32 protein-coding genes (1 of these 32 running past the window's edge) are annotated in these 57,671 nt (G+C 72.9%); 19 read left to right on the top strand and 13 right to left on the bottom strand.

Annotation, left to right across the window (positions count from 1 at the left end):
• The 12 genes from AB0O01_RS35145 to AB0O01_RS35090 all read left to right on the top strand — a co-directional run.
• Positions 1-4,508: the 3' portion of a trypsin-like peptidase domain-containing protein gene (locus AB0O01_RS35145; protein WP_365319991.1), read on the top strand. Its footprint begins 412 nt before the window's first position; the window shows 4,508 of its 4,920 coding nt (coding positions 413-4,920); its start codon lies off the left edge, out of view; its stop codon occupies positions 4,506-4,508.
• A gap of 353 nt (positions 4,509-4,861) precedes the next feature.
• The gene (locus tag AB0O01_RS35140) at positions 4,862-5,614 is read left to right on the top strand and encodes a 4Fe-4S single cluster domain-containing protein (protein WP_365319989.1); all 753 of its coding nucleotides are present in this window, start codon (positions 4,862-4,864) and stop codon (positions 5,612-5,614) included.
• On the top strand, positions 5,611-7,206 hold the full coding sequence (locus AB0O01_RS35135) for a hypothetical protein (protein ID WP_365319987.1): 1,596 nt from the start codon (positions 5,611-5,613) through the stop codon (positions 7,204-7,206). The genes AB0O01_RS35140 and AB0O01_RS35135 overlap by 4 nt, the downstream gene beginning before the upstream one ends.
• Positions 7,207-7,466: 260 nt before the next feature.
• Complete coding sequence (locus AB0O01_RS35130) at positions 7,467-9,185, top strand: AAA family ATPase (protein ID WP_365319985.1); 1,719 nt, start codon at positions 7,467-7,469, stop codon at positions 9,183-9,185.
• A 220-nt stretch (positions 9,186-9,405) separates the two neighbouring features.
• A complete protein-coding gene (locus tag AB0O01_RS35125; RefSeq protein ID WP_365319983.1) occupies positions 9,406-11,613 on the top strand; it encodes a hypothetical protein in 2,208 nt (735 codons plus the stop codon).
• Complete coding sequence (locus AB0O01_RS35120) at positions 11,610-12,719, top strand: hypothetical protein (protein WP_365319982.1); 1,110 nt, start codon at positions 11,610-11,612, stop codon at positions 12,717-12,719. The genes AB0O01_RS35125 and AB0O01_RS35120 overlap by 4 nt, the downstream gene beginning before the upstream one ends.
• Positions 12,716-15,034 carry a hypothetical protein gene (locus AB0O01_RS35115; RefSeq protein WP_365319981.1) on the top strand — a complete coding sequence of 773 codons (2,319 nt, stop codon included), beginning with the start codon at positions 12,716-12,718 and terminating at the stop codon, positions 15,032-15,034. Before AB0O01_RS35120 ends, AB0O01_RS35115 begins: the two co-directional genes overlap by 4 nt.
• The gene (locus AB0O01_RS35110; RefSeq protein ID WP_365319979.1) at positions 15,031-16,722 is read left to right on the top strand and encodes a hypothetical protein; all 1,692 of its coding nucleotides are present in this window, start codon (positions 15,031-15,033) and stop codon (positions 16,720-16,722) included. The genes AB0O01_RS35115 and AB0O01_RS35110 overlap by 4 nt, the downstream gene beginning before the upstream one ends.
• Entirely contained in the window at positions 16,719-18,221 is a 1,503-nt protein-coding gene (locus AB0O01_RS35105) for a hypothetical protein (RefSeq protein ID WP_365319977.1), read from the top strand. The genes AB0O01_RS35110 and AB0O01_RS35105 overlap by 4 nt, the downstream gene beginning before the upstream one ends.
• Positions 18,218-19,252, top strand: a complete 1,035-nt coding sequence (locus AB0O01_RS35100; protein ID WP_365319975.1) for a hypothetical protein — start codon at positions 18,218-18,220, stop codon at positions 19,250-19,252. Before AB0O01_RS35105 ends, AB0O01_RS35100 begins: the two co-directional genes overlap by 4 nt.
• A complete protein-coding gene (locus AB0O01_RS35095; protein WP_365319973.1) occupies positions 19,249-21,105 on the top strand; it encodes a vWA domain-containing protein in 1,857 nt (618 codons plus the stop codon). The genes AB0O01_RS35100 and AB0O01_RS35095 overlap by 4 nt, the downstream gene beginning before the upstream one ends.
• Before the next feature lie 5 nt (positions 21,106-21,110).
• Positions 21,111-21,551: a CU044_2847 family protein gene (locus AB0O01_RS35090; RefSeq protein ID WP_365319972.1), complete on the top strand. Its 441-nt coding sequence runs from the start codon at positions 21,111-21,113 to the stop codon at positions 21,549-21,551.
• 237 nt (positions 21,552-21,788) lie between these two features.
• Here AB0O01_RS35090 and AB0O01_RS35085 read toward each other — a convergent pair whose 3' ends face one another.
• Positions 21,789-22,256 (bottom strand): ricin-type beta-trefoil lectin domain protein, encoded by a 468-nt coding sequence (locus tag AB0O01_RS35085; protein WP_365319970.1) that lies wholly within the window; start codon positions 22,254-22,256, stop codon positions 21,789-21,791.
• A gap of 145 nt (positions 22,257-22,401) precedes the next feature.
• Here AB0O01_RS35085 and AB0O01_RS35080 point away from each other — a divergent pair, with 145 nt between their 5' ends.
• Together AB0O01_RS35080 and AB0O01_RS35075 are read left to right on the top strand one after the other, a co-directional pair.
• Entirely contained in the window at positions 22,402-26,250 is a 3,849-nt protein-coding gene (locus AB0O01_RS35080; RefSeq protein ID WP_365319969.1) for a hypothetical protein, read from the top strand.
• Between the two features lie 79 nt (positions 26,251-26,329).
• The gene (locus tag AB0O01_RS35075; protein WP_365319968.1) at positions 26,330-26,647 is read left to right on the top strand and encodes a hypothetical protein; all 318 of its coding nucleotides are present in this window, start codon (positions 26,330-26,332) and stop codon (positions 26,645-26,647) included.
• Between the two features lie 78 nt (positions 26,648-26,725).
• Here the strand turns inward: AB0O01_RS35075 and AB0O01_RS35070 are convergent, their stop codons facing one another.
• Positions 26,726-29,044, bottom strand: coding sequence for a glycosyl hydrolase family 18 protein (locus tag AB0O01_RS35070; protein WP_365320031.1), 2,319 nt, complete (start codon positions 29,042-29,044; stop codon positions 26,726-26,728).
• Between the two features lie 534 nt (positions 29,045-29,578).
• Between AB0O01_RS35070 and AB0O01_RS35065 the strand changes: the two genes are divergently transcribed.
• Positions 29,579-30,715 carry a PQQ-dependent sugar dehydrogenase gene (locus AB0O01_RS35065; RefSeq protein WP_365319967.1) on the top strand — a complete coding sequence of 379 codons (1,137 nt, stop codon included), beginning with the start codon at positions 29,579-29,581 and terminating at the stop codon, positions 30,713-30,715.
• Between the two features lie 142 nt (positions 30,716-30,857).
• Here the strand turns inward: AB0O01_RS35065 and AB0O01_RS35060 are convergent, their stop codons facing one another.
• Positions 30,858-32,507: an alpha/beta hydrolase gene (locus AB0O01_RS35060; protein WP_365319965.1), complete on the bottom strand. Its 1,650-nt coding sequence runs from the start codon at positions 32,505-32,507 to the stop codon at positions 30,858-30,860.
• A gap of 289 nt (positions 32,508-32,796) precedes the next feature.
• Between AB0O01_RS35060 and AB0O01_RS35055 the strand changes: the two genes are divergently transcribed.
• The gene (locus AB0O01_RS35055; RefSeq protein WP_365319963.1) at positions 32,797-33,996 is read left to right on the top strand and encodes a PP2C family protein-serine/threonine phosphatase; all 1,200 of its coding nucleotides are present in this window, start codon (positions 32,797-32,799) and stop codon (positions 33,994-33,996) included.
• A gap of 69 nt (positions 33,997-34,065) precedes the next feature.
• Here the strand turns inward: AB0O01_RS35055 and AB0O01_RS35050 are convergent, their stop codons facing one another.
• Genes AB0O01_RS35050 through AB0O01_RS35030 form a run of 5 tightly spaced genes read right to left on the bottom strand, consistent with a single transcriptional unit; the run spans position 34,066 to position 45,013 of the window.
• A complete protein-coding gene (locus tag AB0O01_RS35050; RefSeq protein WP_365319961.1) occupies positions 34,066-35,466 on the bottom strand; it encodes a hypothetical protein in 1,401 nt (466 codons plus the stop codon).
• Positions 35,467-35,504: 38 nt separating this feature from the next.
• Complete coding sequence (locus AB0O01_RS35045) at positions 35,505-38,435, bottom strand: DUF3962 domain-containing protein (RefSeq protein WP_365319959.1); 2,931 nt, start codon at positions 38,433-38,435, stop codon at positions 35,505-35,507.
• Positions 38,432-42,037 carry a signal recognition particle gene (locus tag AB0O01_RS35040; RefSeq protein WP_365319957.1) on the bottom strand — a complete coding sequence of 1,202 codons (3,606 nt, stop codon included), beginning with the start codon at positions 42,035-42,037 and terminating at the stop codon, positions 38,432-38,434. Before AB0O01_RS35040 ends, AB0O01_RS35045 begins: the two co-directional genes overlap by 4 nt.
• Positions 42,037-43,236 carry a hypothetical protein gene (locus AB0O01_RS35035; protein ID WP_365319955.1) on the bottom strand — a complete coding sequence of 400 codons (1,200 nt, stop codon included), beginning with the start codon at positions 43,234-43,236 and terminating at the stop codon, positions 42,037-42,039. Before AB0O01_RS35035 ends, AB0O01_RS35040 begins: the two co-directional genes overlap by 1 nt.
• Before the next feature lies 1 nt (position 43,237).
• Positions 43,238-45,013: a PD-(D/E)XK nuclease family protein gene (locus tag AB0O01_RS35030; RefSeq protein WP_365319953.1), complete on the bottom strand. Its 1,776-nt coding sequence runs from the start codon at positions 45,011-45,013 to the stop codon at positions 43,238-43,240.
• A 104-nt stretch (positions 45,014-45,117) separates the two neighbouring features.
• Here AB0O01_RS35030 and AB0O01_RS35025 point away from each other — a divergent pair, with 104 nt between their 5' ends.
• Both AB0O01_RS35025 and AB0O01_RS35020 read left to right on the top strand, forming a co-directional pair.
• Positions 45,118-47,082 carry an N-6 DNA methylase gene (locus AB0O01_RS35025; RefSeq protein ID WP_365319951.1) on the top strand — a complete coding sequence of 655 codons (1,965 nt, stop codon included), beginning with the start codon at positions 45,118-45,120 and terminating at the stop codon, positions 47,080-47,082.
• A gap of 22 nt (positions 47,083-47,104) precedes the next feature.
• Positions 47,105-48,376 carry a serine/threonine-protein kinase gene (locus tag AB0O01_RS35020; protein WP_365319950.1) on the top strand — a complete coding sequence of 424 codons (1,272 nt, stop codon included), beginning with the start codon at positions 47,105-47,107 and terminating at the stop codon, positions 48,374-48,376.
• A 16-nt stretch (positions 48,377-48,392) separates the two neighbouring features.
• Here the strand turns inward: AB0O01_RS35020 and AB0O01_RS35015 are convergent, their stop codons facing one another.
• From AB0O01_RS35015 to AB0O01_RS34995, 5 genes are all read right to left on the bottom strand, one after another.
• Positions 48,393-50,375 (bottom strand): hypothetical protein, encoded by a 1,983-nt coding sequence (locus AB0O01_RS35015; RefSeq protein ID WP_365319949.1) that lies wholly within the window; start codon positions 50,373-50,375, stop codon positions 48,393-48,395.
• Complete coding sequence (locus AB0O01_RS35010; RefSeq protein WP_365319948.1) at positions 50,368-50,772, bottom strand: hypothetical protein; 405 nt, start codon at positions 50,770-50,772, stop codon at positions 50,368-50,370. The genes AB0O01_RS35015 and AB0O01_RS35010 overlap by 8 nt, the downstream gene beginning before the upstream one ends.
• Positions 50,773-51,367: 595 nt before the next feature.
• Positions 51,368-52,669: a right-handed parallel beta-helix repeat-containing protein gene (locus AB0O01_RS35005; RefSeq protein ID WP_365319947.1), complete on the bottom strand. Its 1,302-nt coding sequence runs from the start codon at positions 52,667-52,669 to the stop codon at positions 51,368-51,370.
• 218 nt (positions 52,670-52,887) lie between these two features.
• A complete protein-coding gene (locus AB0O01_RS35000) occupies positions 52,888-54,045 on the bottom strand; it encodes a hypothetical protein (RefSeq protein WP_365319945.1) in 1,158 nt (385 codons plus the stop codon).
• An 82-nt stretch (positions 54,046-54,127) separates the two neighbouring features.
• Positions 54,128-54,526 (bottom strand): hypothetical protein, encoded by a 399-nt coding sequence (locus tag AB0O01_RS34995; RefSeq protein ID WP_365319944.1) that lies wholly within the window; start codon positions 54,524-54,526, stop codon positions 54,128-54,130.
• 141 nt (positions 54,527-54,667) lie between these two features.
• On the opposite strand from AB0O01_RS34995, the gene AB0O01_RS34990 reads away from it, so the two are divergent.
• Positions 54,668-57,671: hypothetical protein (locus AB0O01_RS34990; RefSeq protein WP_365319942.1), on the top strand; the 3,004-nt coding region annotated here is incomplete at its 3' end.

Here is a 57,671-nt window from a genome sequence, read left to right as displayed (position 1 = left end):
TCATTCCCTATGAAGGGTTTGTGCTGCTCCAGGTGCGGGCCGAGACCGTGGTGCCGGGGATGAGCGGGGCGCCCGTGCTCGATCCGCGGACGGGGCGGGTCTGCGCGGTGGTCAAGAGGAGTGCCGACACGCGGGTCGCGCAAGGGGGGTGGCTGTTCCCGCTGGCGCAGCTCGCCGGTGAGCTGGAGCCGTTCGCCCTGCCCGACCGGCGGTGGCGCGACGCCCGGCGGCGGACGTTGTTTCCCGGGCTCGGGAACTTCCTGCGGCGGCCGAAGGGGCCGGGGCGGGGGGTGGTGGAAGGGGCACGGGGTTACTCGGATCTGCTCCGGCCCGAGCTGGGCGTCGTTCCCTTCCACGGGCGGGACGACTGGCTCGCCGACATGGTCCGGTGGTGCGAGCGCGGGCGGTACGGGGTCGATGTACGGCTCGTCACCGGGCCGGCCGGCACCGGCAAGACCCGTGCCGCGCTCGCCCTCGTCGATAACCGGCACGACGCGGGGTGGGTGTCGGGGCTCCTCGACCGCGCCGATCTGAGGGCACCGGACGCCCTGGACGACCGGCTGGGGCGGCTGGCGGCGCTGGAGGAACCCGCCCTGGTGGTGGTCGACTACGCCGAGGACTTCCCCCGGCTGGGGGAACTGCTGAACGCTGCGGTGCGGCACTTCCGTGACCGCCCGGCGCCGCTGCGTGTGCTGCTGCTGGCCCGGCGTTCCGAGGACTGGTGGCCGGCCGTGCTGGGGGACGAGATCGATGACCATGGGTTCGCGGAGCGGTTGCGGGGTGGGGTGCAGCGGCTGGCCGCGCTCGCCGTCCATCATGATCCGGAGCGGAACCGGGGGGCCCAGCAGGAGGAGTTCACCCTGTCCGTGCGGGCCTTCGCCCGGCATCTGCGGGAACCGGTTCCCGGCGCGCGGCTCGATGTCGCCCCCGGGGACCGGCCGCCGCTGCTCCAGATCCACACCGCCGCCCTGCTCGCCGTCGTCGCGACCGCCGAGGGCGACCGGCACCGCATCATGGACGGCGCCGGACTCGGCGCGGTCACCGCCGATGTGGAGGTCATCGACGCCCTTCTCGACCGGGAGCGGTGGCGGTTCTGGCGGCGCAGCGCGAAGCGGGTGCTCCAGCACCCCGTGGGCCTCGACCTGCCCGACCGGGCCGTCGCGCTCGCCACCTTCGGCGGGGCCGACGACCTGCCGGCGGCACGGGCGCTGATCGCCGGGGTGCTGGAGTACCCCGCCCCCCAGGACCGCGAGATCGCCGAGTGGCTCGCCGGGCTCTATCCCCCGTACGCCGTCGACGCGAGTGAGTACTGGGCCTCGCTGCGCCCCGACCTGATCGGCGAACGCCATGTCGCCAAGACCTTCGGGGCCGACCCCGCCCGCCCGGAGGCCGCCGGCTTCGCTCTCGCGTCCGGTGCCCTGGACCTGCTGCCGGATCATCGGCGGCAGCGGGCGTTCACCGTGCTGGCCCGTGCCCTTCAGCACAGCTCCGCGGAGGTGGAGCCGCTGCTGCGGCGGCTGTTGATGGACGACCGGGCGCGCGCGGAGCGCATTCCGCTCGCGGTGCGGCTCGCGCCCCTGGTGGGCGGGAAACTCGTCGATGTACTGAAGGAGCTGCTCGTCGAGGCGGGGGACGACTCGCTGTTCCATCTCGTCGCGGACGCCCTCCCCGAGGCCAGTGTGGAACTCACCCCGATCACCACCCTCGTCCTCACCCGCATCCCCGAGAAGCAGCTCGACCCGCAGACGCTGGTCGCGCTCGGCAGCCATCTGCTCGTCACCGGGGAACCGGTCGTCGCCCTCGGGCACATCCGGCAGGGCACCCGACGGCTGGAGGAACTGGAGCGCGGCGAACCCGGCGGACGCTGGAGCCAGCGGCTGCGTGACGCGTACGTGGCGCTGAGCGCGGCCCTCGCCGAGACCGGCATGGCACGGGAGGCCGTCACCGCGGGGCGCAAGGCGATCGAGTGGGGGCGCATCGGCGACGAGCCGCGCTCCGCCGCGCTCCAGGGCCTCATCGCCACCGCCGAGGCACTGATGCTCAACGGCAGCATCAAGGAGGCGCACGCGCTGATCGACCGGTCCGTGGCCGAGGCCCGCGCGATTCCCGAGGACGAGGAGGGACGGTCGACGTTCCGCGCGCTCACCCTCGCCTCCAAGGCCATGATCCTGCTCGCCCAGGGACATGTGCACCAGGCCCTCAGCATCGCCGACTCCGGCTACCGCGCCCTGATGGAGGACGAGGACGTCGCCGGGCACCGGGACGTCTACGCGCTCGCCTTCGCCCCCGTACTGACCGCCCGCGCGCTGGCCGCCTGGGTCGCCGAGGACACACCGGTCGCCGAGGTCGAGCACCGGATGGACCACGCCATCGAACTCCTGCGGTGGATGTACCGCCGCGAGCACATGATGGTGGTCCCGCCGCTCGTGCTGCTGCTCGTCGCACGGGCCCAGATGGCCCAGCAGGCGGGCGACGAGGAGGCCGCCCGCAACCTCGGCTCGCAGGCCGCCGTGATGGCCGTGCAGCAGGTGGACGCCGGATACCGCCGGGCGGGGCTGGTACTGCTGCACGTACTCGACTCGCTGCGTGCCCAGGGGGTGCCGCTGCCCGACCGGCTGATGAAGATGCTGCCGGACGCGGCGCAGTTGCGGGCCGCCCGCTCCGCCCGGGACGGCTGGGCCGCCATCGGCGAACTGTGGGGAGAGCAGCTCCGCGACCGCTTCCCCGGCACCGAGTCCAGCCAGGGCCACCGGTTCCTCGTGCTGTACGAGGACGCCAGCCGGCTCGCCACCGAGGACCGGCCCCGGGCGATCGCGGCGGCCCGCGAGGCCCTCGCCCTCCTCGCCTCGGAGGACGACCCGGTGGAGATGCCGAACCACGAGTCGGATTTGCTGGGCTGGCTCAGCCGGTGGTCCATCGCCGACGACCGGCACACGCGGGACGAACTGCGGACCGCGCTGCGGTACGCCCGTGAGGCCACCGGGCTGCGGCAGGGCACGTTCAGCAGCGACCCCGGGCCCGTGACGCTGCTCGCCCTGCTCCGCGACTTCGAGCAGACCGTGGCGGTGGAGCAGGAACTGGGCGAGACGGAGGCCGCCCGGCGCACCATCGACCGGGCGGTGCGCGCGGCCACCGGAACGGTGATGGAGCGGGCCCCGGCGCAGGTGCTGCCCACCGCCCTGCGGATCATGCTCCGCCAGGCCACCCTGCTGCACGAGTCGGGCGCCCCCGTACCCGCGCTGGGGGTGCTGGAACGGACGGACGCCTATCTGCGCCGCTTCCCTGGCGTCGTCGCCGGGGCCGCGCCCGCGCTCATCACGACCCTGGTCAAGCAGCACACCGGGTTGCTGGAGGAACTGGGGCGCCCGCCCGGCGTCTCGATCTCCTATACGGAGGAGACGATTCGGCGGGAGTTCATGGGACCGGAGGAGGGGGAGGGGACCGGGGCGGGGATCCGGGAAGGGGAGGGGATCGGGGAAGGGGAGGGGGAGGGGATCGGGGAAGGGGGCGGGGAGGGGAAGGGGTGGCGGGTGGTCGCGGGGGCTCAGGCGCTGGTGCTCGCCCACGCGGACGCGCTGTGGCATCTGGCGCTGCTGCGGCGCCGCCACGACGACCCCGAGGGGGCACTGGCCGACCTGGACGCCGGGGTGGAGCTGTGCGCCGACGACCCCGAACTGTCCACCGCGCGGGCCACGCTGCTGCGGCACAAGGGGCTGACCCTGTTGGAGGTCATGCGTCCCGAGGAGGCCATCGGTCCGCTGACCGAGGCGCTGGAGCTGTTCCGGGGTGTGCCGGGCGACGAGCGGGCGGGGGAACAACCCCTGCTGGTGATCGGCGAGTTGGGGCGGGCGTTGCGGGGGAGCGGTCGGCATCGTGAGGCGCTGGAGCGGTTCGGTGAGCTGCTCGACGGGGCGGGGGGACGGGTCGAGGCGGTGGGGGCCTCCGGTGGGTCCGGTGGGTCCGGTGGGTCGTCCGGGGCGTCCGATGCCGTCGCCCGGCATCTGGCGACCTGGTGCATCGAGCGGTCCTTCGTGTGGAGCGGGCTCGGCGAGTACGGGAACGCCCTGGCCGATGCCGTGTCGGCGGAGGAGGAGTACCGGGCGCGTCTGCGTGCCGCGCGCGCCGCCGGCCCCACGGCGCCCAACCGGCAGGACGACCCCGCCGCGGGGCTCGGCAGCGCCCTGGTCGCCAAGGCGCTGCATCTGCTCGCCGTGGCCCGGCTCGACGAGGCCGTCGACGCCGCCGAGGAGGCCGAACTCATCGCCCTCACCCTGCTCGACGAGGACCCGGACGCCTATGCCTCCTGGGCGGTCTACGCGGCCCGGGTCCGCGCCGTGATCCGCTGGGTGCGGGTGCCGCGGGCGGCCGGTGAGCTGCCCGAGCGGGACCCGGAGTGGGCGCGTTTCGAGGCGCTGCGAAAGCGGTACGAGAAGAAAAAGGAATGGAACGCCTTCTTTTTACAGAAGGCCCTGGACACCTACAACTCGCGGGATTACGATCCTGATTGACTTATTCAGGTTAAGTCACAAATGGGAAACGGGTGGGAAGTCGGCGGGGGTGATCGGGGGGCCGTGTGTGCACCTCGTACCGGCTCTCTTCCTGCGGGAATCTCCGTGATCTCCGTGATCTCCGTGATCTCCGTGATCTCCGTGATCTCCGCGATCTTGGTGATCTCGATGATCTCTGCGATCTCGTTCCTGGGTTAAGTGGATTCATCGGCTCCATTCACATCTCGATTGTCGTTCACCTTTGCCGGTCGTTCGCGGTGTAATTCCACTTCGCTCGATCGCACTCGACTGCACTCGATCGCACTATTGTTCTGCCGCATCTCGACGCGTGGTTGTTCCGGGGGGACATGACCATGACGCTGAATATCGCCGCGTGGGGGCACACCCGCATGCTGGGACCGGGTCTGCGCGCCGCGGTCTGGGTGCAGGGCTGCCCCTTCGACTGCCGCGGGTGCATGGCCCCGGAGTGGATACCGGACCGGCCCGCGCGGCTCCTCGACCCCGTCGCCCTGGCAAAGGCCCTGTACACCGGCCCCGAAGTCACCGGAGTGACCCTGTCCGGCGGTGAACCCATGCGCCAGGCCGGCGGCCTCGCCGCGCTGCTGCGCGCGTTACAGGACCTGGCCGGCGTACATGGCTCCGAGGCACCGGACGTCATCTGCTTCACCGGCCACACCCTGGCCTCCCTGCGCGCCCGGCCCCCGAATCCCCGAGTCCCCGAACTCCTCGGTCTGGTCGACGTGCTCATCGACGGGCAGTACGTGGCCCAACTGGACGACGGGCGGGGGCTGCGCGGCAGCTCCAACCAGACCGTCCATCACCTCACGGAGCGGCTGCGCGCCGCGGACGAGGCCCTGACCACGGGGCCGCGTCGCGCCCAACTCGATGTTGTGGGCGGGGAGTTGCATGTCATCGGCGTTCCTCCGCCGCATCTGCCGGCCGCGGCGCGACTGCCGCTCCATCCCGGCCGGGCGCCGTCCGGCGCCATGCTCGCCGAGGCACCCGGCCCGGTGCCCGGCCCGACCTCCGCAGGACCGCCGCGCAGGGCACTCGGCAGCACCCGTACCCCGGCCTCCCGCAGGCCCGAGCCCGAGGAAAGCGCATGAGTTACGGAAAACGCGTGGTCGTGGACGAGGACGAATGGCTGCGCCTCCAGCAGGCCGCCAAACAACTGCGCCATCTCAACGCGAGCATTCCCTCGCTGCTCGACGACGTACGGCGCGCCACCCGGCGCGATCTGGAGACGGGATTCGAGACCGTCCGGACCCGGCAGGAGCAATTCGACTCCTCCCTCTCCCAACTCGGCGCACGGACCAGCGAACTCGGTAAACAGACCGCCCGGCGGCTCGCCGAGCACGCCCGCCGCATGGCCGAGCAGGAGGCCGAACTCGTTGAGCGCATGGCCCGGCAGGAATCCGGTCTGGTCGCCCGTATGGACGGTCAGGTGTCCGAGCTGACCGACCGTATGGATGGGCAGGTGTCCGAGCTGACGGCCCGTATGGACGGGCAGGTGTCCGGTCTGACCGCCCGTATGGACCGGGGATTCGCGGACACGCGCGCGCAAACCCGGGCCCTGGTCGAGGCCGAACACCGCTGGGCGCAGGAGATCATCGCGGCCGAGACGGAGGAGCGGCGGCGCGAGATCGGGGCGGTCAAGGCGGAGCTGGGCTCGATGCGGGAGAACCGCAGCCGCGCCGAGGCCCACGCCCGGGGCGCGCTCACCGAGGCCGACCGGGTCGCCGCCCACATCCGGCGGTTCCTGCCCCACGAGCGCTTCGCCGCCGGACAGCTCGCCGAGCACGAGGCACGTTCCGACCAGGCCCGCGCCCAGTTGGAGGCGGGCTTCGTGGAAGCGGCGGTCTCCACCGCCGACGAGAGCAGGCTCAGGCTCCATGAACTGCGCGTCCTGCTGGAACTCCGGGACGGCGAGTGGCGGCGGGCCCGGGACAGCGCCGAGCACGCCCTGGGCCACTTCCTGGCCAGTCTGGAGGGCAACCGGGTGAGAACCGTGCCCGTCGAGGGCGCGACCGGCGAGGAGTCCGACGACGATGTGGATGTGGATGTGGATCTGTGGAGCCACGGCAGTCTGCGGGTGCTGGAGGACGAGGTGCGCGCGCTGCTGGCCCGGGTGACCGGGGCCGCCCACGCCGACCCGGTCCCCGGCGTCTCCGAACTGCGCGGCATCACCGGGGAACTGCCCCGGCTCCAGGCCCACCTGGAGGACATCTGCGAACTCGCCGGGCGCGAACTGCTCGCCTCCCAGCGGCGCTACGAAGTGGCCGACGCCGCCGTCGACTTCCTCGTCTCCAACGGCTACCGGCCGGTCGGCTCGACCTACGAAGGGCAGGACGAGCGCCAGGGGTTCGTGGCCAAGGTCGCCCACGAGGACGGCAGCGAGATCGTCGTGACCGTCGCCGCCACCCGGCCGGACGCGCCGCCCGCACTGGACCTGGAGACCTTCAACGACCCGGACGGCGCCGAGCAGTCCCGCGTGGAGCGGATCGGGGCGCTGCTGCGGGAGCTGGAGTCGGAGGGGATCACGACCGGTCCCGTCCAGCGGACGGGGCAGCCCGCGCCCGCCCGCGCCGACCTCACCCGTACCGCCGCCGGTCCGGGCACGGCGTCGGGGGCGCGGCAGCCGCTGCGGCTGAACCCTCCGGCCGGTGCGGAGGCCGCGTCCGCGGACGGTGGTCGATGACGTTCCCCGTGCCCGGCCCCGGGAAGGGGGAGGGGGAGGGGAGGGGGGCCGGGGAGGCGCGGTCGGTGCCTTCCGCGTCGGCGCCGTCCGACTCGGGGTCGGCCGCGTCCGCGTCGGCCGTGTCGGCCGTGTCGGCCGTGTCGGCCGTGTCGGCCTCGTCAGCGCCCTCAGGCTCGGCGTCATCCACGTCCGCGTCCGCGTCGTCCACGTCCGCGTCATCGGCGTCGTCCGTATCGTCCGCGTCGGTCCCGGTCGTCGTCGTGGAGCGGCTGGAAGCGGCGTTGCCCCTGCGCTCCGGTCACCCCCTCCTCGTCCTCCACGGGGACGGCACCGACGACCACTTCGTCACCGGCGACTACCAGTACCGCAGTCTGCGCGAGGCGCTGCTCCTGCTGCTCAAGCGGGCCGGGTTCGAGCGGGTGGTGTTCTCCAGCACCAGGGAACCGGTGTACTTCCTCGACCGGCAGTCGCTGGACATCCCGCCGCCGGGCGCCGCCCCCGCCGCCCCGCCGCCCACCACCGGGCCGCTGGGCAGCCGACGGCGCCGCAGGTCCGGCGGCGACACCGTCCCGGGCGCCACGACCCCGGCCGACAGCGCCGCCGGGACACCGCCCCGGCACACCATGACCGACGCGGCGGCCGTGCAGACCCTGAACAGCTACATGCACCGCACCGATGTCCGTACCGCCGTGGTCTTCGAACTCGTCGAGGATCTGCTCGCCCACCACGCCGCGGCGCGGGACCTGGCCGGCAGCATCGGCGAATGGCTCAGCGGCGGGGCGGGCCGCAACCTGTGCGTGCTGGTCTTCTCCGCCAACTCGCGGGACGAGGTGGTCGACGCCGTGCGGCACCGCGGCGGCCCGGCCGTCCTCGCCGACTACATCGACCGGCGCGGCCAGGACGACGGCCCCGACACGGAGAGCGTCGTGCACTCCATCGGACCGCCGGGCCGGGCCGAACTGCGGCGCCTGGTGAAGTACGTCCAGCTCGGCCGTGGGGTGGCCGTACCGCACTGGTCGGAGGTCGACGCGCTGGTCAACCGGATGGCCGCCCAGCGCACCAAGGCCGCCGCGTGGGTGGAACGGCTCTCCCGGGAGGGCCGTCTGGACGCGGCGCTGCTGGACGACCTGTACGGCGTCTCCGACGACCGCCCGGCGCTGGAGCAACTCGACGACCTGATCGGGCTGGACGGGGTGAAGGAGTTCATCCACCGTTTCACCGCCACCATGCTCACCAACCGGCAACTGCGCGCCGAGGGCAGACCCACCGAGGAACCGCCCCACCACCTGGTCTTCCGCGGCAATCCCGGCACCGGCAAGACCACCGTGGCCCGGCTGCTCGCCCGGCACCTCCAGGAGATCGGCCTGCTGGAGAGCGGCCATCTGGTCGAGGGCAGTCCGGGCCGACTCGTCGGCCAGTACGTGGGACACACCCGCAAGCTGACCAACGACATCGTCAACCGGGCCCTGGACGGGGTGCTGTTCATCGACGAGGCGTACGCGCTCACCCGGAGCGAGGCCGGGGGGTTCGGCCAGGAGGCGGTGGACACCCTGGTGCCGAGGCTGTCCGACGACCACGACCGGCTCGTGGTGATCGTGGCCGGATACGGCCGGGAGATGGACACCTTCCTCGCCGCCAACGAGGGTCTGCGCCGCCGCTTCTCCAAGGAGAACGATCTGACGTTCGCCGACTACTCCGCGCCCCAGCTCCACCGCATCCTCATGAAACGCCTCGCCGGTCACGGACACGACGTTCCCGCCCTCTTCGGCGACCGGCTGCTCCAGGTCGTGACCCGCGTCCACGAGACCCGCGACCCCCGCCGCTTCGGCAACGCGGGCGAGATGGAGAACATCGCCGGTGCCCTCCACAGCCGCTGGAGCGGACGCGTCGCCCGCGAGGCCCGGGAGCACGGCACCGAACGCGATGTCGGCACCCGTCTGACCGACGAGGACATCCCACCGGAGTACCTGGAACCATGACCGCGACACCCAGAGCGAGAACGCTCACGCCCGGCGCCGCGCCCTCGCCTCCGCGACCGGGCCCACCGCCCCCGCCGCCACCCGGCCTCCCGCCTCCGCGACCGGGCCCACCGCCCCCGCCACCACCCGGCCCCACAACCCCGACACGCACTCCGTCACCCACCGGCCGGATGGCCGGTCGTCGTCCGGTTGCCGGTGCGCCGTCTCCCCCGGAGGACCGATGAGCACCCAGCCGCCCCCTCTCGCGGGCGCCGCCCCGGCCGGTGGACCCGCCGTGCGCTGCCCCGTCTGCGGAGCCGCGTCCCACGGTGACCACTGCGGCTGGACCGCCACCGGCCCCCTGGTCGCGGGACCGGTCACCGCCGCCGCGCGGGAGGAGCTGCGGACCGCCCTGGAACGGGACCGGCGGGCCCACCGGCTGCGCGCGGCCGTACGGGCGCTGGCCGGGCTGCCCGAGGGCGCGCGCACCGCCTGGGGCCCCCGGCTGATGGAGCTGGCCGCCGGGCCCGGCGGACCGCCCGTCGATCCGGCCGAGCGGCACACCGCCGTCGCGGAGACCGCCGTCGCCCCGTCCGGCGACGACCCGGTGCCCGCGCTGCGGGCCGTCGCCGAAGGGGAGCGCCCGCACGCCACGCTGGCCGTACTCGACGCGGACGGCCTGCACCTCACCCCCGTCACCGCGGCGCGGGGACGGCTGCGCGCCCCGGACACCCGCACCCTCGACTGGGCCACCCTGCTGCCCGCTCTGCCCTCCGAACCCGCCCGCGCCGCCTACGTCCTGGCCGGCGGCCCCCTCGACGACGGCACCGGACCCGCACCCCACCTGGACGACACGGCGACGGCCGCCCTGCCCGGACTCACCGACCGCACCGGCGACCTCGTCGTCGTCTCCCACCTCCCCGGCTGGCCCTACGCCGAGACCCTCATCGACAAGCTGCGCGCGCTGAACCCGACGGGCCCCACCCGGCGTGCCGAGGCCCCCGCCGACGCGGAGGACACCGTGACCGAACTGCTGGCCTCCGTCCCGCCCGCCGTGTCGCCCGCGCTGGTCCTCACCCGGCACGACCCCCTCACCGACCTCTACGTCATCGAGCCCGTACCGCTGTTCGCGGGGCCCGGCGCCCGCCCGGGGCACGCCGAGCGGGTCACCGCGCGCGCCCCGGAGGGACCGCCCGGCGCGACCCGGGTCCCCCTCACCCTCGCCGTGGTCGACCTGACCGACCGGCCGCGCGAGACCTGGCAGGTGCTGACGGCCGTGGACATCGAGGTCCCGCCCGGCGAGCCCGTCGACATCGATGTGGTCCTGGAACCGGACGGCGGACTGCGCCTCACCGTCGACGGCCGTGCGGCGCACACCCGTTCCGCACTGACCTGGGCGCAGCTCCTGGACCGAGTGGACCGCGCCCACGCCGGACACTCCCTGCACATCGTGCTGCTGATCGAGGTCGGCGGCGCCCACAACACCGTACGGGTGGACAGCGCGCGCTGGGTCCTCGAAGCCGCCCGCCGGGCGCGGCCCGACGACATCCTGCGGGTGAGCGTCCGTCCCTACTGGGACCACGAGTTCGCCAGACTGGGCACCGCCGACCCCGGCGGTCCGCCGTACCACGTCCCCGACGAGCCGCCCAAGCCGCTCGCCACCACCTTCGAACAGCTCGCCCAGCTCCGGAAGGTCACCACGCAGGTCCACTACCCGTACGCCTCCGCGCTGGAGGACTCCCTGGCCCGGCTCCCCGAGCGGCCCCTCACCCGGGACGGCGAGGAGGCCCTGTTCGTCGTGGCGAGCCGGCCCCCGTTCAGCGACCCGCCCGATCTGCGCTGGGGCGGTTTCGCCCGGCCCTGCCCCGCCGGACTCGACTGGCGGGCGGTGCTCCGCGCCACCGGGGGTCCCCGCTGGCTGACCCGCACCCTGCTGGTCGTCGAGCAGGAGCACGAGTGGGACGACTTCGACGAGCGGCGGGCGCTCAGGGCCGCCAAGGAGACCTGGCGGCAGATCGCCGAGGACGGGTGGGACGTGGTGGAGCTGCCCGCGCATCCCGCCGTCGACCCCTATACGGAGGCCGACTCCTATGCCGCCGCAGGTTCCGGTTCCGGTGCCACCGCAGGTGCCGGGTCCGGGTCCGGGGTCGGGTCCGGGGTCGGCTCCACCGCCGGTTCCGGTGAGGGGTCCGGTGAGGGGTCCGCCGCCTCCGGGGCACAGGACACCGGCCCCGGGGCCGAGGCGCCCGCCGGGCCCTACGCGGTGCTGGACACCCGCTGCCTGGACGACGTCGCCAACCGGGTCGCCCCGCCGCCCGCCCTCGCCCACCCCGTCCCCTTCCCCCTGGCCCCCTTGGCCCCCCTGTCCCCTCTGGCCCCTCCTGCCCACCCGGTTCCTCCGGTTCCTCCGGTTCCCCCTGCCTCCACGAACGGGAGCACAGCGCGATGACGACACCCCACGAGCCCCCGCCGTACCCGGAGCCCGAGGGCCCGGACATCTCGTACGACACCGGGCCCGGGGCCCCGGCCGGACCGGCGGGCACGGACACCCTCGCCTGGCCGGCCGACCCCGGTGTCAGGGTCGCCCTGTGGGCCCCCACCAACGCGGGCAAGACCACCTTCATGGAGAGCGTCCTCCTCGGCGCCATGCGGCCCTGGCAGGGGCGGGCCGAATGGACGATCCAGACCGACGACCCCGCCGTCCAGGCGGCGATCAACAACGTCATCGACCGGCTCTCGCTGGGCGGTGACCTGAACGCCCCGACCATCAACCCGCCACCCCTGACCCGCTGGCAGGTCAGACGGAAGGCCACCAACACGGCACGCCACTTCCCGGGCATACCCGCCCGGCTGCGCCCCGCGCCCCGCCCGGACAGCACCGCCGCCTTCGAACTCCAGCTCCAGGACCTGCCGGGCGAGGTGTTCGTCAAGCGCGACCACCCCCGGCGGGCCCAGGTCGTCTCGCTGCTCGCCGAGGCCGACGCCTTCGTCTACCTCTACTGCCCGCTGCTGGAGCAGGACGACACCCTCCAGCGGGCCAACGCCGTCTTCCGCGAGATGCTCGACGACGTCGCCCGCACCGTCCGCGCCGGGAACGGCGGGCTGTCGTATCTGCCCCAGCACATCGCCGTCTGCATCAGCAAGTTCGACGACCGGGACGTGTTCGGGCCCGCCCAGCGAGGGGGGTTCGTGGAGCGCGAGGACACCCCGGAACGCCGCCCCTACATCACCGAGGACAACGCCCGCGCCTACTTCAACCTGCTGTGCGCCACCTACGCCCGCAGCCACGCCACCGACTTCGTGCGCACCGCCCTGGAGAACCGCTTCCGGCCCGGCAACATCCGCTACTACGCCACCTCCGCGCTCGGCTTCCACCTCCAGGACGGTCAGACGGCGTACGGGGACCGCGTCGACCATCCGCTCGCCCGCTCCAGCGGCGGCAGCCGCTACCTCGTCCAGTCCGAGGTCAGGCCCGTCAACGTCCTGGAGCCGGTGATGGACCTGTGCACCGCCGTCCTCTCCGCCCGGGGCCGGACCGGCGGGCGCCGCCCGTGAGCGCCTCCGGGGCCGGGCAGAGGGCCGGGGAGAGGGCCGGGGAGCGGCGCAGGGTCGCCGCCGCCTGGGCCGTGTTCGGCAAGGACCCCCGCGACCGGCAGAACTACGGGGTCCACCGCGCCCGGCACGGCCAGTACGCCTACTTCGCCCAACTGCTCGCCGGGTACGTCCCCGAGGTCTCCGTGGACGCCGTACCGGTGGAACGCCCCTACTACGTGTACTGGCCCGGCCCGAGGACCCTCTCCGGGCAGCCCACCGTCAACTGCGGGCGCACCGACCGCACCACCACCCCGGACGCCGTCGGCCGCCCCAGCGAGACCTTCCGCTTCTTCAGCCTGGAGAGCCACCGGCTGCGCCCCGGCTCCGCGGGCCCGGGTGCCTGCGGCTTCCACGACCTGGCCGACGCCATGGACCGCGCCGTCACCGCCATGCCCGACACCGAGGACGCCTGGGCCTACCTCGACCTCGACGCCACGGCCGAACGGCCCCCGGCCCGCCCCCGGGACGTCGAGTGGCTCATCGCCGGGGCCGCCGCCCTGCTCGCCGGGCGGGTCGCCGTCACGGGCGCCCAGGGCATCGGTCCCGCCGAACGGCTGCGCACCCTGGACGCCCTGTGCGCGCTCCTGCCGTACCGGCTGCGCTTCGAACTCTCCGCGGCGACCTTCGCCGCCGGGAACGGACGGCACGGCCTGCGCCTCTTCTTCGGCGACCCGGCCCCCGCCGACGCCTACGAACTCCCCTGGCACGGCCCGCGCGCCCCGCTGCCCCCGGCCGCCGTCCGCTACCACCACTGGCTCACCGAGCGGCTCGGCGACGGGCTCGGTGACCGGTCCGGCGATCGGCTCGGCGATCGGCTCGGCGACCGGTCCGGCAACTGGCCCGGCGGTCGGTCCGGCGACCGGCCCGGGGGCGGTGCGGCGGCCACCGGGGCCGTCCTCGGCAGCCTCGCCTCGGCGCTCGTGCACGGCACCGAGAACTGCTCCCTGGACAGCCCGGAGTCGGTGCTGCGGGCCGCCGCCCACGCCGTCCCGAACCTCACCGACCTGATCACCGAACTCCGCGCCGCGCGCCGCACCGTCCACCGGCTGCACGCCTACCTCGACGCGGCACCCGCGCTCGCCGACATCCCCGTGGAGGTGCGCGCCGAAGCCTGGGACCTGCTACTGACCGACCACCCGGCCGGTCCCCCAGCCGGTACTGCGGCCGGTACTGCGGCCACTCTTGCGCCCGGCCCCCCGCCCGGCCCCCCTGCCACTCCCACACCCGGTCCCGCGTACGACGCCCTCGCCCGCCGTCTCCGGACCCTCGACCTGCCCCCGACGACGGACCACACCGAGCGCCTCGCCGACGGTCTGCACCTCGTCGCCGTGACCCCGGAGGGCCGGTCCACCGCCCGCCACCATCTCGCCCAGACCCGGCAGGCCCCCCGGCCGGACGGGGACCGGGCCGCCGCTGACCTGCTGCGCGGGCTCCTCGACCGGCTCGACCCCGGCGACCGGCCCCGGCTGGACGCCTGGCTCACCCTGCTCACCGTTCTGGAGGAGGCCGGGACAGCAGCGTCCCGCCTGGCCGCGCGCTTCGCCGCCCCCGACCCGGTGCCCTTCGCCCTGCTCCGCCGGGCACTCGCCCCCGACGCCCCCGCCGGCCACGCCCGCGCCCTGCTGCACGCGGCCGTCCCGTCCGGAACACCGTCCCCGCCCTGGCTGCTCGCCCCCCGCGCCGTGCTCCTCGGCGGCCCCCCGCCCGACCCGGGCCACCTCGCCGCGCTCGGCGCCCGGCTCCCCGGCTACCTCGACCTCATCGACACCCTGATCCGCGGTCAGGGCACCCCGGCGCCCCCCTGGCTGACCGGCGCGCTGATCGAACGCGCCGCCCACCACCACACTGTGAGCACCACCCTGCTGCTCGAACTCCTCACCCCCGGCACCGGCCCGGACACCCCGTCACCGGCGAGGCTGCGCGAGGCGCTCGACCACGGGCTCCACCCCGCCACGGTCGTGGCACGCCTGCTGCGCCCACCGGGCCCCGCCCACGGAAGCGATCTCCTCGCCCTCCTGAGGGAGGCGGCGGGCGACCACGACACCCACCTCCTCCCGCTGCTCGCCGCCCTGGTGGCCACCGGCCGGAGCCCGGACCGGGCCGAGGCCGCCACCGTGTCCCCGGAACTGCTGGCCGACGCGGAGAGCCTGCTCGCCCGGCTCGCCTCCCCCTTCGACAGCGACGAGGACACCGCCGCGCGGGCCGAGGCCGGACTGAAGGACGTGGGCAGGGTGCGTGCCCTGCTGCGCAAGCTGCGGCCGGGTGGCGCGAAGTGACATCGGATCAGGAGAACCTGCTGGTCACCCTGCGGAGCACCCCAAAGGCCCGTGAGGAGACCCTGGGCATCCGGCGCTGCCTGATCGAGCCGGACGGCACCGGTACCGCCGTCACCGTGACCCTGACCACCGACGACGACGCCGGGTACGCCTACACCTTCGAGGCCGGAAGCCTCACCCCGTCCCCGGTGACCGGACTGTGCGGATACGAGAACCTCTTCCACGCCGCCCGCGCGAGCGGCAGCCAGCGGTCCCGGCACATCCATCTGACGTCCTGGGAGTACCTCGCCGACCGCACCCGCGACGACCGGCGCACACTGCTCACCCGGGCGTCGGAGCTGCTCGGCACGGACGCCATCACCATCCTGGGGCGCAGCGGGATCGGTGCCGTCCTGGCCAGGGCGGACCAGATCCTGGCCTGGCTGCCCTACGGCGTACGTGCCCACCTGATCGTCAACGCCGTCCCGACCTACGGCACGCTGACGTGGCGTCCGACCACCGCCACGGTCTCGGCGACGGCCCGCGTCCGCGCCGCGTACGGCGACCGGCTCCGGGCCTTCCTCGACGGCGCCGCACCCGCCGCCCCGTACCCGGCCGAGCCGGACCCGGGGCGGCTCGCCGCCGTCTACGCCCACCTCGGGCGGCAGACCGCCCCGCTGGACGCCCGCACCTGCCCGGACGACCTCCTGGCCGCCCTGGACACGCTCGAACCGCCGGCCCGCCCCACGCTCGAACCGCTGGCCCTCGCCCCGCTCGGCATCCCCGGCGATCCGCCGCCGGGCAGCACTCCGGCAGCCCCCGCCACCCCGGACTCCGACGCGCCCGCCAAACCCTCCACCGCGCAGGCGTGGGGCCCGGCACCGGAGGACCACGACCCGCCGGACGGCGCCCGGAGCCACCCCGAAGACGACGGCACGGACGGAGGGGACGGCGACGAGGACGAGGGGACGCCGGAGCGTGGGACGCCGGAGGAGGCGACAAACGACCCGGCGGAGACGCCCGAAGAGGCGACGGAGGAGCTGGAGGACTCGGAAGAGATCCCGGAAGAGATCCCAGATGAGCACCCGGACGGGATCCCGGACGAGATCCCGGGGGATGACCCGGTGGCCGACCCGGACGAGGAGACGGACGAGGAGGCGGAGCCCCCCGCGCGCTACGACGTCTCCACCGTGGCCGCCCTCCTCATCGAGCTGACCACGTCCGCCTCCACCGCACCCGCCTCCACCGCACCCGCCTCCACCGCACCCGGCACCACCCCCCACGGCACCACCCCCGAAGGCACCGACCCCCAAGACCCCGACCCCCAAGACACCCACCCCCCGCCCCGGCCAGAAGAACCCCACCCCCGGGAGGACCCCTTGAGGCACCTCGTGCACCTCGTCCACCACGCCCCGCCGCGCCCCCCCGACCCCCAGGGCGTCACGGCGTACACCGGCCCGGCGCTGCCCTGTCGGAGCCGTGGCGATCTGGCCCGGCTGGCGGCGCTGGCCGAGCTGGTCGAACGCCTGGTCGGCGACGGCCCGATCACACCGGTGCTCCAGGACGCTCTGACCGCCCTGCTGCCCGAGGACCTCGACCGCCGTATCGCGGACGCCGAACGGCGTCTGGAGGCGGAGCTGAGGGCCGTGGGACGAGCTGGCCCGAGGGCCGTGGGACGACACACCACCAGGGAGGACCACCCGGCATGACCGACGGCTTCACGGCTTCCGCCCACCACCCGCACGTGGGCGTCGACATCGGGCTCGGCGCCGTCCGTGTGACGGGCCTCGGCGGCGACGCCCCCGCGAAGAGGTACTGGCACACCCCCGTCGCACCGGGCGGCCCCCGGCGCGGCACACCCGACGCGTCCCCACTGCGCGAACTGCTCGGCCCGCATCTGCGGGGCGCGCGGACCGTCGCCGTCGCCGTCCCGCACGCCTTCCTCGCCCCGGACACGGACGCCGCGCCGGACGGGACCGTCGCCGAGACCGAGACCCTGCCGTACCTGGCGACGCTCCGCGACCTGGTCGGCGGGGCCGCCCCGGCCGGTGCGCGGGTGGACCTCGTCCCCGGCCCGGTCGCGGCCCTCGCGGCGCTGGCGGCGGACGGCGTGATCGACACCACCGGCCGGAACTGGACCGTGGTGGCCGATCTGGGGGTCTCGCACACCGAACTGGTCCTGTGCGAGCACACCGCGCACGGTCCGCGCGCCCGCGCCTGGGTGGGCGGCCCGGCCGCCGACGCCCTCTGGGACCTCGCCCGGATCGCGCGGCCCGTCGGCGACCACGCGGCGCGACTGCTGCGGGCGCGGGAACTGCTGGACGTGAGCGCGCGGTCGCTCCGGTACGCGGACGAGGCGCTGCGGGCCGCCGCCGCGGCCGAGGCCGACGGGAACGACACGGCTGCCAAGGACGGCGAGAACGACACGGCTGCCATGGACGGAGGGGACGGCGCGGGCGATGCCGTGCCGCCGCCCCCGGACTTCTACCTCTACTCCTCCGAGTGGCTGGAGGCCGCCGCGGGACACCAGGTCCTGGCCCCCCTCACCGACGCGGTCGAGGCCCTCGCCGGACGGCTGCGCCGGGCCCGCCCCGAGGAGACGGCCGCGGCCCCGCTGCTCCTGCTCGGCGTCGGCGCCCGGTTCGGCCTCATGCGGGACGCGCTGCTGCGCGGCCTCGGCCGGGCCCCGGAGGAACTGCCGGTGGGCGACGGCCCGGACACCCCGGCCCTCGGCTACGACGACCCCACCCGGCTGCACGCCGCCGCCTCGGGCGCCGCGCTCGCCGCGGCCGGGCGGATCACCCTCACGGACACCTTCCGCGACCGCATCGCCCTCCAGGTGCACCGCCGCGCCGGGGACACCCTCGTCGAGTACCTCGCCCATCTGCCGGAACTGCCGCGGGACCGGGCGCCGGTCTTCGCCGGGGGACCCGGGTCCGGCACGGACGCGCAGGTGGAGTTCCGCGACTCGGGCGGGCTGCGGCTGTGGATCGGCGGCGCGGACTCCACCGCGTTCGTCCCGCTGCCGGTCGACGCGTCGGCGGCGGCCGTCCCGCCGGGCACCTACCGGGTCGGCTGGCGGGCGGCGGAGCCGTCGTCGCCGGTGCTGCTGCTGGTCGACGTCGACAGCGGGCACACCGTCGAATGCCCGCTGGACCGGCTGGCCCCCTCCCTGCGGTCCCCGGCACGGCCGGACGGCGGGCGATGAGCGACGACGGCCACCACGCCGTGCGCACGGCACTGGACGCCGTCGCCGACGCGGTGGGGCGGCTGACGGCCGTCCTGGACGAGGCGTCCGGGGAACGGGACACCGCCTACGCCGCCGTACGGGAACTCCTGCGGTCGCCCGCCGGGTCCACACACCCGGCCACCCCGTCCGAATCGCCCCCCGCTGCCCCCGCTGCCCCCGCCGATCCGCTGTCCGCCGCCCTCGCCCGGCTGCTGGCCGCGGCCAAGGTCGTGGAACGGCACCGCGAGGAACTCCACGCCCGGCTCGCCGCCAACCTCGCCCTCGACGCCCGGCTCACGGCCCTGCGCACGGAGTACACCGCCGCGCTGCCCCGGGACGAGGAAGAGGAGGCGCTCGCCGCACACGAACGCCTCACCGCCGAGACCGCCGACCTGGAACGCCGCCGGGCGCTCGTCGGACAACTGCCCGCCCTGCGCGAGACGGTGGCGGCCCTGCGCGCCGAACTCGCCGCACTGGACGCCGCCGACGCCCGCGAGACCGAGGAGGAGAGCACCGCCCTGGAGGAACTGGGCACCACCGCCCAGGAGTTGCGCGACCGCGTGGAACTCCTCAACAGCGCCCTGGAACCCGAGCTGCGCAGCCGGGTGGAGCACACGACGGATCTGCTGCTGACCCGCGCCCGCCTGGTCGAGCAGCTCAACGAGAAGCACAAGCAGCGGCGTGCGCTGGAGGACGAGGTCCAGGACTACGAGGAACGGTTCACCCGGACCCGCGAGGACGTGGACCGGACCGTCCAGGACCTCAGGGCGCGCGCCCGCGCGGACCGTGAACTGGCCACCGCGGTGGCCGCCGCCCACCCGCACCCGGACGCCTCCGACGTCCTCGACCGCCTCGCCCGCTGCGCGCGGGAACTCGACCGCATCGACGAGGCGCTGCGCCGACTGCTCGCGGCGCGGGCCACCGCCACCCGAGTCCTCCGCCTGGCCGACCGGTCCGACCGCCCGGACCGGCCCGCGCGGACGGACGGGACCACCCCGGAGCCGATATGAGACGCATCACCACCCCGCCACGACCACCCCACCGCCTCTCCACCCGGCGCCGCGCGCTCCGCGCCCTGCTGCTGACCGCCGCCGCCCTGACTCTCACCTCGACGTCCCCGACATCCCCGACGCCCCTGACCCTGGGCGCGGCGCCCGCCGCCCGCCCCCTGTCCGCCGCCCGTGCCGCCGACCCCGTACCGCAGGTCCCCTGGGCGGACGCCCTGCGCCGGATGGGCCTGGAGCAGGGCGGCGACTACGTGGTGGTCGTGGACAGTTCGGGCTCCATGGCGTCCCGGCAGGACGAGGTGCGGGCCGCCGTCCGCGCCCTCCTCGCCGCACTCGGCCCGCAGGACCGTGCCGCCCTCGTCTCCTTCCGCATCCCCGACCCCGACCCGGCCCGTTCCGACCCCGACCCCGACCCCGCCGAGGCGGTGCTCCCGCTGCAACGCGTGAGCGACGCGGACGCCGCCCTGGCCCGGCTCCCCGCCCCGGGCGGCGACACCGACATCAGCGCCGGTCTCGATGTGGCGCTGGACGAACTGGAGCGCAGCAACGAGGTACGGCCCGCCACGGTCGTCCTCGTCACCGACGCCGCCCAGACCGAGCGGACCGACGAGGCGGCCCGGGCCTGGGACGGCCTGGTGGACCGGGTCGCCGCGCTCCGCGCCCGCCGGGACGCCGACGGCACCGGCCAGGCGGTGCGCAGCGCGGTCCTCGCCTGGGGCACGACCGACCCGGTCACCCCCTTCGCCGTCGGCTCCGGCGGCTGTACGGCGACGAACGCCATCGAGATCACCGGGTGCGTGTTCTCCGCCGACGAGACCCAGGAGGTGCGGCCCGAGGACGCCACCGGCTTCCTGCGGCGGCTGCCGGACGAGGTGGGGCGCCTGCGGTTCGAGTCGGCGCTCGCCGAGGACGCCGGGAGGGCCCGCGAGGGCTCCGCCGTCGAGGCCGAGGTGGGCGAGGCGCGGGTGACGGACGGCGACCTGCTGCGGGTGCCGGTCACCTTCACGTCCCGGACCCGTCATCTGCCGCTGTGGCTGCACGACTTCGCCTTCACCGACCCCCGCGACCCGGACCGCACGCCGCTGACCCCGGTACGCGGCCCGGACCATGTGGAGCTGGACCCGGAGGACGGCGGGGGGACGGACGGGCCGTCGACCGCGACCGCCGTCTTCCACCTCCCCTGGACCAGGGACGCCGACCTGGCCGCCGACACCCCCTGGTACGCGTTCACCGCCGACGGATACCGCGAGGACCTGCGTCTGGCCTGGACGACCGGCAGCCCCTACGCCGAACAGATGTCCCTGGCCCGGGACCCGGCCGCCCGCTTCGAACCCGCCGCCGGACAGACCGCGTTCACCGTGGTCCGGGACAGCACCCGGCAGACGGCCCTCCCGCTGCTCGTGGCCGCGCTGCTCGCGCTGCTCCTGCTGCTGTGGCTGGCGGGTGTTCCCACGACCCTGTGGATCACCGGCCCGGACCACCGGCCGTACCGGGTGCGGGTGTGGTCCCCCCGCTCCCACCGGACCCTGCGCCGCGCCCCCTACGGCGGGTTGACGATCACCACGGCCTGGCCCCGGCGCCGCCCCCGGAGCGAGCCGGGTGCACCAGGTCCATCGAGCGAATCGAGCGAATCGGGCGGACGGCTGAAGGTCGTGGTGTGGCCGTCGGGCGTCTCCGACACCGCACCGAGCCACACCCACTGGCCGTCCCGCCGGGGCGCCGCGCGACGCCTGCACGGTGTCGGCACAACGGCCTACCTCAGCCGCGGCGGAGTGTTCCGGCCCCGCCGGGCCGCGCGTACCGCAGCGGAGCCCCGCACCGCAGCGGAGTCCCGTACCGACCCACGAGGGAGATGACCAGGATGACGACCCAGCAGTCCGTCCCCGCCGCCCAGGTGTCCCTGCCGAACGGCGCGATCCTGGAGGTGCGTTCCGCCGACGGCTCCGGCGGCGCACCCGGTGACGATCTCGGCGGCGCCCCCGGCGGCGCGACGGATGTCGCCCGCACCTCACCGGCCTCACCCATCGATTTCGCGCAGGTCGCCGCCGTGCTGACGGGGATCTCGGAGAGCGTCGTGGGCGCGATCCGCGCGGCGCGGCCGAGTGAGATGACCGTGCAGTTCGGCCTGCACGTGTCCGCGAAGTCCGGACAGCTCACGAGCCTGCTGGTGTCGGGGGACGCCTCCGCCGATCTGTCGATCACCCTGGTCTGGCGCAACGACGACACCCCCGTCGACCAGGACACGGGCACGGGCACAGGCCCCGGTACCGACCCCGCCGCCGGAGGGGACGCGGCGGCCTGAGCCGACCCCGCCCCCTCCGGTCCCCCGGCCTCCCCCTGGCACCCTGACCCCCTCGCCCCGCGCCACACCCCCGTACGGGTGACCGGGGCCCGATCGGGCCCCGGCGCACGCCCGGTGCGCGAGTCTCGTGCCCGTCCGCCGGACAGGCCCGCTGTCCGGGTGCCCCCGTGGAGGTGTGGAGTGGCTCACGCATGTGTGGTCCGGCCCGGCGTGTCCCGTGCCGGGCCGGACCACCGCTCAGAAGCTCCAGCTCTGGCTGGCGGCCCCGTTGCAGCTCCAGCTCACCAGGAGCTGCCCGTTCTCCGGCCGTCCGGCCAGGATGTCCAGGCACTTGCCGTTGAGACGGCTGCGGATCTCGCCGCCGTTGCGGAACCACCTCTGGTGGGAGCCGCCGTTGCAGTCCCAGGTGGACACCGAGCCCAGGTCCCCCTGCGCGGCTGCGTAGATCTCCAGGCACTTCCCGTTCATCGAGGACCGGATCTGCTCGCCGTCCCAGAACCACTGCTGGTTGGTGTTGCCGTGGCAGTCCCAGGTGACGACCGAGGAGCCGTTCTCCTGGTGGAAGGCGAAGATGTCGGCGCACCTGCCGTTCAGGTTGGACTTGAGCAGCGGTGCCGCGGCCTGGGCCGGCGTTCCCGTCAGGGTGGTGCCGACCGCGATGCCGATCGCCACCAGCAGCGGCATCAGTCGTTTCGTGGCCTTCATGGTGTCCCTCCGCAAGGTCGGTGCGCGAGTGCGCTGGACCATGGCTACCGGCCGGGCGTTGTCCGGCGCCGGGCCGCCGCCACTGGACATCAACAGCCGGACAACCGCCCCGCGTTCGGCACCGGCGCTCCGGAGGAGGCCCCGCATGCCCCGCGCCGAACGGCCGCTTGACCCCGGCACCGGCCCGCTGACCCGTTTCGCGGCCGACCTGCGCGCCCTGCGCGAGTCGGCGGGACGCCCCCCGTACCGGACGATGGCGCAGAAGGCGCACTACTCGTCCACGACCCTGTCGGACGCGGCGGGCGGGCGGACCCTGCCCAGCCTCGCCGTCACCCTCGCCTATGTCGAGGTGTGCCAGGGCGACCGCCGTGCCTGGGAGTCCCGCTGGCACACGGTCGCCGCCGAACTCGCCGCGGGCCCGCCCGGTCCCGGACACACCGGCACCGAGGGGCTCGGCGCCCCCTACGCCGGGCTGGCCGCGTTCCAGCCGGAGGACGCCGACCGCTTCTTCGGACGGGAGCGGCTCACGGACGAGGCGTTCGCGACGATGCGGGCGCACCGGTTCCTGACGGTGTTCGGGCCGTCCGGCTCGGGCAAGTCGTCGCTGCTACGGGCGGGGCTCGTCGCGCGGGCGCGGTCGGCCGGGTGGCCGGTGCTGCTGTTCACGCCGGGCCCGCGGCCCGTGGAGGAGTGCGCGGTACGGCTGGCCGCGCTGACCGGGGCGCCGCCCGGCGAACTGCTGACCGAGCTGCGCGCCGACCCCGCGGCACTCCACCTGCGCATCCGGCAGACCCTGGCCGACCGGGCGCCGGAGGCCGGCGACGCCCTGATCGTGGCCGACCAGTTCGAGGAGGTCTTCACCCTCTGCCGCGACCGGGACGAGCGGGACACCTTCCTCGCCCTGCTGATCACCGCCGCCACCGCGCCGACCAGTCGCACCCGGGTGGTGCTCGGGGTGCGCGCCGACTTCTACGCCCACTGCGTCCAGCACCCCCGCCTGGTCGAGGCGATGCGGGACGCGCAACTCGCCGTCGGCCCGATGACCGGCCAGGAACTGCGCGCGGCGGTCACCGGACCGGCCCGGCTCGCGGGCTGCACGGTGACCGGCCCGCTGCTGGCCGCCGTGGTCGCCGACGCGACCGGCCGGCCGGGCGCGCTGCCGCTGGTCTCGCACGCGCTGGTGGAGACCTGGCGCCGCCGCAGCGGCAACCGCCTCACCCTGGACGGCTATCTCGCGGCCGGAGGCATCCAGCACGCGCTGGCGCGGACCGCCGAGACCGCCTACCAGGCCCTGTCCCCCGAGCGGCAGCGCCTCGCCAGGGCGCTGTTCCTGCGGCTGACCGCGCTCGGCGACGGCACCGAGGACACCCGGCGCCGGATCCCCCGGGACGAACTGGACCCGGGCCCCGACACCGCGCACGTCCTCGAAGCCCTGGCCCGGCGGCGGCTGGTGACGCTGGACGCGAGCGGTGCCGAGATCACCCACGAGGCGGTCATCCGCTGCTGGCCGAGGCTGCGCGGCTGGCTGACCGAGGACCGCGACCGACTGGTCCTGCACCGGCGGCTCACGGACGCGACCGCCGACTGGGAGGCGCACGGCCGTGACCCGCACGCCCTGTGGCGCGGCGCGCGCCTCGCCGCCGCCCTGGACCTCTCCGCCGCCGGCCCCGGCGGGCTGACCGCCCGGGAGCGCCGCTTCCTCGACGCGAGCGGTGCCGCCCAGGCCGGGGAGACGGCGGCGGCCCGGCGGCGCACGGTCCGGCTGCGGCAACTGGCCACCCTGCTCACCGTGCTGATGGTCACCGCGGTCACCGCCGGGGTGCTGGCCGTCGGCGCGCGCGACACGGCCGTCCGGCAGCGCAATGTCGCCCTCGCCCGCAAGGCCGCCGCCGACGCCGCCGAACTGCGGCACCGCGATCCCGCGCTCGCCGCGCAACTGAACCTCGCCGCCTACCGGCTGGCGCCCACCGACGATGTCCGCGACCAGCTCATGAGCACCTTCGCGACGCCGTACGTGGCCCGGCTCCCCGGGCACACCTCCGACGTGGTCTCGGTCTCCTTCGCCCCCGGGGGCCGGGTCCTGGCCACCGCGAGCTGGGACGGCACGGTCCGGCTGTGGGACCTCGGCAACCCCCACCGCCCCACCCCCCTCACGGTCCTGAGGCTGCCCCGGCGACCGCTGTCGGTGGCGTTCGGGCCGGACGGCCGGGTACTGGCGGCGGCGAGCGACCGCGCGGTACGGCTCTGGGACGTCACGGACCCCCGGGCACCGGCCGCGCTGAGCACCCTCCCGGCACAGCCCGCCGCACCGACCTGGGTGGCGTTCCACCCCGGTGGCGACCTCCTCGCCACCGGCCACACCGACGGCGCGACCCGCCTGTGGAACGTACACAACCCCCGGCGACCCGGGCGCCCGACCGCCACGTTCACCGCCCACTCCGGCCCGGTCACCTCGATGGCGTTCAGCCCCGACGGCCACAGGCTGGCCACCACCGGGGACAGGGTCGCCCGGCTGTGGGAGGTCACCGGCGCCGGGCGCCCCCGCCCGCTCGACATCCTGCGCGGCCACACCGACACCGTGACCTCGGTGGCGTTCGCCCCCGACGGCCGGACGATGGCGACGGGAAGCTGGGACCACACCGCCCGCCTCTGGCACGCCCGCGCCGCCGACGGCCGCCTCTCACCCGCCTTGTCCCCCTCCTCCCCCTCCTCCCCCTCCTCCACCCGCTCCACCGAACTCCTCGGCCACGCCACCATCGTCTGGTCCGTGGCGTTCCACCCCGACGGCCGGACCCTCGTCTCCATCGGCGGCTCCACCCTGCTCTGGGACATCGCGGACCCGGCCCGCCCGCAGCGGGTCGGCGTGATCCCCGGCGGCGCCTACCAGGCCGCGTTCAGCCCGGACGGCCGTACCCTCGCCGACTCCGACCGGGTCCTCGACCTGGGGGACCTGTCGATGGGGACCCATGACGACGTCGTCACGTCCCTGGCGTTCGCCCCCGGCGGGCGGCTGCTGGCGAGCGCGAGCTGGGACGGCACCGTACGGCTGTGGCGGGTGACCGGGCGCCGGGCGCTGTGGCCGCTGGCGCTGCTGCGCGGGCACACCCGGTTCGTGCGGTCCGTGGCGTTCGGCCCCGGCGGGCGGACCCTCGTCAGCGCCTCCGAGGACGGCAGCGTCCGCGTCTGGGACGTGACCGATCCCCGCGCGCCCCGGCAACTGTCGCGCATCGAGCCCCGGGCCGGTGAGGTCGCGGGGGCGGCCCTCGCTCCGGACGGGCGGACGCTGGCGGTGTGGGCGATGGCCGGGACCGCGCTGTGGGACCTGGGCGACCCCCGCCGCCCCCGGCGGCTCAGCGGGATCACCGAGGGCGCCCCGGATGTCACCACGGCGTCCTTCGGACGCGACGGCCGGACGCTGGTCACCAGCACGGGGGAGTCCGGCTCACCGCGCTTCTGGGACATCGCCGACCCGCGCGCCCCGAGGGAACTCCCGTCCCCGGTCCGCTCCGCCCCGCTGAGCGGCGCGGTCTTCGCCCCCGACGGCCGGACCCTGGCCGCCGTCCACCGCCCGGACCGGTCGGTCTGGCTGCCGGTGGCCGGGCGGGGCGCCCGCCCGGTGGAGCCGGTGGAGGCGGCGGCGGTGCCCCGGCTGCGGGCCTCCGGCTCCTGGCTCTACGCGCTGGCCTTCGCCCCGGACGGCGGGCGGCTCGCGGGCGGGGCGGCCGACGGCAGGGTCCCGCTGTGGGACACCGGCAGCGAGACCGCGCCCGTCCTCCTCGTCGGCCACTCCGGGCCGGTACCGGCCGTCGCGTTCGGCCCGCGCGGCGACACCCTGGCCACCGGGGGCAACGACTTCACGGTCCGGCTCTGGGACACCGACCCGGACCGGGTGATCACCCGCGTCTGCGCCGACGCCCACCCCCGGATCACCCGTGCCCAATGGGCTCGCCACTTCCCGGGAGTCGCCTACGACCAGCCCTGCCCACCCTCCTGACCCCGCCCCGCAAAGTGCCTGGTCACCTCACGTACGCTGACCTGGAAACCGAATGATCGAGAGACCGAGAGGGAAGACGATGGCCGCCAGGAATGCCCCACCATTTCTCGTCCTGCACGACCTGGACGCCGTGAAGGCGGAGATCACCGAGGCTCTGGCGACCGCCGACGAGACCCGGCGCCCCGGGCTGGAGGCCGCCGCGCGGATCGTCGACCGGCATCTGACCCATTCCGACGAACAGCGGACCCGGGACTGGGTCCGCCGCTTCGTCCAGGACTCCGGCCTCGATGCGGAGCGGGACCAGGTGCGGGCGGTGAAGGCCCTGCGCGAGGCCGTCCCGGGGCTCGGTCTGATCGCGGCGAACGACCTGGTGACATCGGTGACATCGGTCCGGTAGGGGGTCGGCTCGCGGAGGGACGGGTGCCGCGACCGCCGGAACGACGCCCGCGACACCCGCTTTCCTCCTCCCCCCGAGCTACTGGAGCCCGGTGTAGAGCGAATTCATCAGCAGGCCGGCGGGAGTGTCACCGGACATCTCCCACACCATCCCTCCCAACAGCCCCTTGGACTTGATGTACTCGGTCTTTCTCGCGATCGACCAGGTGTCGTCGAACGACCACCAGGTGCCGTTGTTCCCGGTGTAGCCGTAGGTGGAGATGGACTGGGCGTCGTGGACGACGGTCATGTTCGGGTAGGCGGTGATGAGGTTCTGGTAGCCGCGGGTACCGGCCTCCTCCGGGAACTGGCCGGGGGCGGCCCCGTTGGCGGTCTGCCACTCCCCGTTCACCCCGCCCGCGGCGACCCCCTGCCAGCCGCGGCCGTAGAAGGGGAAGCCGATGGTGAGCTTGCGGGGGCTGACACCCGCGTCGGTGTACGCCTTCACCGCGCTGTCGATGCTGAAGTCGGTCGGGTAGGGGGACTGGGCGTCGGTGTAGAGGTTGGCCTGGTGGCCGGTGCGGTTCGGCTCCCAGGAGTTGTCGCTGCCCGCGCCGTGGAAGTCGTAGCCCTGGACGTTGGCGAAGTCCAGGTCCTGGAAGATCTTCGAGGTGTCCCAGCCCGCCTCGATCTTCTTGGGGTCGGCCGGGGTGAAGGCGGTGAGCAGCTTGTGGTCGCCGCCGAGCGCGTCGAGCTGGTCGCGGAACTCGGCGATCAGGGCGGTGTTGTTGGCCTTGTCGGCGGTGCTCCAGTGGTTGCCGGGGTGCCCGTCGGGGGAGCCGGGCCACTCCCAGTCCAGGTCGATGCCGTCGAAGATCCCGGCGCCGACGCCCGGGCCTCCGGCCCCGTTGTAGGCGGGCAGGTCACCCTTGATGTACAGGTCGATGCAGGACTTCACGAACTTCTTGCGGGACGCGTCGGTCGCGGCGACATCGGAGAAGTACTTGGAGAACGTCCAGCCGCCGAGCGAGATCACGATCTTCAGATGCGGATACTTCGCCTTGAGCTTCTTCAACTGGTTGAAGTTGCCGCGCAGCTTGCCCCAGCCGTCGTCGGCGACGCCGTCCACCGACTGGGCGGCGGAGAAGGCCCGCCCGTAGTCCGCCTCGGCGTCGCCCGCGCCGTCCCCTTCGTTGGGGTCCTGGGGGTTGCCGGAGACGCCCTTCACGACCCCGTTGAGGCAGGTCAGATTGACCGGGTCGATATTGCCGAAGGCGTAGTTGATGACATCCAGCTTGGCGGCGGCTCCGGAGGTGTCCAGGTTCTTGACGAAGTACTGGCGGCCGTAGATGCCCCACTGCACGAAGTAACCGACCGTCGCGTGACGGCCGTTGCCGACGGCCTCCTGGGTGGTGATGTTCAGGGTGTTGCTGGCGGCGGACGGGTTGTCGGCGGTGTCCCGGGCCCTGACGGTGAAGCTGTAGGCGGTGGCGGGGGAGAGGCCGGTGACCGTGGTGGTGAGGGTGCCGACGGGGACGGTGGCGACCAGCGCGGTCCCCCGGTAGACGTCGTAGGCGGCGACGCCGACATTGTCCGTCGACGCGTTCCAGGCCAGGGCGACGGTGCTGGAGGTGACGGCGGTGGAGCGCAGGTTCCCCGGGGCGGTCGGGGGTGTGGGGTCGGTCGCCGGGTCGACGGTGGTGGCCGAGACGGGGGCGCTCGGGGCGCCGAGGTTGCCGCGGGTGTCCTTGGCGCGGACGGTGAAGCTGTAGGCGGTGGCCGGGGTCAGCCCGGAGACGGTGGCGGTGGTGGTCGCGGTCGCCGCCACGACGGCGTCACCGCGCAGCACCTCGTAGCCCGCCACCGGGAAGTCGCCCCGGGTGGAGGCGTTCCAGCGCAGGCTGGCCGTGCGGGCGGTGGTGCCGGTCACGGTCACCGCGGTCGGCGCGGAGGGCGGCGCGGCCGGGCTGCCGTCGCACTTGTCGCCGTTGATGAGGCAGCCGGTGGGCGCGATGATCGGGCCGGTCGCTACGAACCAGTAACTGTGCGGCTCGGTGGTGCCGTTCGCCGCGACGGTGCCGTTGTAGTGGGCGTTGGTGACGGTGACGTGCGAGCCGCTCACGGTCGCCGTGCCGTTGTAGTGCTGGCTGATGGTGACGCCGGGCGGGAGGTCGAACTCCAGGGTCCAGCCGGTCACCGGGGCGGCGCTGTTGTTCCTGATCGGGAAGACACCGCGCCACCAGGGCCCGTTGTCGGCGCTGGTGAACGAGGCAGTGAGCGGCCCGGCCGCCTGGGAGGGCGTGGCGAGCCCGATCAGCCCGCCGAGGGCGAGCGCGAGCGCGGTGAGGACGGCGACGAGACGGCGCCGGGGCGGGGGTACCGGGAACCTGGTCGAGCGGGCTCGGGCCCTGGATCTGATGCCGGTACCGGTTCTGGCTCTGGCTCTGTTGATGGATCTGCTGATGGCTCTGCTGAACACGGCTCTCCTTGGGGTGGGGACGGCCGTGAGACGCGCACCTGTCCGGGGCGCCTCGACCGGGAGCGGGCACGTGTGCCGGGCGGTGGTGCCGTGCGGTGATGCGGTGCGGTGATGCGGTGCCGTGCGGAGTACGTCGAGCGATGCCGTGCGGAGAATGGCGGATGGGTCCGTACGTTGCCGTTGTCGTCCCTCGGCGCAGTTGCGTCAATGAGCGCCGGACGGGATTGGACTGGACCAATCGCGCACACTTTTCGCCACGCCGCGCTTCCGTCCCTGGCGGGCCCGCCCGGAAAGGGCTAGACCAATTGCCGCGATTTTACGGTCTCTTGGAAGTTCCTGTGTCTCCCCTGATCGGCGCCGCCCGCGCCGGACGCCGCCCGTCGCTGGTCTATACCAAGCGCTTCCGTCCCCGTATCCTCATCCGCAGCCAGGAGCACGCTGTCCCCCCCCACCACCGTCTCCAGGAGGATCCCGGTGAAGGTTCGCACCAGAAGCACGGCGATCATCGGCACCATCGGCCTCGTCGCCTCCCTCGCCCTGACCACGGCATCGGCCGACGAGCGCGCCGCCCCACGAACGGCACCGAAGATCGCCCTCACCACCGTGGCCACCGCCACCAACCCGATCGCCGGAGCCGCCGGACCCGGCGGAAAGCTCTGGATCGCCGAACGCGCGGGCAAGGTCAGGATCCTGGGCGACCAGGGCCTCGGCAGCCCCGTTCTCGACATCTCCGCCGAGACCACCACCGACGGCGAACGCGGTCTGCTGGGCATCGCGTTCGACCAGCGGTTCGCCTTCTTCTACATCTCGTACACCGACCTCGAAGGCACCAGCACCGTCGACGAGTTCGCCGTACGCAACGGCCGGATCCAGCCCCAGACCCGGCGCACGGTCATCACCCAGACCCAGCCCTACGCCAACCACAACGGCGGCGACATCAAGATCGGCCCCGACGGCTATCTCTACATCGCGCTCGGCGACGGCGGTTCCGGCGGCGACCCGCACGGCAACGGCCAGAACCTCGACACCCTGCTCGGCAAGCTCCTGCGGATCGACCCGAGGGGCGGCAAGCCGTACGCGATCCCGTCGGACAACCCGTTCGTGGACGTCCCGAACGCCCGGGACGAGATCTGGGCGTACGGGCTGCGCAACCCGTGGCGGTTCTCCTTCGACGCGGGCAAGGGCGATCTGTGGCTCGGTGACGTCGGCCAGAACGACTGGGAGGAGATCGACTGGGCCCCCGCCGACAGCGACGGCGGCCAGAACTACGGCTGGGGCCAGATGGAGGGCACCCACCCCTTCCGCGGCGGCACCGAACCCGCCAACCACGTACCGCCGGTCCACGAGTACGACCGGACCAACTGGGGCTGCTCGGTGACCGGCGGCTTCGTCTACCGCGGCAAGGCGATCCCGGCGCTGAGGGGCCAGTACGTCTACAGCGACTACTGCGACGGCACCGTCCGCTCCCTCCGGATACGGGACGGCGAGGTCACCGGGACGACCGACCTCGGCGTCAACGGCGGCGAGGTGATCTCGTTCGCGCAGGCCGGGAACGGGGAGCTGTATGTGCTCGCCATCGGCGGGAGCGTGTTCCGGATCGACCCGGCGTAGGCGCCGGGGGACCCGGCGTCCGGGCTCCGCACGGGGGTACCCGGTCCGGGTTCCGTACGGGGGCGGTACCCGGCGTCCGGGCTCCGTACGGGGGCGGCACCCGGCGTCCGGGTCCCGCCCCCACCCCTGTCCCCGGATCGGCTCAGAACCGGTCCGGAGCCCCGGGCAGGACGTCCGGCCGCTGCTGGCCGCGCCGGGCATCCGCACCCGACGGCGGAGCCGCCTCGCAGGCCACGTCCTTCTTCGGGAGCCTGCCGGTGAGGAGATAGCGCTCGACCGTGCCGTCCGTGCAGGCGTTGCCGCTCGGGTAGACGCCGTGGCCCTCGCCGCCGAGGACGGTGACCATCTTCGAGCCCTTCAGCCGGGCGTGCAGGGCCTGCCCGCTGGGCAGCGGGGTCTGGGAGTCCCACTCGTTCTGCACGACGAGGGAACCGACCCGGTTGCGCACCTGGGTCACCGGTTCCGCGGAGTCGTCCCAGAAGGCGCAGGGCTTGATGCTGGACGTGAAGTCGCCGAAGAGCGGGTAGCGCTCCCGGTCGGCGAGGGCGTCCTCGCGGTAGGTCCCGGGGTCGCGGGACCAGGCGGCCGAGTTGTCGCCGCAGACCACGGCCCAGAAGACGGCGGTCATATTGTCGGCGGGGACCTCGACCAGGTCGGGCAGGGTGTCGGCGCCGGTGGCGGCGGCGGACGCCGGGTCGGTGAACGGGGTGAGGGCGCCGCCCGGGACGGGCAGGCCCTCCGCGGCCCGCTTCAGCTCCGCGAACGCCTCGGTGGCGGTGGCGGGCGTGAAGACCAGCCCGCGCATCCCCAGCCGGATCTGGTCCGCGGTGATGGGCTCGCCGCCCAGGTCGATGGGCTCCTCCTCGGCCTGCTCGACCAGGTCCCAGAAGGTGCGCTCGACCTCCTTCGGGGTGTCGCCGAGGTCGTACTGCCCGTCGCGCTCCGCGGCCCACTCGGTCCAGCGGTCGAAGGCCGGTTCCGCGCCCTCCGCCCACCACTGGATCATCCCGCGCCAGGCGCGCGCCGGGTCGACCCCGCTGTCCAGGACGAACCGGTCGGCGCGGGCGGGGAAGAGCTGGGCGTAGACGGCACCGAGATAGGTGCCGTACGAGTACCCCAGGTAGGACACCTTCTTCTCACCGAGAATCGCCCGGATCAGGTCCATGTCCCGGGCCGTGTTGCGGGTGGTGATGTGCGGGAGGGTGTCGCCCGCGTTCTCCCGGCACTTGTCCGCGACCTCGCGCGCCCAGGCCACGTCCTTGGCGTACGTCTCCTCCTTGTACGGCCGCAGCCAGTCCTCCTCCTCCGGTGTCAGACCGCAGGTGACCGGGCTGCTCTGGCCCACTCCGCGCGGATCGAACCCGATGAGGTCGTACTCCTGCTGGACGGACCCGGGAAGGAGTTCCTGGAGGTAGAGGGGCAGGGTGAGCCCCTCACCGCCCGGACCGCCGGGGTTGGACAGCAGCACCCCCTCCCGCTTCTCGGGCGAGGTGCTCCTGATCCGCGATATCGCCAGGTCGAGCCGGGCCCCGCCGGGCTTGCGGTAGTCCAGCGGCACCTCGATCGTGGCGCACTCGAACTCCGCCGGGCTGTCGGGCCGGCAGCGCGTCCACTGCGGGGTCTGCCGCACATACCGCTCCAGCCCGCTCGCCGCGGACACGGCGGACACGGCGGACGTGCCTGACGCGGTGGGGGCGGTGGCGGCGGCGGAGGCCGTCGAGGTGGCGAGCACGGGGGCCAGTGTCGCCGTGACACTCACCGCCAGCAGGGGCGCGAGACGTCGTCTGCGCACGATATCGGTCCTTCCGTTGGGGGACTGGGAGGAGGTGCGGTGCTGCTGTTCGGACAGGGAGGATCTTCCAGGACCGGGCGGGGCGGCGGATCCTGCGTCGGGATGTGCGTCGTGTCCCCCCTGGGGACGAGGCAACGGCCGCGTGTAGTACCCGAGTTGTAGGGGACGGGGGCGGGGTGGCCGAAGTACCGGTGGCCGGTTCCGGGGGGTGGGGAGCGGACGCCCGCCGGGCGGGAGGGCGGAACGGGGGCGCGGAGCGGGGGCGCCGGGCCGGGCGTAGCGTGGGTGTGTGCGTACGGTCCGCGGTCTGCTGGTGCGCCGGAACCGGGACGAGCGTGACTGGCTGCGGGGAGCGGAGCCGCCACGCTGGGTGAGGGTGCTGCCCATCGCCCTGTTCGTGGGGGTGACGGCGGCGACCCTGATCAGCCGCAACGCCCTCGACATCGGCTTCCTGCTGGGCGCCATCCCCCCGCTCACCGTGCTGTCCTACGGTCCGCTGGCCACGGCCGTGATGGGCGGGCTGGTGGTGACCGTGCTGAATGTGCCGAGGACGCATCTCAACCAGCCCGGCAACACCGACCTCCTCGCCCTGGTCTTCGTCGTGCTACTGAGCGTGTTCGTGTCCTATGTGCGCAGTCACCGGGACGCCCAGCTCGTCACGGAACGGGCGGTCGGGGAGGCGGTGCAGCGGGCCGTCGTGCCGCCGCTGCCGGAGCGGGTGGGCCGGATCGGCTGCTTCGGCCTGTACCGGGCGGCGCAGCGCGGCACCCTGGTCGGCGGTGACTTCTTCGACGTCCGGGACGGCCCCTACGGGGTGCGGGCGGTGATGGCGGACGTCCAGGGGCACGGGCTGGGCACGGTCCCGACGGTGGTGTCCCTGCTGGGGGCGTTCCGGGAGGCGGTGCTCGACCAGCGGGACCTGGCGGGGGTGGCGTCCCGCATGGACCGCAGACTGACCACGGACGCGCCGCCCGGCCGGGAGGCCGGGACGACGGAACTGTTCGCCACGGCCGCGCTGCTGGAGTTCGCGCCGGACGCCCGCTCGGTCCGGATCGTGGCCCGCGGCCACCCGCCGCCCCTGCTGCTCCGCGACGGGCAGGTCCGCGAGATCGGCGTCCCGGCCGGCATCCCGCTGGGCATCGGCCCCCTGGGCGGCGACCCCCCGAAGGAGATCACCCTCGCCCTGGAACCCGGCGACCACCTGTTCCTGGCCTCCGACGGGGTGTGGGAGGCCAGGGACGACACGGGCGCGTACTACCCGCTGCGGGAGCGGTTGCCGCTGATCGCGGCGGAGGTGGGGGCGGCGGCCGGGGAGGACGGAGAGGGTGGGGCGGCCGGTGCCGCCAGGGCGGGAGGGGCGGGTGAGGTGGAGCCGGGGGCGCTCATGGCGGGGGTGTGGGCGGATCTGGTGGAGCGGTGCGGGGAGGTGGGGGACGATGTGACGATGCTGGTGCTGGTGCCTGGGGTGGGGGATGGGTGGGGGGAATGATCCGTCGCTCTGTTCTGCTGGGGAACGAGGTGGTGGACCCGTCGGTCCGGCCCTACCCGTCGAGGTGCATCAGATGCCGCTGTCGACGAGCGGGCGACGCTTCGGCAGACGGCGACTCTTGGCCGACACACTGCTGGAACGCAGGAGCGTGTGCTGGGGGCCCACCAGATGTGGGGTGAGACGCAGGGGGAGTCGCTCGGTCAGGTGCAGAAGGCGATCGTCCCCCAACTCCGCCCTCCACACGCGGTAGCTCAATTCGGGGTAGGCAGGGTTGATTCCGATCTCTCCTTTGGGGAACGTGCCGTTGAAGGGCAGCGCGATGCCGAGCTGGTTCCAGTAGTTCCACACCTGGAAAGCCTGGTTCCCGTCGTAGAAGCGATGGAAGTCCGGGTACCGGTCGAAACGGCGAAGCTCGCGGTGGATGAGATGTCCCAGCAGAGGCCCGAAGAACCTGGCCGCATGGGGGAGATTCCAACGAACGCGATGCCACATCCCGGGCAGGATCTCCGGACCGAGGAGGCGGGCAACCGTGAGGTAGCTGATGCGTGCGGTGAGGTGAGCGCGGGCGTGAGCCGGTTCGACCGTCGGATCGATGCGAGTGAGGAAGCCGTCCAGGCGGGCGAAGTCGGGGCGGAACCGGGTCAGGTCGAATCGCCCGGTCGTGCCGGGGAATCCTTCGAAGAGAAGCTGCTTGGAGAGCCAGTTGTTGAATTCTCCGTGTTCCGCGAGCCGCCGGGTCCGAGCGGACCTGGAATACAGCATGAGGTACTCGGACAGCGCCTCGAAGTAGACGTATCCCAGTACGGGAAGCTGCGGAAGGGTCTCGGCCAGTAGCCGTGGGAAGGCGGCGTGCTCCGCCGGTTCCGGGCCGGTGGCGAGCGCCGCTGCCAATCGCAGGAATTCGACCGAGTTCTTGACCCGGCCCAGCACTTCCTCGTGCAGTTGGGCTCGTTCCCGGGGCCACATCAGATGCTCGCGGTTCAAGTGATTGCGGAGATGAATGGGGCCCAGCCGCAGGTAGTCGATACCGCTGAGACCACGAAAGCCGTGGCGTGCCTGATCGACCTCCAGTACCAGTGGGGTGGCGGTCCGTCCGGGGCGCCGGGAGAGCGCCAGGGTGGTTGGAACCTCCCTGGTGAGGATGAACTCGGCGAGGTTGTGCATACGCAGACCGCTTGCCGTGGGAGCCAGCGGGGCGCAGTAGACGCTGCCCACCAGACATCCGCCGGAAGGGCGCAATTCGCCCGTATGCCTGATGCGGTCCATGGACGGGGTGACATGGAGCAGGTGATGTGTGCCGGCATTCCGCAGCGCGTCGAACATGCCATTGCGGAGCAGCAGGGGCCCGTTGGGAGCGGCCTCGGTCATCCGGGCGTGCCAGGCGGCCGTCTGCTCGGCGAGTGGTCCGCTGAGGCGCTCCGTGTCCGGGCCGGTCGGGCAGGCATAGTCGACATGGGCGTCGGCCCACATGTCATGAAGGTCGGGCACAGGCTCCGGGGTGGGAGGGTTCATTCCGCAGGTACTCCGAGGTCGTCCGTGAAGATGCCGAGATCGAAGGTGAGTTGAACTGCCTGGTCGTCATCCTCCGGCTCCGAGATCTGGTCCTGCTTGGTGGGCAGGACATACTCGGCGGCCTTGCGGGCCAGTTGGAGGGGCAGCGGCAGGGCGAGCAGGGGATCGCGCCCGGGCGACTGCCGCAGACTGTGTGCGAGCGCCGCCCAGAGTTCGGGGTCGTCGTCGGACTGACAGGCGGCGACGACGAGTTCCAGACAGGCCGGGTTCCACGCCTGCCGGGCGGTGTCGATGGTCAGGCCCGACCTTCCGTCACGGACATAGGGGCGAAGCGCCCAGCGTGATGCCGTCACGGCCGCCGGCTGGCCCGGACCGCCCTTCTCACTGGTACTGCTGAACACCCGATGCCGCGGATCGGAGCCGGGCGGTTTCCACAAGCCGGACGGAAGGCCGATTCTCGGCTTCTCCCCGGTGTCGGCCGGGTCTCCGACCGGCTCCTCGTGACCCCACCACTGCGGTGTCTCGTTGTTGGTGCTGTCCCGGACACGGACCACTCGGAGGCCGGGGCCCTGGAGCGACACTCGGTCGGCCCGTCTGCCGTGGAGCTGGAGCAGATCCGGCTGGATCTGCACATTCTGCAGCCACGGCCACAGCTCCCGGGTGTTCTGGGCATGGAGGAGCAGGAGCGTGGGCCGGTCACGCAGGCCGAACAGGATTTCCTGAATGGCCGGAGCCAGCGCGATGCGGCGCTGTTCGATACGGCTGCTCGGTCCCGTACCCAGGCCGTCCGAGTCCTGAAGGTCTGCGGCATCGTCCGTGTCGGCGACCTCGTTGCCCTCCCCGTCAGAGGGGTCGTCGTGGTCCTCGGCCGCGGGCAGTTCCGCCGATGCGGCAAGCCGCAGCAGCAACTCCGGATAGGGGACCCAGGTGCCGGAGCGGCGGTCCCAGCCGGTGATCCGTTCCGCCGGTGGTTCGGTGGGCCGGACCCGTACCGCCACAGGCACCAGGCCCGCCTGCCGGGTCGGCCCGTTATCGCGTCTCCTGACCAGCCAGAGCGCCGCGTACTGGGTGTCCGCGGGCACGACGGGACCGAGACGGTGTGCGAGTACGGCAGAGTGGCCCAGTTGCCGTAGCCCGTCCTTCCAACACGATTCGAACTTCATCGCCCTGGCCTTCTCCCGGTCGGAGGACTGAACGGCCGGCCGCCGTGGGTTCACCGCGAACTGAGTCACACGTCCGGCATCGCGGAACCCCAGGCGCAACGCGAACTTGGGGTCTGCGGAGCGTGGTGTGTAGGTCTCCTTGTCCCGGATCTCCACCAGCGCCAGGGTCCCCCCGTTCTCGGTGAGTCCCTTCGGCATCCGTTGCACCACCTGGGCGCGGCGGGCTGTCAGCGCAGTGCGCAGGGCATCGGTGCGCACAGGGCCGTCGACGGGAACCGTGAGCCTCTCGGCCAGCCCGCCCACCTGGGCCAGCCGGAGCTCGACCGTCAGCTCCGGGGTCCGCCAGGTCCGGACGGTCCAGTTCCCCGGCACCTTCTCGGAGCGCACCGTGGATTCCTCCTCGTCCGGGAGCCCCAGCACGGTGCGGAGTGCCTGCACTCCGGCGTCCCGGTTGGGCTCGGTGAGCCAGAGGAATTCGAGATGCAGCGGATGTCCTTCGAGAGCGTCGGCCACCTCACCGCGCAGTGCCGCCGTTTCCTCGGCCTTCCTGGCAGCGGGACTCGTCGGACCCGGCCGAGGGCGCGTCCGCTGACGGGGGTATCGGTCGGCGCGCACCTGATCGGGCACGCGTTCCAGCCCTTCCGGCAACGCCTGTTCGAACCACTCCATGAGCGGCACCCGGTCTCCGGGCATGAGCCCGGTCTTCACCCCGTGAGAGCCCATGGCGGTGCTGTGCACCACGGCCGCAGTGACCTTGCGGGCCGGGGTCAGCCAGTCCGCGGGGTTGCGCAGGAGTTCTTCCGGTTTCGGGAGCGGTTTCCGGAGACGGAGCCGCGAGAGCATGCCGTCGGGACCACCTGCCTCCCAGCGCCGTTCCTTCAGATCGCGGTCGTACGTGAGACGTGCCACGGAGAAGCGGGCAGAGGCGGCCCCGGTCGCATCGGCGCCGATCCAGGGCGCGTCGGCGAGCAGGTACACGGATGCCGCCCGGCGAGCCGGCAGATACAGACCGTTCTGGCCGGTCCTGGTGGCCCACCGCCTCACTCCGGAGCGCACATGGATCTGGGCGGCCGGGGCGAACGGAACGGTCTGGAGGGTTACGGTGAGGACCGCCGAGAACCACCATGTCCGCCCCTTGCTGTCGTCGTACCGGTCGGGAGGCCAGGAGAGCAGTTCCGCACCCCGATCGGAGGGGCGGCGGGCCACTCCGCGGAAGGCCAGGGTTCCTCCGGGGTAGGCGAACGGTTCAGTGTGCTCCAGCACCAGGCCGGCGAGCGCGTCGGGCAGCAACTGGTAGAGGCGATCATCCGGGTCGGCGGTCCCGCCGGGCGTGATGGTTTCGGACAGCATGGGAACATCCCGCTTCTCCCAGCGCAGTTCGTCGAACCGCAGCTCCCGCAGAACTTCGCGGACCTGCGTGCGGTGCTCGCATTCCGGACGGAGGTCCCGGACCCAGGTGGTGAGCAGGGCCGTGAGGACGTCACGCGGGACCGGTGCCCGGGCATAGAGCCAGGGCTCGTCCCGGGTGACATCGATCCACCTCGCCACGGACACCACTTCGGGAGCCAGGGCCTGAAAGAGCCCGTTCAGCCGACGCACGGGTACCCCATGGCAGGCGTCCGGCTTCTTCAGCCCTCGTCGGTACAGGTCCAGAAGGAGCTTCCGATGGCGCTCCGGAAGGGACAACGTGTGGTAGGTGATGGTCCAGTTCGCCCCGGGAAGAGGGGCGTAGCGGGCGAGACGAATGGCCTTGTACGGAGTCATGCGGCTTCTCCAGCAGTGCGGCGCGGGGTGTCCGGACGGTACGGGGCGATGGTGTCCAGCGCTCTGTAGAGCGGTTCGTAGAGGGTCTTCACGAGGTGTCTGTCGGCCTGTGTGTGCCGACCGCTCTCGTCGAAGTAGGGGGCGAGTACATGGCGCATGCTGGCCAGGAGGCCGGAGCGGAAGTCGTCCTCACCACGGCCCGATGCCTCCCGCACGGCGAATCGCGCATCGACGAAGACCACGCGAGCCGGGACCCCGCCACGCACCAGGCGCCCGATGACCTGCCACATCACCACGAGCCGGTCCCAGGTGAAGGCGACCTTCTCCGTATCGTCCAGTGCCCGCCACGCCATGTTGCGGGTCAGCAGATGTTTCCAGTGGATACGGGCCGCTCTGCGGAACGAGCGGCCCGCCTCGTCCAGGTCCGCAGCCGACGACACCAGGTCGGCGAACCCGCCGTCGGGTGCCGTCATGCGCGTCACCCAACTGTTGATGCCCTGCACGGCGATGCCGATGTCGTACGGGCGAGGGTGGGGGCGCGCGAGGAAGAAGACGGAGCCGATGGCGGCCTGGCCCGCGCCGTTCAGGACGTTGTGACCGCGTTCCACGGACATCAGAGGGGCGATCAGGATCTTCGCGTCCATTTCTCCGAATGCCGCGACTTCACCGCGGGGCAGTGTCCCCGACGCGGCGCCCGCGGTGCGATCGCCGGGATCGGCGCCGCCGAACGAGATCTCCAGTTCGGCGTCGTCCGGGATCAGCCGGATCACCTTGCCCTTCCATGGGGGCATGCCGTTGAGGACGTCGAAGGCGCGACGCGCCTCCTCGTACGAGCCCACGAGAAGGAGGAGCCGCTTGCGGTGGCGTCCACTGATCAGACGCAATTCCTCCTCGAAAGTGCTCTCCAGCGCTCCCTCGCGTGGCCGGGCCAGCCCTTCGAGCATGTGCTCCAGTACCTTCGGCCGCAGGTCGGGACGGGTTCCGGACAGATGGAGCGGCTTGCCGTCCGGCCCGGTCACGAAGACCTTGCGAAATGTGGTCCGGAGCAGCGCGGCCTGATCCCTGGGCGAAGCCTTGAGGATGGCCCCCACAGGTGCCAGTACGTGCGCCCCCGCCGCCGTCCCGGCCCAACTGGTGCCGGACATCAGCAGGACATGAGCGGTGGGGCCGCCGTCCAGCGCGTTGACCTGGTGCAATGAGGTGAGCAGGGCACGGCCCACCCCGGTGCAGCGGAAGAAGCGGAGTTCGGCTCCGGCGGGCGCTTCGTCGTCCAGGTTCTCGGTGAGCAACTGGAAACCCAGGATGTTGCCCATCGGGGACTCCGGAAGGAGAGGGCCGTAGTCGAGCGGAGGCCGGCGGGAGAGCTGATTGTCCGTGGCCTCCAGACTGAGCGTCGCTTCCACTGCCGGCCACAACTCGGTGAGAACGTCGAGACGCTGCTGGAGGACGCAGACCAGCAAGGTGAATTCGAATCGCAGCGTTCTCTGGCGAGAGGTCTCGTCGTCCCCATGCGGGATGCCGGACACCTGCGTAAGTGTCCTGACGGCCTGGGCACGGGTGGCGTCCTCGTCCAGCGTGTGCAGGAGGGCACGGGCGAGGTCGATCAGCGCGGTGAGCTTGGGATCGTCCGTCGGGTGTCCTCCGAGGGGGTCGTCACGGAAGGCGTCCAGCACCGCGGTGACGGAGGTCCGCTCGTCGTCGCCCCGCCCCTCGGGCCCCTCGGCGGGCCCGCTCGGCTCATCGTCGAGGTCGTCCCTGTCGCGGGCCTCCTCCTCGGTCTCTTCCTCGGTCTCGTCTTCGTACTCGTCATCGGCCTCGTCGTCCGGGGCGTTCGAGCGGGCCTTCGGTACGGGGAACCAGGCGTCGAGCAGCTTCTGCTGGAGGGTCCAGGAGCTGAAGTAGTCGTGGCGAATCCAGTCCCGGAGGCTCCTGTGACGCATCAGCAGGGAGTACAGCCGGTTCGTGGCCGCGATCGATGCCGTCAGGGAGGACGACCAGCGGTCCACCTCCGCCTCGGACAACTGAAGGCGGCCCTTGCGCGCGAACTCGCCGGTGGTGTGGGTCTGGAGCGCGTCGAGCCAGGAGTCCGGAGCCCGGCCCACGAGCGTTGCGGAGGGCACGAACATCGTGTCGAGCTGCATCTGAACACGGTCCGCCTCGTCCACCACGATCAGATCGCTCCGGACACAGGCGACCTCCAGGAAACGGGCGCGCTCGCGGTTCTGATGGCGGGGCGTCAGCCCGTAGACCAGGCTGGCGGGGTTGGCCACCCAGATGTCCGCGTCGACCAGATCCTGTGCACCCCGGTGCCGGGGGCACGCTCCCCAGAGCGGACAGCCCTCCCCGTTGCTCGGGCGGTCATCCCGCCCGGTGGCCGCGTCGGCCGAGGCATCGGGTCCTGCCGCCACGGTGCGATCCGCCCCCGACTCCTGCTGCTCGTCACTCTCCGGCACGTTCGGCGCCGGGCTGGCCGGCTGGAGCCGGGTGCAGGGGGCATCCGAGATTTCGAGTGGCTGGAGTGCCTCGCCGCCCCGCAGCGCGTCGAGAGGGCATGCCGTACTGAGATACCTGAACTGCTGTGCGTCGTGACTGAGCAGGGGGCCCGCGTCGGAACCGGTCAGCCGGCGGTGCATACGCTGGACGTTCCGGGCCCGTGTGGAGGCGCCGAGCACCGGCGCGACCTTCAGCTCCAGCTCGCGGAACAGCCCGACCAGTCTGAGCTGCTCGGCCACGTCACCGACCACGATGGTGACCCGCCGCCCATCCCGGACGACCTGCACGGTCAGTACATCGCGCAGCGTGCTCTTGCCTGCGCCGACCATGCCCACCAGATGCAAGAGCCCGGTGATGGAGAAGGTGTCGCTCATGGAGAGTGACCGGAACTTCTCTCGCGCGGAGTCGAGAACATCCAGACTGATCCGCTGCACACGGCGCTCCCACGTCTTGCGAGGGTCCGTGATGCCCAGCTTCTGGTCCATCCACTGGGCGGTGGCCAGAAGACCGTCGAGTGTCGTCCTGATCGGATCTCCCGCGGTGGGTGGGGGAACGAGCGCGTGCCGTCGGGTGGTGGCGACCGGCAGGTGCGGCGGCAGCCGGACGGAGGTGAGGAGCTTGCCCTGCGGGAAGCGGTACGACCTTCCGGTGCGTGCGATCGCCAGTCTCGTCCGCCGATGGAACGGGGGAGCCGAGGTGAGAGCCTGTTCGTACTCCTGCCATCGTTCGGTCAGCACCGCGGGTTCGTTCCGGACCGCGGGAGCGTTGGGGTCGGGGATGCGGTAGCCGCGCAACTCGACGGGGAAGGAGGCGTACTGTCGCAGCGCGCGCTCCCAGGTGCGGGGGCGCCGGAGTGTCCACAGCAGGTGCCGGGCCACACGGAGCGTCCGCTCCCGTTCCGGTGTCCGCTGCCGGACGAGCGCGAACGGGTAGCCTCCCAGCAGGGGCCATGCGGCGATGGCCGGTTCCCCCGGGCAGAGCCGTTCCAGCAGGTAGAGGCCGAGTTCGACACGGAAGAGCCGGGTGGCGTGCGTGGGCCTGCGGTCCGTGGGCCAGTTGTTGCGGATCTCCTTGGCGCTGTGGGCCTTCCAGAAGGTGCGGTCACGCATCAGAACAGGGCTCCCTTCGATTCATCGTCCGGGGAACGGGTGACGGGCGCATCGGAACGGGCCCCGGAAGACACGGAGCCGCTTGCTTCGCGGACGGCCAAGGCGAGTTCGCTGTCGGTCACGAGGTGAGGCGACGCGCCCTGCCGGTACCTCTCGAACGTCGCGCGGAAGTTCGGCTGCTCACTCAGCCGCGAGGCCGGAACCACCCAGACACACCGGTCATGGGGCGGGCCGGATCGTGGCGGGACGGCCCGTCGGCCCAGCAGCGCCGGGGTGGTCCAGTCCTTGTGCTCGACGGCCCATGCCGTGCCGTCGGCAAGGAGAACGCGCATTCCGTAGGCGCCGTAGTCGGGCCACAGCTCGACGTCTGCCCCTGCTTTCGTCAGCCTTCGGGCCAGGCGCAACTCCTGGATTCCGGGAGCCGACACCCACTGGCGCAGAGGCCGGATCAGCAGGTTGATTCCTCCGTCGTGATCAGTGCGGTACTCACGGCCGGCCCGGACGGAGTCCCGTTTCTGGCAGATCTGCCGCTCGCACCACATCCCGCCCTTCGTGGTCGGGTGCAGCAGCGTTCCGCAGCGGGCGCACGCGGTGCAGACTCCGCGCCCGGGGTGGATGTAGGAAGCCGGTACCGGTTGGTAGATGTCGCGCAGGAGATCTCTGAGCGGTTCCAGGTCGCCGAGGTGGGCGCCGGGGAGGGTGACGAGGTCGCGGTCGGTCAGGACGGGCCGTCGGATCAGCAGGCGGCGAAAGGCCTGGTAAGCCTCCGGGTAGTCCTCCTCCCGGCAGCGTCTGGCCGCCGCGGCCATGAATGGCTGTTCGGAGAGCGCGGCCGACCTCTCCCCGTCGACGGCCCATTCGTAACAGAGCTGGGTCGGCTGGCGGGTGCCCCTGTCGAGTAACTGCGATCCGGATCGGAGGGCGTCGGCGGGCAGAGCGAACGGCCATGCTTCGACGGGAAGGTCCGCCGCCCACTGGATGAGATCGGGCAGGCTCTCGGGGGGATCGGCCTTGAGCAGGAGACAGGCGAGAACGGTGGCGTCAAGTGCCTGCTGCGCTTCGGTGGGATACGGATGGCTCAGGGACTCCGTGCCGTAGGAATCACCCAGGCGGACCAGAGCGGTGGCGACGCCTCTGAGCAGGCGGATGCCCTCCAGCTCCGACCACGAGGGGGCACGGGCGGCTCGGTCGGGTTGCATGTCAGCCTCCCGGGGCGAGGAGCTCGGACGAAGCGGTTGGTTGGCACCAGACAGCCATGTCACAGGTGAGGCAGTGTGCGCCGGGGCGGGTCTGAGCCGTGGTGTCCGCATGCCATGCGGCGGACAGTTCGTGAAGGGCCTGGCGGGCCGCCATTCGGTTCTCGGGATCGAACGGGTCGATGATCGTGAGCCCCCCGGCAGGCCCGAGAACTTCCAGTTCCACACGGGCGCCGGAGGTGTCGTCGTTGACAAGGGAGCTGGTGCTGAGCAGGACGGCGAGTGCGAGTTGGGGGCGCTCCCGGAAAATGCCGGTGCCGGTATCCAAGGGCCGCCGGCGCCGGGCATCCGTCTTGGTCTCCCGGTAGACCCAGGACGGTCCGTCGCGGTAGAGCATGTCGGTCTTGGCGATCACCAGGACGTCCGCCGCGGTGTCATGCAGCACGAGTGTCCGCTCGTGGATCACCTCGTCAACGCTGGAGAGCCGGTAGGGACAGTGACGGGCATGTGCGGCGACCATCTGAGCGCCCAGTTCTGCCTGCTCCTGCGGCACTGTCCAGCGGCCCACCGACCAGCTCGTCGTCCCGTCGGGTGCGTCCTCGGGTCGGCAGGCGACCCCCGGGCGGTTCTCGTGGCACTGCTGAATCCACGCGTGAACCGCGTGTCCGCGCACGACGTGAGGTGTCAGGGAACGTCCCTCCGGGTCGGGCAGCCGCAGACGACGCAGACGCTCCCGAGCCGGGCAGCTCTCGTCGTGTCCGGGGCGGCCCATGTAGGAGCGGCCGTTGGTGACCGACCAGGAGCGGCGGGGTTGCGCGTCGTCCTCGATACCGAGAATCCCGCCGAGCCGTTTCAGCGCCGGGCAGGTGGGCGCGTACTTGCAGTCCGCGCAGTCGTTGCCGGGCAGAAAGGTCTTTCCCGAGACGGCTGCCGTCAACTGAGGTGCCCCGTGGTCGGCGTAGCGTCGTTCGATCTCCGCGGGGCTGTCACGGAGCAGTTCCCGACGTGTCCCGTCGAGACAGCTCACTTCGCTGATCCGCACCTCTTGGGGCCGAGACCAGGCTGCCTCACCGGCGTCCTGGAACGGCTGGGCGTCGCTGCTCCACGAACGCTGCCCGGGCAAGCGGTACGGATCCCCGAAGCCAACGACATAGGCTGCCGCGGCCCGGTCCGCGCGATCGGCGTCGTCGCCGGCGTTCCGGTCCGAGCGTTCCTCGTCCTTGTGCCGTGCCACGGGCACGCACAGTTCCCGCACGAGACCGTCCGCCGAGATGTAAGAACGCCCCCAGACGCACTGTTCGTAGCGTTTGGCTCCGCGGGCGTCCTGTCGTTCCAGTTTCGTGACGACGACCCAGGTGCCGGCGAGCGGAAAGAGTTCGCGGGGCCTGCCGCGTGAGTAGTGCTCGACCGCGAACCGGGTCCATGCGGCGAGCCCGGGGTCGGCCGCGGGGCGTTCGGCCGTGGCGGCAAGCGCCCGGCGAAGGGCCTCCTCGGGTTCGATGGCGTCATGTTCGATCAGGTCGAGGGCCGTACCGGTCGGCCCGAGGTTGAACGTCTCACGGGGGTCGGTCTTGTAGGCGGCGAGCGGGCCTCGCGGGAGCCGCAGGCCGGTGCGGGCCTTCATGGCCGTCCGGTAGGGGCAGCGACCGCTGTCCTGGCGCAGGGAGGAGCCCGCGAACATGCGGATCAGCCGGTTGGAGGTGGGCCAGGTGCTTCCGGGTGGTGGTGTCCAAGTCGCCATGTGTCTCTCCGTGGCGTTGGCCTCAATGGAATGCTCCATGGGAGCATGGTCTTGTGAATGGAGTCAACTAGCTAATTCGGGTGATGTCTATCAACGAAGTCGGGGATAGGATCATGCGGAGTTGATGAGCGAGGAGGGGCACGATGGTGAGCGAACCCACGGTCACGGCGGCGGACATCGCCCGGATCGCCGGGGTCGGTCCGGCGGCCGTGAGCAATTGGCGCCGCAGGTACGCGGAGTTTCCCAGCCCGGTGGGCGGCACGGCGGGAAGTCCGCTGTTCCTGCTCTCCGAAGTGGTGAATTGGCTGGAAGAGAACGGCAGGCCGGTGCGGATCACGCCGGCCGACGAGGTGTGGCGGACCATGAACGCTGCACGGGACCCCGCACGTCCGGGCGCCATACTCGCCGCAGCCGGATTCCGTCTTCTGCGTGAGGAGCCGCCCGCTCACCTCGCCGACGGGGTGCCGGCCGCTCTGGGCGCCGACCTCGATGATCTGCGAGAGACCCTGGGCGCGGCCGAGGCATTCGAGGAACTCGTCCAGCGTTGGGCGGAAGCCCACGCGCGCCAGTTCGAGGCGACGCCGTCCCCGGTGGCCGAGTTGATGTGCGCGCTGGCCGGTCCTGCTGCGGGCGTTGCTCCGGCATCCCTGTTCGATCCCGCGTGCGGGACTGGTGGACTCCTCCTCCGAGCTGCGAAGAGCGGGACGGCAATCCTGCTGGGGCAGGACTCCGACCCCGACCTGGCCGGGATCGCATCAGTGAGGCTGCGCCTGCAGGGCTGTGGGACCGTGGGCGTGGCATCGGGTGACTCCCTGCTGGCGGACGCTCATGTCACGGCACGTGCCCAAGGCGTGGTGTGCAACCCTCCCGCGAGCCAGCGGGACTGGGGCCGGGCGGAGCTGGCCTACGACACACGGTGGGTCTACGGCCTGCCCCCCAAGGGCGAACCGGAACTCGCCTGGCTCCAGCACGCCCTGGCCCACCTCGATGACGGGGGCCGTGCCGTCCTGCTGATGCCGGCGAGCGTGGCCTCCAGACCGTCGGGGCGCCGCATCCGGGCGGAACTGGTCCGGCGTGGGACGCTTCGCGCCGTGGTGGCCCTGCCACCCGCTTCTCCCCGCCTTCCGGGAATTCATCTCTGGCTCGCCGAACCCACCGGGTTGGCGACCCCGGTGGAAGGCGTCCTGTTCATCGACGCCGAATGCATCACGGAAACCGAAGCGGCCTCATCCGCCGGTGCGCCGGACTGGGATGCGCTGCGCGACGCGGTGTCCTCGGCCTGGCACCGGTTCCGCGCCGGACAAACGGTCGACGACGACTTCGCCAGCAGTGTGCCGTTGACCGAACTTCTCGGCGGAGATGTCGACTTCACACCGGCACGGCACATCAGGACCACCGCGCAGGACACGGTCGATCTCACGGTGCTGGAGAACGACCATGCGGCCTGGCTCCGGTCGCTGAAGGGGCTCGCCGACGCGCTGCCCGCAGTCCAGCCCGCAACGGTGATGCCGGAGGGTCCGGCCGAGACCGAGACATCGGCGCTCGTCTCCCTGGACGACCTCATCCGCACCGGCGCCCTGAGGGTCTGGCGGGGTGGCGCGGCACGGGAGAGCACCGAGGCTGCGCCCCTCGGCGTGCCGCTGCTCGCTCTGGAGGACGGGTTGTCCCGCACCCGGCCCAGCGGCCGTACCCACGCGCCCGGGAGCGAGCTGATCGGTGAGGGAGACGTATTGGTCTTCGCGGCTGCTCCGGAGGGCGCACGTCCCGCCGAGGAGAGGGAGTACGGTGCAGCGCCCGGACCGGGGGTCACTGTCCTGCGCCCCGAGCGTGCTTCCCTGGACCCTTGGTTCCTCGCGGGGGCCATGACCGGAGGCCCTGGGGCATCGGTCGGCACCACCGGTCGTCGGACCCGGCTGGACACCGGGCATCTCTTCCTTCCGGTGCTGATGCCGGAGGAACAACGCACGATCGGCGGAGCGTTCCGGGACCTCTTCCGGTTCGAGCAGGCCCTGACCGCCATGGCCGATCAGGGCCGCCGGGTGGCCCGCAGACTCGCGGAAGCGCTCGCCGCGGGCCTGGTCGTCCCGGTCGACGACGAGCAGGAATGACATGATCCGGAGAGATGGTGGTATGAGGTTCGAGATCAGTGCGGGACGTGTCCTTGGGTCGCGCTACCGACTGGACAACCCGATCAAGCCCGGCGGCATGGGCATGGTCTGGCAGGCGTACGATCAGCGGCTCGGTCGTCCGGTCGCGGTGAAGTTCATGGTTCCCGACGGCATGATGACCCCCCAGCGACGCCGGGAGATGCTCCGGCGGTTCCAGCAGGAGGCGGCGGTCACCGCACGGTTCACCCACGTGGGGGTGCCCGCCGTTCATGACCTGGGGGAGGAGGACGGGTACTTCTACCTGGTTCTGGAACTCGTCACGGGCATGTCGCTGGACGATCTGAGGGAGGAGAGCGGAGTCCTCGAACTCCCCATCGCAGCCAGTGTCATCGTGCCCCTCTGCGATGTGCTGTCCGAGGCGCATCGGGAGGGCATCGTCCATCGCGACGTCAAGCCCGAGAATGTGATGGTCTCCGAGCGGGGCGATACGAAGCTCCTCGATTTCGGGATCGCCCGCGTGCCCGGAGAGCTCGGCGACAGTCGGCTGACGAGGACGGGCAGCGCCGTGGGCACCCCGCTCTACATGTCTCCCGAGCAGTTCAACCGTGAAGAGGCCACCGGGCGGTCGGACCTGTACAACCTCGGCATGCTGCTGTACGAGATGCTCACGGGCCAGCGGGTGATCGACCAGGAGCAGGATCTCTGGGAACGCCAGAGTTCCGGCCGCAGCACACACGCTCCGCTTGACGCTCTCACTGTTGGGCTGCCATCGGCGGTACTGGAGTTGGCCGACCGGCTGCTCGCCGTCGACCCCGCGGCCCGGCCGGCCACGGCGGACGAGGTGAACAGTGTGCTGCGCCCCTATCTGCCCGCGCCGGGCGACCCACCCCCCGTCGAGTTCATGACGTGCGACCCCACCCGGCCGTTCCGTGCCCTCTTCGCCCCGGAGGAGCACCGCGCCCATGCGGTGGCCCGCCCCGGGTCCACCCCGCGGACATTCCGGCTGAGGACGGACGCCAGGGATCTGCATCGAGACGCCCGGAGGCTGCTCACCGAAGAGCCTGCCAAGGTCATCGACCTGCTCACCGAGCGGCTGCCCGCGTTCGAGAGGCAGTACGGGCTGCGGGCCACCGAAGTGCTCGACCTCCGCATCGATCTGGCGACGGCGCTGTTCGCCCGGGGCGACGGCAGAGCGCGAGCCGTCTGCGAGGAGATCCTCCGCGACACGGACGGCATCGAGGTGCTCACGCTCTATCACCAGCAAGCACAGGCACTGCTCTCCTCCGAGGACTGACACGGCGGCACAGGTGTCAGGTTTCGACCGACTCCTGTGCCCGATCCTCGTACCGGTCCGCCCATGCCGCGATGCTCCGGCTGATCCGGTCGAGAGCTTCGCGTACCTCCCTCACCTGCCCGGGATCCCAGCCGTCACAGGCGACGAGGCTCGGCCCATCCTCCTCCAAGGGGACTTCAGCCATCGCCGAGACACTCTTGCGGAGCGTCTCGGCGCTCTCCCGCACGCTTGCCCAACTCATGGAAGCTGCTTTGAAGCCCACCTCGTGGTCCGGTACGGGAGCGGGCCCGCCGCCGTACCTGTGTCGGACCAACGCGTCGGTGAGACTGCGGGGCCGACCGTCGTCCGCGAGGACCGGGGCTCCCGTATCGTCCACTTCGAGGAGTCGGCCGCCGCCCCGTCCGGCGCGGACGATCTCGTAGGCCTGAAGAACACCGTGACGACGGGAGAGCATGGCCCGCAGCACCGTGGCAGCCCCGCGGTCGTCTTCGTCCCCGCCGCCACCGAACACTTCGCGCTGGAGGGCCATCGGCTCGGCCATCGCCATGTGGAAGGCGGCTTTCACGGCGAGTTCCGTCTGCGCGGGACCGAGCCGGCCACTGTCACCCAGCCCGTCCGCCGCCTCGGCCAGCGCAGCGTCGCGCAACTGTTCCAGCGCGCTGCCGTTGGGCCTGGCCCCCTCCATAGGAGTGTCCGCAGAAAGACTCTCGATCTCGGGCAGCCGGTAGGCACGCTGCAGTACGGCACGGCGCGGGCGGAGGAACGCGGCGTCCGCGTTCGACCCGGTGCGGGCCGGTCGCAGAATCAACTCCACGACGACATCCACCCGTTCTTCCCGCTTGGGCCGTTGCTTGGCGGTCAGAGCCCTGATGCCTCTGTTGACCCGCCGTGCTGTTCTGGTCCCGCCGCCGAGCAGCGACCGGACGATCTCCGCGGCGCGGACGTCGTACTGGCCGCTCAGACCGGCCGCGATCACCTCCTGCTCCGGAATGGTGCCCGCGAACCACCCCTTCTCCGCGGCAGTGATATGCGTGACTCCCGAGAGTCCCGGGTCGGCGAGGCTGTCCAGCACCGCGTCCGCCTTGGCCTCGTTCTCCACCGCCGGCCCGTAGGGACGGGGCGGCCGGATGTGGGTGAGGCCGATGAAGTTGCGGACCGCAGTGTGAAAGGCCTGGTCCGATTGAGCGTTCGGGGAGAAACCCACGACCACCCGAGCGGGCACGGTGAGGACACGGAGCCTGCTGCGTTCGTTCTCGGTGAGATCCTGCCAGCCCTGGCGCCGCATCAGACGGGTCCACCGGCCGATCTCACCGCGCAGCATCCGGCCGTCGCTCCACTCGTAGGCGACGCGCGCGGGCTCGTATCCCATCAGCTCGTGCGCGGCACTGATACGGCTGGACCCATCGGCGGTGATCAGCAAGGCGCACGGTGCGTGGCCGTCCGCATGAGTCACCGTCAGAGGCACTACGGTCAGTGGTTGGAGAACACCCTCGACGGCGATGTCCTGTGCGAGCGGATTGTCCCGGAGCAGCCGGTTCTTCGCGCTCTCCAGGCGCCCGGCGATCACGGCGGGTGACTCGACACGCATCGTCAGCTCGGCGGACCCGCACGGGGACGACATCGGTTCCCTCATGGTCGTCCCCCAGGTCCCGGCGCCGCCCAGGGCGTACTGCCGATGCCCGTACTCTCGGGGGTTGGCCGGGTGCGGGAGCACCGCTGCCGACCACAGGCGGGTCTCCGCGATCAGCAAAGTCCCGCCCTGGACCCGCAGTTCCACCGGCTCGGCGAGCTTGCGACGCATGTCGTCCGGCCGTACGGCGGCGCGAGACAGCGCCTTCGCGCCGATCTCCGTGAGTCCTCTCCTGATGAGGGAGCCGGTGAGGTTGTCGACCGCGGTGGTGCGGGGCAGCGCGCAGAGAGGGGGCCGCCAGCCGGGTACGACATCCTCGTCGCTCACGTCTTCCCGGGCCTGCTCCGAGCCGGAGGGCATGTCAGTCACGGGTGAGGGCTTCTGTGATGCGGTCCGACAGGAGCAGGGCCCGCCTGGCCCGCAGGCGGTCCACATGCGCCGCAGGGGAGTCGCCGGTGACACGGATGAACCGTGCGGCGAACTCGGCGAGAGCGGCACGCACGTGGTACCACTCCTCCGTCGTGAGCGGAACGTTGTACAGCCGCTCGCCATGGATGTTGACGACGTCGCAGTGCTGCTCGCGTTCGGCGATGGATGCCCACCGAGCGGCCAGATGACCGAGGGTGCCCGCCGACCGGTCGCTCCTCGAGCGGCTTGTGGCACCGGTGGCACGGCAGTCCACGGCCGCCTGGTGCAGGACGGAAGCTGTGAGGCTGACCTGTGTCTGGTCAAGGGGAATCGCATGTTGCCTGGTCGTGTCGGTCACGGGACCACGCTCTCTCGGTCGGTCGATCTCTCGTCGGTGATGGTGACTTGCTGCCCTACAGCGAACATGGCGGGCAGAGCGAGAGAACGCGGGCGTGGTTGAGCCCATGACCTCCACCTGTGTCGGTCCGCGGTGTGGTGCTCCGTGGACGTCCGGTGCCGCACGAACCGCGCACCATCCGGCCCTGGGGGAGAGGCGGTGGACAGCCTCGTTCCCGAGGAGCGCAGTGCGGTGACATGGCGGCTCGCGGCTGGGCTGGGGCGAGCAGGCCATGTCTCCATGGTGCGGGGGCATCGAGCGGGTCGCTCGGGGCGAACTGTAATGGTATGAACACACAGCGTGCAAAGGGGGGTCGGTCAGTCGAACAGCGGGAGGCGTCGTCGGTCCTGGTCTCACCGGCTGGGTGGGCGTACACCATCCTTGGCACGGCTCTGATTGGAGCTGCCCGACGACGGCCCGGCTCACCCATGAGGTACTCGTCAGACACTCATGAGCCGGTGGGTCGGTGGTCGCTGTCGCGGGGCTTGTGAAGCCGTGCCGAGGTGGTGCCGCCGATCGCGGGTCGATCGGGAGTCGATCGAGGGTCAGTCGGCGCTCACGGCGTGCAGATCACCCCGCTGCACTGCGCGGCCTCGGCGTTGCCGCTCGCCCTGTTGGCGCCGCCGTCGGAGTTGCCCTGCTCGGCGTGGATGCCCCAGCCCCGGTTGTCGCGGGTGGTGTTGCCCTGGAGGGTGTGGACGAACTTCGAGACATGGATGCCGTCCGCGGAGTTGCCGTTCGCGGTGTTGCGCAGGATCCGGTTGCCGGTCCCGGCGGTGGCTTCGCCGACGACGTAGATGCCCCGGGAGTCGTTGCGGTTGACCTGGTTGAGTTCCAGGGTGTTGCCGAGCGACGACTCCACGCTGATGCCGTCGCCCGTGGTGTCGTTCGCGATGTTGGAGCGGATGGCGTTGTGGTCGGAGTGGATCAGCTCGATGCCGCCGGGATTTCCGCTGACGTCGTTGCCGGTGATGGTGGTGGAGTGGGCGTACTGGAGGGCGATCCCGCTGTCGCCGCTGCCGTGGAACGTGTTGGACAGGACGCGGTTCCCGGTGGAGTCGGAGAGGGACAGGCCCGCGTCCGAGTTCTGGGTGGCGGAGTTGCTCTGGACGACGTTGTCGTTCGAGGCGAGCCGCAGCACGATCGCCCCGTCGCTGCTGCCGTCCACGGTGTTGGAGAGGAGGGTGTTGGTGCTGGAGCCCTCCAGGATCAGGGCGGTGTCGCCGCTGTCGGTGATGCTGTTCCGCTCGACACGGTTGCCCGTGGAGTTCTCGATGTAGACACCCTCGCCCTGGTTCGCCGTGACCGTGTTGCCGGCGAGGGTGTTGCCGTCGGCGCCGCTCAGGACGATGCCTCTCTGGGACTGCTGGGTGACGGTGTTGTCTCTGACGCGGTTGTTGGTGTCCGCGTTGTCGAGTTCGACACCGGCCCATTCGTTCGAGCGCAGGGTGAGTCTCTCGACGATCGTGCCCGTGGTGCCGGGGGTGAGCTGGACGCCGTAGTCGAACTCCCGGACCTCCGCCGGGGTGGCCGCGGAGTTGGTGAGGGTGGCGCGGTCGAAGCCGTTGGTGCGGATTCCGGTGCCGAGGCCGACTCCGTCGACGGTGTGGCCGTTCAGATCGATGGTGAGGTCGTGCGCGCCCACGATCAGACCGTCGCCGGGGCAGTCGAGCAGATCGGCGGTGAGGACGACGCTCGTCGTCACGGTCTGACCGCAGGTGAGCTGCTGCGCGGTCGGTGCGGCAGCGCTGGCGGTAGCGGTAGGTGCGGCTGTCAGGACGCCGAGCAGGCTGGTGGTGACGGTGACTCCCGCCGCCGCGAACCATCCTGTGGACAGCGTTCGGGAAAGGCGCATCATGCCGGGGACTCCCTATGCCGGGGCATCGCGCAACGGCCTCACGGACCGGCCTCGTTGCGGCGCGGTCCCCCGAGGGGCGCGACGAGGCGGACCGCCCGCCTCCTGCTCAGCGTCAAGCGAAAGTATGTCGAAGGCTATGGATCGGCAAAGAATGACTCAAGACGGGTGAAGTTTGACGGCAATCGCCCCCAGTCGCGGGCGATGCCGTTCCGGCCGCCCTACTCCGACTTCCGGAACACCGCCGACAGGTCGTCCCCCGTCTCCGGCGCCAGCCGTCCCGGCGTCTCCGGGTCCAGCAGACCCACCTTCGCGGCGAGTTCGCGGCCGTGGACATCGACCGCCGCCTCGATCAGCGACGCCAGCGACTCGATCGCTGTACGGGCGCGCAGATGCGCGACGGCCGCGCAGCCCGCGGCGGCGAGCACGGCGGGCCACCACCAGCAGGCGAGCAGGGCGTATCCGGCCGACCAGGCGGCGAGCCGGGCCGCGGCGGCGAAGGAGTCGTGGGCGGACTGGAGCTGGCGCACCGCCGGTTCGGGCAGGATCAGCCACAGGCGCGGCCACAGGACGGCCAGGTCCACCCCGTACGCCGCCTCCACGCGGTCGGCGGCGGCCTGCATCCGGTCGCCGTACCAGGTGGGGCGGGCCGGTGGGCGCGGGGCGACCCGGTCGCGGGCCTCGGTGCGGGCCCGGACCCGGGCGAGGGCGTCGGCGGTGACCAGGACCGCGACGGTGCGTCTGTTGGCGGGGATCGGGGTGGTGCCGTCGGGTTCGGCGGTGGGGATCGGGGTGGTGCCGTCGGGTTCGGCGGTGGGGATGGGGGTGGTGCCGTGGGGTTCGGTGGTGGGGGCCGGGGTGGTGCCGTGGGGTTCGGTGGTGGGGTTCGGGGTGGTGTCGTCGGGTTCGGCGGTGGGGTTCGGGGTGGTGCCGGTGGGTCCGTTGGTGGGGGCCGGGGTGGTGCCGGTGGGTCCGTCGGTGGTCGGGCGGAGCGCGGTGACGGCGGCGTCGAGCGCGTCGTCCCGCTGCCGCCAGAGGCGGGCGCGGCGGGCGGTGAGCGCACGGGAGAACCGGTCCCGGCCGTCCCGCAGCCAGTACCGTTCGACGCCCCCGCCGAGGAACTGCGCGGCGAGCGAGGCCGCCGTCGCCGCGAGCAGCGCCAGGGCGATCAGCAGCGCGGCGGTGCCGGTGCGGTCCAGGGCGGGGTGGGCCGCCAGGTCGTCCAGGGTGGCGCGCAGCCGGTCGAGGTCGTTCCAGTGCCGGTGGCCGAGCGTGGTGCCGACGGCGGTGGCGGCGAGGAACAGCGCACCGGGCAGCACCAGCAGATTCAGCCAGCGCTCGGTGAGCTTGCCGCCGAGGGTGGCGAGGAGGGGGTTCACGGGCGGGCCCGGGGAGGCCGGGTGAGGAGGGGAGCGGGGGTGGGGGCGGTGATCCGGTGTGGGGCGGGCGCTTGAGTGGGTCTCATGTCCCCGCCCCCAGCCGCCCCTTCCGCATCCGCGTCCCGTTCACCGCGCACTGCGGGGCCGGCCACAGGTCCCGGGCCCGCTCCACACGGGGGCACCGGGCCGGGCCGGGGCAGACGGCGACCCTGAGGTGGGGCAGGACGCCGGGGGCGCTCGTGCCGCGGGAGCCGTTGACCAGGCCACGGGCGTCCGCGGTGCGGCGCAGGGCGGTGTCCAGGGCGCGGTACGCGGCCCCGAGTTCGGCGTCGGAGGCGCCCGTGCGCAGCAGCCCGGCGGCCCGCTCGGCGGCCTCCCGGACGCCGGGGTCGGCCAGTTCGGCGGGGGCGCCCAGCAGGGTGCACAGGGCCGCCGCCGCGCGCGGATCGGGTGGCGGGGGCCCATCGGCCGGTGCGGTCATGGGCCCAAGTCTGCCGGAATGCGGGCAGAGTTGAGGGGGCGGGGCGCGTGAACGCGGCTCCGGGGGGGGGCGGTCGTTCGGGGCGGGGCCGGGCGGGGCGGGCGGATCGGGCGAGGTGGCCGGGAAGGCGGAGGGGATCGTATGGGAGACGACCGGGACTCGTTTCGCGCGGCCGACCGGGAATCGATGTCGGCGGGCGACCGGGACTTGTTTCGCGCGGGCGACCGGGACTCGTTGTCGGCGGGCGACCGGGGCTCCTTCCGCGCGGCCGACGAGGACTCGTTTCGCGCGGCCGACCCGGACTCGCTCCTCGCGGCCGAGCGGGAGTCGTTCCTCGCGGCCGTGCGGGGGCGGGTCGGACGGGCCTGGACGGCGTTCGGGGTGCCGGACCCCGGGGTGCTGCTCGGCCCCGACGCCGATGCCGACCTGAGCGGGCTCCTGCGCTCCTGCGACCCGGCGACCGACCTGGAGGCCCGGCACGCGGCGGGGCTGCTGTGCCTGGCCCGCGCCGCCGCCGAGCCGGTCGAACGGGCCGCCGTCCACGGGGCGATGGCCGGGACGCTGCTGTTCCCGGTGTGGGTCGCCGACCCGGGGTCGGTGCCGCCGGAACTGGCCGTGCCCTTCGCCGCGACCGATCCGGCGACCCGCCCCGACCCGGCCGACGCCGGGGGACCGGAGGTCTGGTGGGCGCAGTGCGCCACGCTGGTCATCCTGCTGGAGGGGCGGCAGCACAGCCCGCCCCCGGACGCCTCCGAGGAAGTGCGGCAACTCCACGAGATGGCCGCGCGGCTGGCGACCGAACCGGCGCTGCCGCCCGCCGCCCGGCTCGCCGCGGGCATCGGCGGCGGGCTCCTCGCGGTCCTCGCCACCCCGGCCCACGACCCCGCCCACGACCGGCGCCGCCGCGCCCTCGCCCGGGCCCTGGACCTCGGGCACCTGGACTGGCCCCACCTCGACCTCACCACCGACCCGACGGCCGACCCCGTACAGCGCGCGCACCGGGCGCTGAAGGCCGTACCGGGCGCCTCGCCCGAGCGGCTCCCCGCGCTCGCCGCCCTCGCCGACCGGCTCCGGGAGCGGTACCTGCGGTCGTACGACCCGGAGGACCTGTACGACGCCGCCGGTCTGGGCCGCGACCTGCTGGCCCAACTGCCGCCCGGCGGCCCCCGGCACACGGCGGCGGCCGTCGCGCTGGGGCGGACCCTGATCCTGCTGCGGCAGCTCGACGGGGCGACGGCGGACGAGTGCGACGCGGTGGTGGAGCTGTTCCGGCGGGCCCGCGCCCGGCATCCGGAGGGCCTCGCGGCGGCCGGGCTCGATCTCGGCACCGCGCTCCTCCTGCGCGCCCAGCACACCGGCGGCATCGCCGACCTGGAGGAGGCGGTGACGGTCCTGGAGAGCGCGTACGCGGCGGCGGGGCACGACGAGGAACGCGCCGCCGTCGGCCCCGCCCTCGCCAACGCCCTGCGCGCCCGCTACCTGGCCACCGGCCACCACCCCGCCGACCTGGAGCGAGCGGTCACCCTCGGCGGCCCCGGGTCGGCCACCGTCCGGGACCCCTCCGCCACCTCCCCGGATGCCGCCCACCCGTCCCCGGTCACCCCGTCCCCGGTCACCCCATCCCCCGTCACCCCATCCCCCGTCACCCCGTCCCCCGTCACCCCGTCCCCCGTCACCCCGTCCCCCGTCACCCCGTCCCCCGTCACCCCATCCCCCCTCGTGTCCGCCATGACCCTCTACACCCGCTACACCCGCGACCCCGTACGGCACCGCGCCGATCTCGACGAGGCGCTGCGGCAGCTCCGCGCCGCCGTGCCCCGGATGCCGCCCGGCCACCCCGACCGGCCCACCGCGCTCGACGACCTCGGCCTCGTCCTCCTCGCCCACCACCAGCACACCGGCGCACCGGGCGAACTCAACGAAGCCGTCGAGGCGTTCCGCGACTGCGTCGCCGCCACCCGGCCCGGACACGGCATGCTCGGGCTGCGGCTGCTCAACCTCGCCGCCGCGCTCGGCCGGCGCCACCGGTTCACCGACGACGGAGAGGATCTGCGCGAGGCCCAGGAGTGCCGCCGCCGCGCCGCCGAACTGCCCCGCCCGGGACCCGACCGGCGCGCGGCGCTGCTCAGCTCGACCGGCATCGGCCTGTCCACCGGCCCGGAGCGGTCCGCCGATCCGGTCGCCCGGCTGGACGAGGCGGTCGGCACCCTGCGCGAAGCGGTCGCCCTCACCCCGGCCGGCCACCCGCGGCTGCACCAGCGCCGACTCAACCTCGCCGTCGCCCTGATGTCCCGGACCGGCCACACCGAGCGCTACGAGGATCTGCGCGAGGTGCGGGAGCTGACCGGCGCGCTGCTCGCCGCGCTGCCCGCGCACGCGCCCGAACGGCCGGGTGCCCTCGCGGTGGCCGCCGCCGCCCGGATGCTGAGCCCGCGCGCCCTGGTGTCGTCCGGCGCCCGCCGGGAGGCGGTCGCGCTGTACCGGGAGGCGGTCGGCATCACCCCGCCCGGCGACCCCCGGCTGACCCAGCGGCTCACCGGGCTCGCCACCCTCGTCCAGGCGGCGGCCCGCACCCGGGACCACCTCATGGAGGCGGCGGAGCTGTTCCGGCAGGCGGCCCGGCAGGAGCGGGGCACCCCGTCCGGCCGGCTCGAAGCGGCGCGCTCCGGGGCCGACATCCTCGCCGGGCTCGGCGACTGGGCGGGCGCCCTGGACGGCTATGTCACCGCCGTCGACCTGCTGCCCGCCGTGGCACCCCGGCATCTGGTCCGCGACGACCAGGAACTGCTGCTCGGCCGGACGGTGGGGCTCGGCGCCGCCGCCGCGGCCTGCGCCGTGCGCTGCGGGCGCCCCGGCCTCGCCGTCGGCCTGCTGGAACAGGCCCGGGGCGTCCTGCTCTCCCACGCCTTCGACGCCGACAGCGACCTCACCCGGCTCCGCGCCGCCGACCCCGCCCTGGCCGCCCGCTTCGAACAACTCCGCGACGCCCTCGACACGGCCACCGGGGGCGGAACGGAGTTCATCGCCGAGGGACCCGAGGGACCCGAGGGACCCGAGAGACCGGACGGACCCGAGGGACCCGGCGAGCCCGGCCCGTACCGGCTCCTGCGCCTTCTCGGCGGTGGCCTTGGGAAACGCCCAGCGC

Origin of the sequence: Streptomyces sp. NPDC093252 (assembly GCF_040683675.1) — a bacterium.
Taxonomy (GTDB): Bacteria; Actinomycetota; Actinomycetes; order Streptomycetales; family Streptomycetaceae; genus Streptomyces.
Note: the sequence above shows the minus strand (reverse complement) of the source record. Positions and strands in the feature narration are given on the sequence as shown.

Excerpts from the sequence above, each read along its gene's own strand:
- AB0O01_RS35140 (WP_365319989.1), top strand. The coding sequence starts at position 4,862 with ATGACGCTGAATATCGCCGCGTGGGGGCACACCCGCATGCTGGGACCG.
- AB0O01_RS35135 (WP_365319987.1), top strand. The coding sequence starts at position 5,611 with ATGAGTTACGGAAAACGCGTGGTCGTGGACGAGGACGAATGGCTGCGC.
- AB0O01_RS35125 (WP_365319983.1), top strand. The coding sequence starts at position 9,406 with ATGAGCACCCAGCCGCCCCCTCTCGCGGGCGCCGCCCCGGCCGGTGGA.
- AB0O01_RS35120 (WP_365319982.1), top strand. The coding sequence starts at position 11,610 with ATGACGACACCCCACGAGCCCCCGCCGTACCCGGAGCCCGAGGGCCCG.
- AB0O01_RS35105 (WP_365319977.1), top strand. The coding sequence starts at position 16,719 with ATGACCGACGGCTTCACGGCTTCCGCCCACCACCCGCACGTGGGCGTC.
- AB0O01_RS35100 (WP_365319975.1), top strand. The coding sequence starts at position 18,218 with ATGAGCGACGACGGCCACCACGCCGTGCGCACGGCACTGGACGCCGTC.
- AB0O01_RS35095 (WP_365319973.1), top strand. The coding sequence starts at position 19,249 with ATGAGACGCATCACCACCCCGCCACGACCACCCCACCGCCTCTCCACC.
- AB0O01_RS35090 (WP_365319972.1), top strand. The coding sequence starts at position 21,111 with ATGACGACCCAGCAGTCCGTCCCCGCCGCCCAGGTGTCCCTGCCGAAC.
- AB0O01_RS35085 (WP_365319970.1), bottom strand. The coding sequence starts at position 22,256 with ATGAAGGCCACGAAACGACTGATGCCGCTGCTGGTGGCGATCGGCATC.
- AB0O01_RS35080 (WP_365319969.1), top strand. The coding sequence starts at position 22,402 with ATGCCCCGCGCCGAACGGCCGCTTGACCCCGGCACCGGCCCGCTGACC.
- AB0O01_RS35075 (WP_365319968.1), top strand. The coding sequence starts at position 26,330 with ATGGCCGCCAGGAATGCCCCACCATTTCTCGTCCTGCACGACCTGGAC.
- AB0O01_RS35050 (WP_365319961.1), bottom strand. The coding sequence starts at position 35,466 with ATGTGGGCCGACGCCCATGTCGACTATGCCTGCCCGACCGGCCCGGAC.
- AB0O01_RS35045 (WP_365319959.1), bottom strand. The coding sequence starts at position 38,435 with ATGACTCCGTACAAGGCCATTCGTCTCGCCCGCTACGCCCCTCTTCCC.
- AB0O01_RS35040 (WP_365319957.1), bottom strand. The coding sequence starts at position 42,037 with ATGCGTGACCGCACCTTCTGGAAGGCCCACAGCGCCAAGGAGATCCGC.
- AB0O01_RS35035 (WP_365319955.1), bottom strand. The coding sequence starts at position 43,236 with ATGCAACCCGACCGAGCCGCCCGTGCCCCCTCGTGGTCGGAGCTGGAG.
- AB0O01_RS35030 (WP_365319953.1), bottom strand. The coding sequence starts at position 45,013 with ATGGAGCATTCCATTGAGGCCAACGCCACGGAGAGACACATGGCGACT.
- AB0O01_RS35025 (WP_365319951.1), top strand. The coding sequence starts at position 45,118 with ATGGTGAGCGAACCCACGGTCACGGCGGCGGACATCGCCCGGATCGCC.
- AB0O01_RS35020 (WP_365319950.1), top strand. The coding sequence starts at position 47,105 with ATGAGGTTCGAGATCAGTGCGGGACGTGTCCTTGGGTCGCGCTACCGA.
- AB0O01_RS35005 (WP_365319947.1), bottom strand. The coding sequence starts at position 52,669 with ATGATGCGCCTTTCCCGAACGCTGTCCACAGGATGGTTCGCGGCGGCG.
- AB0O01_RS34995 (WP_365319944.1), bottom strand. The coding sequence starts at position 54,526 with ATGACCGCACCGGCCGATGGGCCCCCGCCACCCGATCCGCGCGCGGCG.